This is a genomic window from Mesorhizobium quangtriensis (genome assembly GCF_040081925.1).
Classification (GTDB): domain Bacteria; phylum Pseudomonadota; class Alphaproteobacteria; order Rhizobiales; family Rhizobiaceae; genus Mesorhizobium_K; species Mesorhizobium_K quangtriensis.
In genome coordinates this window covers 56,342-114,012 of the sequence record NZ_JBEBMF010000005.1, presented here as the reverse complement: position 1 = coordinate 114,012, position 57,671 = coordinate 56,342, and the positions used below count along the sequence as shown (strand labels likewise).

Here is a 57,671-nt window from a genome sequence, read left to right as displayed (position 1 = left end):
GCTCCGTCCGGGTCGCCGGAACGGCGTAGCCGGCCTCCTCGATCGCGTTGACCAAGGCCCCATAGGCGATCCGGCCGGAGCCCGTCACCTCTGCCTTCTCGGTCGCGAGATTGACGCTGGCGCTTTCGACGCCGGGCACCGACTTCAGCGCCTTTTCCACACGCCCCACGCAGGATGCGCAGCTCATGCCTTCGACCGGCAAGATCATCGGGCTTCGGGCGGCGGAGCCGTTCCTGACGGGCGCATTCATGGCGATATCCTTCCGCAACTGATGCTTATCTGAAGCGGAAGGTGGGGCTTCCAGCCGTGGGAAGGTCAAGACCAAAAAAAGATTTGGCCGCCCCTTGACCTTCCCACGCTGGAAACCGCCATCTGAACGAGCATGAGAGCCAAAAGGAGATCCTCATGCAGTTCCACATCAAGAACATGACCTGCGGCGGCTGCGCCCGCAGCGTCACCAAGGCGATCCAGAGCGTGGACGCCCAGGCCAAGGTCACCATCGATCCCAACACCCGCAAGGTCGACGTGGCCTCCCCGCGACCGCGCGCCGACTTCGAGGCAGCGTTGCAGCGCGCCGGCTATCCGGCCGCGGCCGCCGCTTGACACCAAAAGGCGCGGCCCGGCCCGCCGCCGGGCCGCGCTCTCCCGACCTCTCGGTGATCCCGCCGGCGCGGGATCGTTGCTCATCGCCCGCGATCCGTCGCGCCGAGCCGCCGATTGCCGGAAACATTCATCCTTTCAGCGCGTTCTTTTGCTGCGCCACAACCACGACGGCTGACGTGACATAAAACAAAACAGAAGGGGCAACGGCCGATGGACCAAACCAGTCATCAGCAGGGACATCATCACTCTGGTGCGCGCGCATACTGGATGCTCGGCCTCAATCTGCTGTTGAGCCTGATCGTCATGTATCTCGTGATGTACACCATGATCGATGGCTGGCGCGATTATCGCAACAACATCAATATGCTCTACATGTCACTCACCATGTGGGCGCCGATGGGCATCCTGATGATCGTCACAATGGGCGGCATGTATGAAGATGCGCGAATGAACATTGTACTTTATGCCGTCTTTGCAGTGGTGACACTCGGCTCGTTTTGGGCCACGCGCAGCCAGGCATTGGTCGATGACCGCCAATTCATTCAATCCATGGTCCCCCACCATTCCGGTGCAATCCTGATGTGCCGCGAGGCCAAACTGCAGGACCCGGAACTGGTCAAGCTCTGCGAGGAGATCTCGCAGGGGCAGCGCCGTGAAATAGAACAGATGAACGCGATCGCCGCCCGCCTGCGCTGAAGGGTGCGTGCCTGCCGGCGACTGCTAACAGTCAATCAGCCCTCGTCGTCATCATTGCGCTCGCTCGATGCGGCGCGGGCCGCGCGCGTGCAGGTGACGACGAGGCGCCGGTCTCCCCGGCCTTTGCAGTCGACCTTGAAGACGGAAATCGCGTCCGACCTGTACGTCTCCTCGATGTTTGCCACCGGACATCGCGCCGCCAGCAGCGTTGCGCTCAACTGCGCATCGCTCGCAGCTGCCGCGTCGATCATCGCCGCCGATAGGAGGGTGGTTGCAACGTATGACATAATCTTCTTCATGGCATGTCTTCAAGAAGGGCCGGCTTGTCCTGCAGTGATCCACTGGGGGATGCAGGCATGGCGTCTCACCCGCCGCACGCGCACGACGGAAGCCGTGAGCACCGAAACGTAAGACAACCAGACCGGACGACGTGTGAAAGCAGTTGCGCACCACTTGGAGTGGCGCGCGATGGAAAGCTATGGGCGGACGTGCGCGGCGCCACGCGGTGGGCGTTCAAACTCCACCGGCCCGAGGCCGGCGCCATCTTCATCAGGCGCCCGCAGGCGTGCTTTCACATCCCGAAGCAATAGGACGGCCTGGTTTGGAAGGAGCGGAGCCCACAGACTGCAAGTCGCGCTGGCGCACTGATGAACGTGAACCGCCTGATCGAAGTGCCCGAGCCCCGCGTCGTCCGCCGCGACCAAATGGACCGCTGGGTGTGCCAACGATCGAGCCGTGACCTCGATCTGCACCGACGCGAGCGCAAACAACCCGATCCATACGACGAGAAACCAGCTCACCAGCCGGCGTTCTCCAATAGTCGGTCGCGCGATGCCAAGCGACAACAATCCAGCCTCGATAGATTCGCAAACATCATCGAGTATTGCGACGGCTATGTCGGGAGTGCGGCAAACCCGGGCGGTGGCAGCCGCAACGGTAAAACCAGCTACAGCGGCGGTGGCACGGCGCGAGTGGACGTCGCCCTCACGCGGTGTCGGATGGCGGCCGCACGCGACGCCCGGCCGGACAGGAGGGCGCGGAAAGCCCTATGCCCCGCCCTTCAGGGACGTAGCCAAGCTCATCGCAGAGATCCCGAAAGGCCACCCGCCGGCGCTCCTTTTCAAGCTCTGCGCTGTCGCAGCGCCGCTCGTGATCCTTGTCGGTAAGACCTTCTGGCCGACACATGGGGCATGAGGCCATATGCACGACCTTCTCCCACGCCGCCAGCGCCTCGACATAGGCGCGATGAGCCGCGACCGTCTGCGACTCCAGGGACGATTCGTGCCCTCCGTCCTGAACCACTCGATGCTCCCCAGTGGGATCGTGTCTGCGGTACGCCCCCGCAAACGAACCCTCTCTGACTCTTGGTGATCGGGGAGTTCGAAACCGTGCTAGACGGCCCTGTGGCCTTTAGTTCGGGAAGAACCTGTTGCATACGCCACAGGCTCCCCGACCATAAGGTCAAGGAGTTTGATGCCGTAACGGCCGGCACCAACCGCTAGCAGGGGTTTCGACGCCCCAGGGCAGCGCGTACTGCCCCATACGACTCATAACCGCTCGTTCGAGCGGCTTCTAGATGGTTTTCGTAAAGCTTCGCTTGCGACCACAGGATTGGGCGTCTCCCTTCGGGGCCGGGCTGGCGGCTGCGCGGAAGCCCCGCGGGCGGGTCTTCCCCCATTCGGGCAGCCATCCCTGACGCACATCGCGTGAATGAATTCGAAGGAGGCTCCCCCTTAAGCGCCACGCCCGTGACATCTGCCTCGTCGCTCAGAAGGTCCCGCCACAGGTCCGCCCAACTCATCGACGCCCTATCTCGCCGCCGGCGAAGCTCGAAAAGAGGATGTCAGGCTCGCCCAACAGCAAGATCCATGGTCCCGGCTCGCTGAGCCGGGGTGATGCCGCTGGCGCGATGCCCGATGCAAGGGAGGCTGCGCCGCGGCCGCGATCCCATTTTGAGAAGACTTGTCAACGCGCCCTTGCATCCGGCACGCTTCGCGGCGGGCGGATGGCAGTGCCGTCGCCAAAGGGCAACGGAGGGTCAGCTACAGAAAGGACCAGGCGGGAAGCGCGCCAGGTAAAGGATCATGGAGAAAAGCGAAATCGAAGAGTTGCGAGCCAAGGTGGGTTGCGCCGCGCTGCTCCAGCAGGGCGGTTGGAAGGTCGATTTGAAAGAAAGCACGCGGCGTGCCGTCAAGTACCGTCGCGATTCCCAGATCATTATCGTCATTCACAACGATCGCGGCTGGTTCGATCCCTTGTCGACCGCGAAGGGTGACGTGTTTGATTTGGCCGGGCATCTGGGCGCGCATAGCTTTCCGCAAGCCTGCGAACGCATCGCCGCGCTTGTCGGGTTTGTGCCGAGCCCGCCTGCATGGGAGCGTGAGGTCCGGTCCACGCCGCTCGCGGCGGTAGCCGATCGCTGGCACCGGCGGGCCATCCCACGGCTCGGCTCCCAGGCTTGGCGCTACCTCACCGAGGTGCGCGGCATACCCGACACGATTGTGATCGCCGCCCTCGGACAGGGCGCACTCCGCGAGGGCCCTCGCGGCAGCATATGGGCGGCTCACTGCAACGACGATGGCACTCTGCTTGGCTGGGAAGAGCGTGGCCCTGAGTGGCGCGGTTTCGCGACCGGCGGTGCGAAGGACCTGTTTCGGCTGGGTCCTTCGGCAGCGCCAAGGATCTGCATCACCGAGGCAGCGATCGACGCCATGAGCCTGGCGGCGATCCAGGTTCTGCGGCCAGACACGCTCTATGTCAGCACCGGCGGCGGCTGGTCGCCCGCCAGTGAGGAAGCCATTCGCCGCCTGGCCAGTAGGCCGAATGCTCGTCTTGTCGGCGCGACCGATAACAATCGGCAGGGCGAGGTTTATGCGGAACGCATCCGGCAGATCGCTGCCGAGACCGGCGCCTCCTACGCGCGAGCGCGCCCGCGCGCCGGCGATTGGAACGAAGACCTGCTCGTGCTTCTCGGCCGACTTGCACAAGAGCCCCTCGCGGCGGCCGGCTGATCATCCGAGGTTGCGAACCGGCGGCGGAAATCAGCCGGGTCCGATTTGCGCGGATATGAGATGAAGGCGAGAAGCCGAGGGCCGGACAGGAAATGGGTGAGCGCTGCCGCATGCCCGGCCGGCGCGTAAAGGGAGGCTCCGCCCGCTGCGCGGCCCTTGACCCGCCGGACCGGAGAAGCGGCTGCCCCGAAGGTGTCTTCAACACCCGAAGGGAAGGACGGCTCACCATGCCCATCTACACGATCGAGACCACCTACCACCTGCCGGTCTACCGCCACCGCTCCTATGAGGCGCCAAGCCTTGCCGAGGCCTGCCGCCTCGCGATCGAGGACGATGATTGGGAGGCGGAAACGCGCGACTATGAATCCGCCGGCGAAACCTATGTCACGGGCGCCTGGGACGGCCCCGACTGCGCCTATAGCGGCCCGGCGCTGCCCGTGCCGTCGCATTTCGACGAGACCGTGCAGCGCAAGGCGGATCATTTCGAGATCCTGCTCGGCCTGGTCAAGGTCCTGGCCGGTGCGGGCGATGCGAAGCAGAGCGCTTATTGGGTCGAACGTGCCGCCTCAGCCGTCGCCAAGGCGGAGGCGATCCTTTCCGGCGCCCGCGACCCCGATCCGGATGCGCCGATGCCGCGGCCGCATATCCTGCTCTCCTTCGACGAGAGCGAGGTGCGCGCAACGATTGGCGAAATTATCGCCGGCGACGAGACTTTCGCGACACTCTCGGCCGATGCGATCGGCGACGATGATATCCATGCTGCTTGCGTCGCTGTCGCCGCCGCCGCCGACCTGTCGGAAGGGCGCGGCTCAGTGGTGTTCAGGGCCGCGCTGGCCGCGATCCGGTCGGTCGCGCGGCGCGCGATGGAAGGAAGGAAAGAAGGGGAACGGGGAAAGGAGAAATGACGTGCCGCATGCCCGGCCGGCGCGTCAAGGGAGGCTTCGCCCGCTTCGCGGCCCTTGACCCGCCGGACCGGAGAGGCGGCCGCGAAGGAGGGGTCAGAAGGGCTGAAGAGAATGGCGAACCGGAAGGGGGAGCCGCGCTCCGGCCCGACGAGGCTGAAAGGAGCTCACCATGACCCCCTCTTCGATCCGCAAGGTCTATCAAGGCGCTGCCGACCGCCGGCAGATGTTTCGCATGTTCGATCGGCACAAGCAGCGACCGAACCACACAGACGATGACGCGGCCGCGCTTTACGCGGGCGAGTGGTTCGAGATCGGTGCAGCCGAGCACGACTACATGTTCGAGATCCTGCCGCCGCTGTGGATGCGCGGCGATATGTTCGCGATGCGCGAATTCCTCACCGGCAACATCACGAGCGTGTTCTTCGAACTGAGGATCGACGGCCGCGTCCGCTATTTTCACGCCTATTGCGATCTTGGCGACCGGAAGTCGCCCGAGCGTATGCGCGCCGCGATCGTCGAGCGGGAGTCGCGCCCGGTCCGAGCCATGACGCGCGAGGAACGCCTCGAGCACATCTGGTCGAGCACGCACGATCCCTATCGGGGCTATGCCGACTGGCGCTTCCCCGCCGCAGAGCGCGGCAAGCGCATTGTCATCGTCTACGGCCAGGATCGGAGCCATGACTTCCGGCTGCTCGACCGACTGACCGACGCGGATATCGCCGTGAAGCTTCCGGTGCATCTGCGCTACCTGCCCGACGCGATCGCCGCATAGGTGCCGCGATGTTCACCTTCTCCGTGACGGCAGTCCATGCCGCGATCACGCGCGGGCGCATCGACGCCCTCATGAATGGCGGCTTCCGCAATCCGCACTACGGCCTTGCGCCCGGCAAGGATGAAAAGCCCGGCGTCTGGCTGGTCGGCGACGAAGGCGTCTACATCATGTCCAACGGCAAGCTCGCCGAAGGGCAACGCTCCCTCGTCGTCTATGCCGAGGAGTGCGATCCGAAAACCAACCCCGACTACTGGCACTACAAGCGCCAGTATTTCGGCGGCGATGACGGCATCGATTTTCTCGACGCCGAAATGCTCGTGCGGCTGATCGGGGCAATGCCCTTGGCCACGCACCTCATGATCACGATGACCGACGACAGCATGTCGATCACGCCGATCCGTCGCTGACCTCACGGGCCGCGCGGCCCGTTCCCGTAACCTCTCGCGACCATCGCGCCAGCCGGAGTCCCCGGCGCGGTCGATGGCGCGCGCCTTCATCACAGGAGACCTATCATGGCGCACGACGATCCCTTCACTCTCGACCTCTTCGGCAACACCGCTCTCTCCTCGGGCCTCGGCCTCGGCGTGACCGCCTTTGGCGGCGCGTTCGCGAACGACGACGACGATCAGCCCGATCCCTCGACGCCCGCTCCGGCACTTCCAGTCGCAGCCACAGCACGCCCCCCCGCCCCGGTCCGTCCCGGGCGCGGGTCCAACTTCCGTCTCGTCGGCGATCGCCTGCTCGCCAGGACCTGGAAAGAGCGCGGGCGCGACAACATCGCCGTCATCCAGCTCGCGGCCGAGATCGAAGCTGATCAACGCCCGGCCACGCCGCAGGAGCAGGCGCAACTGATCCGGTTCACCGGCTTCGGCGCTTCCGATCTCGCAAACGGCATCTTTCGCCGGCCCGGCGAGCCGGATTTCCGCGAAGACTGGCAGGAACTCGGCTCTTCGCTCGAGGATGCGGTCGGCGAACTCGACTATGCCTCGCTCGCCCGCTGCACGCAGTATGCCCATTTCACGCCCGAGCTGATCGTTCGCGCGATCTGGACGGCGTTGCAGCGTCTCGGCTGGCGCGGCGGCCGCGTGCTCGAACCCGGTATCGGCACCGGGCTCTTCCCGGCGCTGATGCCGGAGGAACTGCGCGACATCTCGCATGTCACCGGCATCGAACTCGATCCGGTCACGGCGCGGATCGTCCGCCTGCTCCAGCCGCGGGCGCGCATCTTCACCGGCGATTTCGCGCGGACCGAGCTGCCGGCCGCCTTCGATCTCGCGATCGGCAATCCGCCCTTTTCCGACCGAACCGTCCGATCGGACCGGGCCTATCGCTCCAAGGGTTTTCGCCTGCACGATTACTTCATCGCGCGTGCGATTGATCTCCTGAAGCCCGGCGCGCTTGCCGCATTCGTGACCTCGCACGGGACGATGGACAAGGCGGATTTCGCCGCGCGCGAGCACATCGCCGGATCGGCCGATCTCGTCGCGGCCATCCGCCTGCCCGAAGGCAGCTTCCGCGAGGCCGCCGGCACCGACGTCGTGGTCGACCTCCTCTTCTTCCGCAAGCGCAAGATCGGCGAAGCCGCAGGCGATCCATCCTGGCTCGACACCGAGGAGATACGCCCGGCAGGCGAAGACGAGAGCGCGATCCGCGTGAACCGCTGGTTCGTGCAGCATCCCGCCTTCGTGCTCGGGACGCATGCGCTCACATCCGGTCCCTTTGGCGAAACCTATACCTGCCTGCCGCGTGCCGGCGAGGCGCTCGAGGGTCTTCTTCCCGCCGCGATCGTTCTTCTCCCGGAGGCGATCTACGATGGTGAGCCCGACGTCATCGACCCTGATCTCGACGAAGACGGCGAGCTGGCGGATCTTGCTTCTCCCTCCGATCGCCATGTGCGCGAAGGCAGCTATTTCGCGGACAAGGTCCACGGCGTCATGCAGGTCCTCGACGGCAGGCCCGTCACGGTCAAGGTCCGCAAGGGCCGCAGCGCCGAGGGCGTGCCCGAAAAGCATGTGCGGATCATCGGCAAGCTGATCCCGATCCGCGATGCGGTGCGCGAGGTGCTCAAATGCCAGGAAACCGACCGGCCGTGGAAGGATGCGCAGGTTCGTCTTCGCATTGCCTGGTCGAACTTCGTGCGCGATTTCGGCCCGATCAACTTCACGACCGTCTCGATGACCGAGGACGACGAGACCGGCGAGGTCCGCGAGACACATCGCCGGCCGAACCTGCAGCCGTTCCTTGATGATCCCGATTGCTGGCTGGTCGCCTCGATCGAGGACTACGACATCGAGACAAACACCGCCAAACCCGGGCCGATCTTCACCGAGCGCGTGATTGCGCCGCCGGCGCCGCCGGTGATCACCAGCGCGGCGGATGCGCTCGCCGTGGTGTTGAACGAGCGTGGCCGCGTCGATCTCGAACATATCGCCGAACTGCTGCATCGCGAATGCGAGGACGTCGTTGCCGAGCTCGGCAGCGCCATCTTCCGCGATCCGGCCGACGGTTCATGGCAGACAGCGGATGCTTATCTGTCGGGTCCTGTGCGCGACAAGCTCAAGACGGCCGAGGCGGCGGCCGCGCTCGACGCTGAGTACGAGCGCAATGTCACTGCGCTGCAAGGCGTCCAGCCCGCCGATCTCAGTCCGTCCGACATCACGGCGCGGCTCGGCGCGCCGTGGATTCCGGCCGCCGACGTCGTCGCTTTCGTCAAGGAGACGATGGGCGGCGACATCAAGATCCACCACATGCCCGAGCTCGCCTCGTGGACGGTGGAGGCGCGCCAGCTCGGCTGGATGGCGGCCGGCACATCCGAATGGGGCACCGATCGGCGCCACGCGGGCGAGCTCGTCGCCGACGCGCTGAACAGCCGCGTGCCGCAGATCTTCGACACCGTGAAGGACGGCGACAGCGAACGGCGGGTCCTCAACGTCGTCGACACCGAGGCGGCGAAGACGAAGCTGCAAAAGATCAAGGACGAATTCCAGCGCTGGATCTGGTCCGATCCCGACCGCACTGACCGTCTGGCGCGCGTCTACAACGACCGCTTCAACAACATCGCTCCACGCGCCTTCGACGGATCGCACCTGAAGCTACCGGGCGCCTCTGGCGCCTTTTCTCTTTATGGGCATCAGAAACGCGGCATCTGGCGGATCATATCGGCGGGCTCGACCTATCTCGCGCACGCCGTCGGCGCCGGCAAAACCATGACGATGGCCTCCGCCGTCATGGAGCAGCGCCGGCTCGGACTCATCGCCAAGGCGATGCTCGTCGTGCCGGGCCATTGCCTCGCGCAGGCGGCGCGCGAATTCCTCGCACTTTATCCGAACGCACGGATCCTGGTCGCGGACGAGACCAATTTCAGCAAGGACAAGCGCCACCGCTTCCTGTCGCGCGCGGCGACCGCGACCTGGGACGCGATCATCATCACCCATTCGGCTTTCCGCTTCATCTCGGTGCCATCGGCATTCGAGCAACAGATGATTCAGGACGAGCTGGAGCTCTACGAGACGCTGCTGACCAAGGTCGAAAACGACGATCGCGTCTCGCGCAAGCGGCTCGAAAGGCTCAAGGAGGGCCTGAAGGAGAGGCTCGAGGCGCTGTCGACGCGCAACGACGACCTGCTCACCATCTCCGAGATCGGCATCGACCAGATCATCGTCGACGAGGCGCAGGAGTTCCGCAAGCTTTCCTTCGCGACCAACATGTCGACGTTGAAGGGCGTCGATCCGAACGGCTCGCAGCGCGCTTGGGATCTGTTCGTCAAGTCGCGCTACGTCGAGATGAAGAATCCGGGCCGTGCGCTCGTGCTCGCGTCCGGCACCCCGATCACCAACACACTCGGCGAGATGTTCTCGGTGCAGCGCTACCTCGGCTACGCGGCGCTGAGCGAGCGCGGCCTCCACGAGTTCGATGCTTGGGCGACGACCTTCGGCGACGTGACGACCGAGCTCGAATTGCAGCCGTCGGGAAAATACAAGCCAGTCACGCGCTTCGCGACCTTCGTCAACGTGCCGGAGCTGATCGCGATGTTCCGCTCTTTTGCAGACGTCGTCATGCCGGAGGACCTGCGCCAATACGTCAAGGTGCCGGCGATCTCGACCGGCAAGCGGCAGATCCTCACCGCGAAGCCGTCGGCGGCGTTCAAACGCTACCAGACGTTGCTGGGCGAACGCATCAAGGCGATCGAGGAACGCGACCGCGCACCCGAGCCCGGCGACGACATTCTCCTGTCAGTCATCACCGATGGCCGGCATGCGGCGATCGATCTGCGCCTGGTCGACCCGGACAATGACAACGAAGCCGAAAACAAGCTGAACCAACTCGTCGGCAACGCCTTCCGCATCTGGCGCGACACTGCCGAGCGCACCTATGTCCGCTCCGACGGCAAGCCGTTCGAACTGCCCGGCGCGGCGCAGATGATCTTCTCCGACCTCGGCACCATCAGTGTCGAGAAGTCGCGTGGCTTCTCGGCCTACCGCTGGATCCGCGACGAGCTCGTCCGCATGGGCGTACCGGCGTCCGAAATCGCCTTCATGCAGGATTTCAAGAAGTCCGAGGCGAAGCAACGTCTCTTCGGCGACGTGCGCGCCGGCAAGGTCCGCTTCCTGATCGGCAGCTCGGACACGATGGGGACCGGTGTCAACGCGCAGCTGCGCCTGAAGGCCTTGCATCACCTCGATGTGCCGTGGCTGCCGTCGCAGATCGAGCAGCGCGAGGGCCGCATCGTGCGCCAGGGCAACCAGCACGACGAGGTCTATATCTTCGCCTATGCGACCGAGGGCTCGCTAGACGCGCAGATGTGGCAGAACAACGAGCGTAAGGCCCGCTTCATCGCGGCGGCCCTTTCCGGCGACACCTCGATCCGCCGGCTCGAGGATATGGGCGAGAGCCAGGCCAATCAGTTCGCAATGGCCAAGGCGATCGCGTCGGGTGATCCGCGCCTGATGCAAAAGGCCGGCCTCGAAGCCGATATCGCGCGGCTCGAACGGTTGCGCGCTGCCCATATCGACGATCAGCACGCGGTGCGCCGCCAGACTCGCGACGCCGAACGCGACATCGAATATTCGACGCGCCGCATCGGTGAGATCGGCGAGGACATCGCGCGTCGCATCCCGACCTCGGGCGACGCCTTCACCATGACGGTGACGGGCGACACGCACGCAGAGCGCAAGCTCGCAGGCCGGGCGCTCCTGAAGGAGATTCTGACGCTGGTCCAGCTTCAGCAGGAGGGCGAGAGCGTGATCGCATCGATCGGCGGCTTCGACCTTGAATATAGCGGCGAGCGCTTCGGCCGCGATGGCTACCGCTACACCACGATGCTGCAGCGAACCGGCGCCGACTACGAGATCGAGCTGCCGGTGACGGTGACGCCGCTCGGCGCGATCGCCCGCCTCGAGCACGCGATCGACGACTTCGAGGGTGAACGCGAGCGCATGTCCCAGCGCCTTGCCGATGCCCGGCGGCGGTTGGCGTCCTACGCATCGCGCGACGGCGGTGAATTCGCGTTCGCGAGCGAGCTCGCCGACAAGCGCCGGCAGCTCGCTGACGTGGAGAAGGCTCTGGCGGAGGATGACGGAAGCGGCGGCGAGATGGCGGTGGCCGCCTGAAATGGAAAAGGGAGAGGAAAAGAAGGGAGAAATGCCCGCTCGCAGATCGGGCGGGCCGTCGACGCTGAAGCTCAACCGCCGCCTGCGCGATCCCGGCCCGTCGTCCTGCGCAGGGCTTTGGCCCTGCTGGTCCTGCCGGGCAGGGATGCTCGGCCGCAGTTGCACCGGCCCGCCCGCTCCGCGGGCCGGGGGGTGTCTTCGGGAAGAAGACGAGAAAGGGCCGGCAGCGCCGGTCCGAAACCCCAAAAAGGAGCGTTCCCATGCAACTCATCAAGGTCGATCCGCGTGCGCTGAAGGAAAATCCTGATCCCCTGCGCCAGACGAAATCGACGCCGCAGGCCGACGCGCTGCTGCTCGCCACGATCAAGGCGGTCGGCATCGTCCAGCCACCTGTCATCACGCCCGAAGCCGGCGGCGGCAACGGCTACATCATCAATGCCGGACATCGCCGCGTGAAGCAGGCGATCGCGGCGGGTCTTGAGGAAATCGACGTGCTCGTCGACGAGGCGTCCAACGACAACGGCGCCATGCGATCGATGGTGACGAACATCGCCTTCGATCCCATGAACCCGGTCGATCAGTGGCGTGCGATCGAGCGCCTCGTCGCGCTCGGCTGGACCGAGGAGGCGATCGGCGTGGCGCTCGCGCTTCCCGTGCGCCAGATCAAGAAGCTGCGGCTGCTCGCCAACGTCCTGCCGGCGATGCTCGATCACATGGCCAAGGGCGACATGCCGAACGAGCAGCAACTGCGCACCATCGCGGCGGCTTCGCTCGACGAGCAGAAGGAGGTCTGGAAGAAGCACAAGCCGTCGAAGGGCGATCCGCAGGTCTCCTGGTGGAGCGTGGCGCAGGGGCTGCAGAAGACCCGCATGTATGCGCGTCATGCGAGCTTCGGCGACGATCTGGCCCAGGCCTACGGCATCCAGTGGGTCGAGGACCTGTTTGCTCCGGCCGACGAGGACAGCCGCTACACCACGAATGTCGAGGGCTTCCTCGGCGCGCAACAGGAGTGGATGACGGCGAACCTGCCCAAGAAGGGCGTCATCGCCGAAACCACGAACTGGGGCGAGGTGAAGCTGCCGCCGAAGGCCGAGCGCGTCTACGGTAAGCCGACCAAGTCCGATTGGACCGCGATGTACCTCGACCGCGAAGGTCGCGTCCAGAGCGTGCATTACCGCATGCCCGAAGCGAAGAAGCCGAAGGGCGGCAAGGGCGCGAGCAGCACCGACAACGCCCCGGAAGACGTCGGGGAAGTGGCGAAGCCGCGTCCCGACGTGACCCGCAAGGGCGTCGAGATGATTGGCGACTACCGCACCGATGCGCTGCGCGAAGCGCTCGGCCGCGCGCCGATCGAGGATGATGCGCTGATGGCGCTACTGATCCTCGCCTTCGCCGGCCAGAACGTCTCGGTGACGACGGGGAGCGGCGGTGTCTACTACGGCCACAGCCGGCTGGCGAAGAACGCGGCGGTGCTGTTCGACGCCGACGGCAAGCTCGCATTCGACATGGACACGCTGCGTGTTGCGGCCCGCACCATGCTGGTCGACGTCTTCTCGTGCCGGGAAAACGCCACCAACAGCGGCATCGTCGCGCGCATCGCGGGCGAGATGATCGGCGCCGACGCATTCCTGCCGAACATGGGCACGGAGGATTTCCTCTCGTGCCTGTCGCGGCCGGCGCTCGAAGGCTCGTGCAAGGACACGCCGGTCCTGCCGCGCCAGCGCGTGAAGGACACGCGCGCAGCTCTCGTCGAGCATTACAAGGAGGGGCATTTTGTCCATCCCAACGCACTCTTCGCCCCCGATCCGGCGAAGCTGTCCGACTGGCTGTCCTCCCGCGCGGTCGCGGCTGACGAGGACGAGGCAGACGAGGATATCGCCGACATCGGCGAGGGCGGTTTCGGCGAGGACGCCGAGGCCTTCCGCGAAGCGGCCGAGTAGCGCCGCCCCCCACCGTTTCGAATGGTTCGCCGCCGCCGGTCTCCGGCGGCGGTGTCGTTTCCACACCCGCGCAATCCAAGGAGGACACCATGTCCGCGCACACAATCGTCGACAACGCACCGATCGGGTCCATCGTCGCCTGGTCCGACGGAACGCCGCAGCCGCCGGCGCGCTTCAACAAGAAGCTGGCCACATGGCAGACCAGCAACAGTCGCGGCCGGCTGATCCGCAAGCAGGGGGGGCGCGGCGTCGGCAACCTATCGCTCTCGGCATGCTTCACCCTGCACGAGGCCGACCATGGCGCTGGCGGTGTCATTGCGATCCGCGTCCATCGGACGTTCTCTCTCGACTCGTCGCTGACGTTCACCATCGTCGAGCGCCCGGCGATCGGATCGGTCCGCGTCTTCGATCGCGCCGGCGACGACGCTGAACTGGTCTATCTCGCAACACACGAGACCGATGCCCGCGAGTGGCTGACGCGCCACGACTATCCGCGCGCCGTGCTCCATGAGGTGACGGCCGACGAGGTCGGCGCCGACATCGTCGAGGGGAGGACCGCGGCATGAACGCCCCCTCCCCTGCCCATCCTCAAACCGAGACCCCCGGATGTCCGGGGGTATTTTTCGGTCGCAGCGCCGACGGTATGCCTGTCGCGCTCGTCGGCGACACGGCGTTCGCCATGGCGATGGCGCGCGACGATCGGCACTATCTCGTCACCGCGTGGAGGCTCTCGCGACCGATGGGCGAGTGGACGCGCGCCGATTTCTACGGGCACTCAGGCGAGCTCGCCGACGAGGCGGCGTTTCGCGCGCGCGTGCTCGAAAACGCCGAACATCAGCGCGAGCGCAAGATGCTCGCCCGTGTGGAGGAATATTCGCGTGCCCATACGCCGTGGGGCACCTCACAGGGTGCAACGATCTACGCCGAGGGTGTCACGTCGCATTCGACTGCCGGGCATGGCGGCTTCAAGCTTTCGGCCGAGCGAAACCGCAAGGTCCATCGCATGCTGCGCTCGGCCGGCGGATGGTACGAGGAAGATGCCGAGTGGGCGATCGTCGCGATCACCTTTCCGCATCTCTTCACCGCCTTCGAGCGTCGCTGTGCGGAGCGGACCATCAAGGACAGCTGGCCCGATGCCTGGGAGGCGATCTTCGGCACCATCCTCATGCCGGGCGAATCGCACGAGAAGGATCGCCGGGCCTTCGAAGCCGCCCATGCCAACGACTGGATCGTGATCTCGGCGATCACGTCGAAGCAGGTCGCGGGCTTTGTCGAGGTCGTCGCGACGCCGGGCGGCAAGCGGGGCTTTGGGACCGAGGAGCGCCGCTTCCTCGTCCCCTCGGACGAATATCGCGTCGGCCGCTTCGGCTTCGTGGTCGATCTCGCTCGCCACCACGTCTATGGCGGCGAGTCGGACTTTATCGGCTGGCAGCCAGGGAGGGAGGCATGATCCCCTCCTCCAATCGTCGTCATCTTCTCCACCGCATGGAGGAAGCACGGCGACAGACGCAGCGCCAGCTCGACATGATCGATCGGCAGATCACGCGGAGGATGACCGCGCTGATCCCGTCGCTCGGCCGCAGGCAGTCCGGGTATCGTCGCGGCAAGCCGCCGGATCCGGGTGCTTTCCTCGAGCGGTATCGCGCGAGCCTGGCGGCGCTCACGGCGGAGCGCCAACCGGAAATCGACGCCTTGGCGCGAAAGCTCGCGCGGCAGGACCATGCAATCGAGGCGCTGCGGCGGCGCCTTGGTATCGAAGACGGCCGACCCGCTGGCCGCCACGCGTGCATCAGCACGACGGTGGATCATCATGCTGCCGGCCCGGCATAGGCGCTGTGGCCGGAAACCGGCGCGTCGATCTTGCGATGATCGGCATCCGAGGGCGTGCGGGTCGAGCAGAGAGCCCACGCCGCCAGCACGGCGCGCTCCGGCCATTGTCAACGGCGCACGAGGGAGCGCGGGCTGTCGCTCCCTGACGCTATCCGGTCGACGCCTGGGCAAGGTTGGAATCAACTGGCCTGCGCCGGCGTCTGGTCCGCGGCCGAGAACATCCAACGCCGGCGGCGACCTTGCCGATGATGGAATGCATCCGCCTCGTGGAAACCTCCAATCAGGCACCCGGCGAGACGACTGGCGCTGGAGTCGTGTGCGTGGGCGCAGCCGGGAGAGAGTGCCGGTCGTCTGCGATGATGTGCCAGGACGTCGCGAAAGCGGCCGGACGGTCCGGCGGGTGTCATGCGTCGCGGCCGGCGGCCTGGTGGTGGGGTGCGGCGGGTACATGAGGTCCTTACCTGTCGGTTTCGCTTGTTGATGGGCGTTCCGGCCCGCCGGCCTCCCCTCGGGTTTTGTTGCGCTCTTAAACCGGCGGCCGGTCGCTTCAAGGCCGCGTGCCGCGCCGCGTTGCGGCCGGAGCTGCCGATCTCGGCACAGCGGGCCCGCGCGCCGCGCGAGGGCTGGAAGCCCTGCTTGCGCGCAAACCCGCTCCGCTCGATCCGGCCGCCCCGGACCCTGAAACGCCCGTCATTCCGCCGGTTTCGGTCGATCGCACCCGAAGGGAGGACCGGCAGGAGCCGATCCGGGCCTTCAGGCGAACCGAAGGAAAGGAAGTTCTCATGACCAAAGCCGCTCGCACCCAACGTCAGCCCGCGAAGGTCGTCCAGCTCCGCAAGAGCACCACGCTCGAAATGGTCAGGCTTGCCTGCCCCGACGCCGCCCAGGCGACGCTCATCTCCGAGAGCTTCGGTCTTCCCGTTCTCGACAGCGACGGGATCCGCGATCTCCATCAGCGCATGATCGTCGAGACGGCCGACAGCCTGAGCGAAGGCCTCGGCGAGAGAGCGATGCAGATTCATCTGCAGCGGATCGTCGGCGCCTATGTCGGCTCCGCGCACGGCGCCGGCCAGTTCTACAGCCGCGCGGTGACCGAGGCCCGCGATGCGACGGCCAAGGCGTCCAACGACCTGCGCGACGAGGACCTCGACGGTCCCGTCGGTTTCGACAGCACCGCGCAGCGCAAGCGCGAGTTCGCCGCTGACATGGCCTTGCAGTCGCACGCCCTGCGCATGGCGGCCGAGGGTGCCGTCGCGGCCTACGAGCACGTCGTCGGCGAGCGCTGGAAGCCCTTCGAGCGCCCGGTCGAAAATCCCGGCCACACGCTCGATCGCAAGGCGGCCGAAATGCAGCTGGCGGCCTTCGGCTGATGGCACCGGGCGAGGCTTCGGCCTCGCCCGTCTTCGATACCACGACGCTGGGCTGGCCCCGATGGGGCCGGCCCCTTTTTCGTGTCGCTGCCGCTGCCGCGGCGCACGACGGCGGCGACGACCGCCATGCGGCCGCTCCTCAAGAAGATGGAATGGAGAAAATGAGGCGGTGCGCATCGCGACGCCCGTCCGGCTTTTGGTCCTGCCAGGGCCGGGGCCCGGCGCAGCGGCTTCGCCGCCCTCCACTTCGTTGCGGCCCAAGGGTGCGCCGCTCCCCTGAATTCCCTGGCGATGGACCGCCGTAACGGGGTCGCGATGGGCGCGACCTCCAAACGGAGGTTCAGGAAAATGACTGAGAAGAAAGAAGGCTCACGGGCCGACATCTACGCGCGCATCACCGATCGTATCGTCGCGGATCTCGAAAACGGTGTTCGGCCCTGGATCCAGCCATGGAGCGCCGGCCACGCGGGACGGCGCATCACGCGGCCGCTGCGCCACAACGGCGAACCTTACAGTGGCATGAACGTGCTGCTGCTCTGGTCGGAAGCGCTCGCGCGCGGTTTCACCTCGCCGACCTGGATGACGTTCAAGCAGGCAATCGAGCTCGACGCTCATGTCCGCAAGGGCGAGTCAGGTGCGACCGTCATCTATGCAAGCCGTTTCACCCGGACGGAGACCGACGGCAATGGCGGCGAGGTCGAGCGCGACATCCCGTTCCTGAAGACCTATTCGGTCTTCAACGTCGAGCAGATCGCCGGACTGCCCGACCACTTCTACCGGCAGCTGGCGCCGACGATCGATCCGATCCAGCGGATCGATCATGCCGATCGCTTCTTCGCCAATACCGGCTCGGTGATCCGGCATGGCGGCGCGCGGGCCTTCTACGCGCCGTCAACCGATCACATCCAGATGCCGCCGTTCGAAACGTTTCGCGACGCTGCATCGTACGTGGCGGTGCTGAGCCACGAGCATGTCCATTGGACGGCGGATTCGCGCCGCGTGGGGCGCGACCTCAGCCGTTATGCGAAGGATCGCAGCGAACGCGCGCGCGAGGAGCTCGTCGCCGAAATCGGATCTGCGCTGATCTGCGCCGACCTCGGCATCGTGCCCGAGCTCGAACCGCGGCCCGACCACGCAAGCTACGTGGAATCGTGGCTCACCGTCCTGCAGGGCGACAAGCGCGCGGTCTTCCAGGCCGCCGCACACGCGCAGCGCGCCGCCGCGTTCCTGCATGGTCTCCAGCCGGCGGAAGCCGCAGAGCGGGAGGCAGCGTAATGTTTCACGTTCCGCCTGGTTCTGGGGAAGACCTTTCGCCCTCCCCGATCCGCTTGCGCGTGCTCTCGCTCGGCGCCGGCGTCCAATCGACGACAATGGCGCTGCTCGCAGCCCATGGCGAAATCGGCCCCATGCCGGATTGCGCGATTTTCGCCGATACCGGCTGGGAGCCTGCCGCCGTCTACGAGCACCTCGATTGGCTCATGTCAGGAAATGTCCTGCCCTTTCCCGTGCACGTCGTGTCGGCTGGCAATATCCGCGACCATCTTCTTGCCGCCGGCGAGGGCCGTCGATGGGCATCGATTCCGGCGTTCACCCGCACGGTCAGGCCTGCCGGTACGCCCATTCCCGTCCTCGGCGAGGATGATGAGGGTGAGCTGATCGAGATCGGCGAACGCCGCAGCGCGGCCGACATCATCTCGATCGGCATGATCCGCCGGCAATGCACGACGGAGTTCAAGATCGTTCCGATCCGGCGCAAGGTCCGCGAGCTCGCGGGGCTTGCCCGTAAGCGCTCGCCCTCCTTCCCTGTCGTCGAGCAATGGATCGGCATCAGCACGGACGAGGTCATCCGGGCGAAGCCGAGCTTCGAAGCCTGGCAGATCAAGCGCTTTCCCCTGATCGAGCGACGCATGTGCCGGCAGGATTGCATGGCGTGGCTGCGCCGCCATGGCTATCCGATCCCGCCGAAGAGCGCGTGCATCGGCTGCCCGTTCCACGACAATGCCCGCTGGCGCGATTTGCGCGATCACGACGCCGAAGCGTGGGCCGATGCCGTTGAGGTAGATCACGCCCTGCGTTCCGGTCTTCGAGGCATCCGTGGCGATGCGTTCCTGCATCGCTCGTGTGTGCCGCTCGACCTTGCCGATCTGTCGACCGCCGCCGATCACGGTCAGCTCGACCTTTTCGGCAATGAGTGCGAGGGGATGTGCGGCCTCTGATCGTCCACCACCGTTCTGGGCAACCGTGTCATCGATCACACAGATTTGCTCATGCGGGTCGAGGTTTCACGCACAATCGTGTTGCAGTTCGTTTCGAGGGGCCACGTTCATGTCAGGCCCATCCATCCTCGCTTCGCTTTAGCTAGCGAGGTCAAATTCTATCTGAGAATCGATCATATGCATCGATCCGCCGAACTGGAGGGTCGGCCTCGTACCGATAGATTTCCGTTCTCAAGAACCGAAGCTCAGCCTCGCGCTGAGCTTCGGGAACATCGATATACCATGCGCGCGGCTGCGCGCCGGAATCGCCGTTCCAACGGTATCCCCGCGCTTTGAGGACATCCTTGAGGTCGAAAGGCGAGTTCTCCGCCCAGATGCGCCAGGAAATGGCACGAGCGCCGTCCAGGAGGCGGCTCAGCCCCGTAACGCCAGATTGGGGCAGCCGCATTGCCAGCAACTCGACGGTAGCAAGACAGTCGTGCATCGCGCGGTGACGGTCGTAGAAGAAACCCGCAGCCTGAACGAGATAGGCGAGTTTTGTGCCCTCGAACCCCTCCGCCGCCCAATCGATCTGGCTGAGCGAGCAGGCCCACGGCTTCGTCGAGAACATGTCGCTGAATCGTTCAAGGAAGCGGCGGTCAAACGCCGCGTTGTGCGCGATCACGAGCGAAGCCGACGCCGCGAATGTGGCCACTGCGGCGGAATCGATGATCTGGCCGGCCACCATCTCGTTGGTGATGCCCGTGATCGCGGTGATTTCCGGGGCGATAGGCTCGCTCGGCTGGCGCAGCCCTTGGAAGCTGCCGCCCACGTTGAAAACGGTGCCATCCAAGCCGTAGTTGAATGGCGTCATGGCGAGTTCGATGATCTCGTCGCGCTGAGGATCGAGCCCTGTCGTCTCCACATCGACCACCAGGCCAAGGCGCAACGGCGTGCCAGCAGGCGGAATGATGCGAGGGCGCGGCTTGAGACGCCGGATGACCTGGTAATCCCCCGTGGCCTCCAGTGTCTGCGCCAGGGTCTCCAGATGGTCAGAAGATGTCATCGCCCGGCGCTTCGTTTACCGCCATCGGCTCCCCTCCAGCCGCCGCAGCAGCGGCGTCGGCCGGTCGGGGCGCGAGGCGAATGTCAGCGGCTCGACCTTCTTCGTGGAACCACAGATCAACGACGGCGGTATCGTCGCTCCGCGGCCGCGGGAATGCCTCCCTGACCTTGAAGGTCGTCGGCAGATTGACCGACGTTCCAAACACCAGCGCGTGCTGCCGTGGCAATGACGGCAACCGCTTCAGGACCGACTCTGAGATGAACGGCGTCATCTGGCGAATCTGGGAGAGATCGTCGGGATTCTGGATTCGGTGAACCAGGAAGTTGGAGCACTGGCTGAGAACCGTCTTGGACAGCTCGCTCGGGCGCTGAGACGCCAGAAGCACGAACATGCCGTATTTGCGTCCTTCCTTGGCGATGCGCTCGAAAATCTTGGTGGCGTCGATGGAAAAGCGGGACGGCGTAGAGGCGACATATCTATGAGCCTCTTCGAGCAGCAGGTGTATCGGGAAGCGGTTTCTCGGTTCCGCACGGCGAAGAAACCGAAAAAGCATGCGTGCGATGACCGCACTGACCAGCTCAACGATTTCATCTTCGACGGAATTGAGATCAATAATAATGACTTGATTGCGTTTGGTGAACGATTCTCCGGCCGCCCTCTGCAGACCGACGATGTTGGTCAAAAACTCCAGATCGCTTACGGCCGCGTCAACGTCAGCTCCTTCGTGACGCAGAAAGGCATATTCTGTTCTCTCCTGGAGGGATCTGAGCCGCGTGACCATGGACGAGCAGTAGTCTCGGATTTGGCGATTTCCGTGAGCCTCCTCGTAGAGGATCGCGAAGTCGAGACACTCGTGCAGCTCATCAAAAGAGAATGGTGTCCGATTATAGGCTGGTAAGGGCGCGTCCTCCCGGAGCTTTTTTCTCACTTCGTCCAGAAACGCCGATTGGTTGTTCCCCGAAAAATTTCCATACTGAAAATTGGGATTAAAGCGGTTCAGAAGCGCCATATTCAGGTGGTTTGTCGGATACTTCTGGAGAAGGGAGACGACACGCTGAAATTTTGATACGGGCGAGTCGCCATCCGCCCCTCGAAAGCACTCAATGATGCAGGTGGCGACAAAGTGCTCGCGCAGCGCCAGAGCTTCTGGCGTGTTGGCGTGAAAGAGACTTGTCAGACCCAACGCCGTGCGAAGGACCGGCAGTTGTGTTCGCTCGCTGGCCTGCAAGAGCAGTTCCCATTCTGCCATCTCAAGGAACCAATGCGGCATACGGAAGCCTGCCGCCGTGCCGTCGAGGACGACGCGCTCGACCCCAATTGCGCCCTCTTTCGCGGAAGCAGCCAGAGCGGCGTGATACTCGCCATTGACGTCGAAGACGACGAAGGTCGCGCCGCGGGCGTGATGCTCTTTTGGCTTGCTGAAAAGGGACTGTAAGACCGATGCGACCGTGCAGGATTTACCGCTGCCGGTATTGCCGAGGACCGCGACATGGCCGCCGAAAAACTCATTCAACCGGACCTTGATGTCGTAGTCCTCGAACACCACCGATTTGCCGATCGGCAGCACCCGGTAGCGCGTGGCCCCTTCGGGTTCGCAGGCGCCACCATCCGGGCCGACTGACGGCTCGACGGCCGCTTCGGTCTCAAAGATGCGATCGAGTTCGCCATCCAGTGCATAGAGTGCGTCCGCATACAGAGACGGGAAAACGGACACACCGAAACGGAACGCGCCGCCGCGCATCGGCAACATGCCGACCGGCACCACGTCCAAATATTTCGAGGAGCCGGCCCGATCGAAGTCTCCTCGCTCGGACGGGGTGCTCGCGTCGCGCTCACGCAGGCCGACGACCTCGACCACGACATATTCCGACTGCGACGGAATCATCAGGAACGATCCCAGCCGCGCCACATAATGCACGCCGTCGAAACCAACGACCGTAAAGTTGTCGGTGCCGACGTGCATCTCCACGACAAAGCGGTCGGCCGCGACCGAGACCACCTTGCCGATCGCGCGTTTGCGATCGTCGTGGCTCATGCCTCGCCATCCTTCGTCTCGTCGTCCCTTTTCGGCGCCAGTTCGGACAACACCTTGCGAACGGCGTCATCGATCCTGTCGCTGGGACGCTGCGGCATGAAATGCTCGACGATCATGTCGAAGTAGTGCGCCCTCGTTCCCTCGGCAGGACCATCGCCTCCAATGATCCAAATGCGCGGGTCGCGCAGCGCTCGCAGCTTGGCGATCTCACCGGCCGTATCCGGCGCCGCGAAGATCACCAGACGGAACGTCGGGATCGTCAACGCCTGGTAGATGATGTTGTTCAGGTGCTCATCACTGAAGGCGTAGCCTGCCGTGATGAGAACGCTCTGCTCGCGCACGATCCGGGATTGAAATTCCCGGAACAGGTCCGCGTAGGGCGAGCCGAGCGAAGAATTCTGCTTCGCCGGCGTCGGATAGATCAGCATCTGGTTCGTGGACTCGAGCGGCCAAACCTCCTTAATCGGGAACAGGCCATGATCATCCTCGGTCCAAGTGACCGAACCATGCAATTTGCAAAGATAGACGAAGGCGTCGACGGCGGTCCACTTGCGGCTGGTGAGGTCGAGTTGCTCGGCCAGGGCATAGCGGAAGATCGCCGGGTTGAAGCGACGTTCCACCACGCCGGAAAAGCCGTTGGCATAGGGAATGCCGAGGCGATCCATCGCCAATTCGCTGAAATGATCGTAGTTGGTCGTGAACACCCACGGCCGGGGCAAGGACCGATCTCGCAGGACCATCTTCTTGTAGAACCGCTCGTAGAGGTCGCGCACGGTAGTATCGCCCTCCGTGGCGAAAGCCCCTTGGGTGACACGGGTCCATAGGAAATCCTGGACCTTCTTGATGATGCCGCCGAGAATAGCGCGGAAGGGGTGAAGATCGGGATTCTCGCTCTGGCGCAGCACGAACCGCTGCGCGAACAGCACCTCCATCAGGCGTTCCAGATTGCGGCTGCAGTCCTTCGCCAGGTCGATCCCAAGCGCATCGAGATAGTCGAGTTCAGCCTTGGTCAGCCGCCACGGCGCAGGGGCAGCGCCGACGACCGGCGGATCGCCATAGAATCCCGCCGCGCGCGCATCGAGGGTTTCTCCGCAAAACTCCTTGGCCAAGGGCGCCATGGTCGCAATGCCGAGTTCTTTCTTGTCCTTCATCAGGGAGGAACAGCCGGCGCCGAGCAAGAACGCGATATTCTTGGCGTTCATGGCCTCGGAAATCGCCTGGCGGACGCTCTCAATCCCCTTGTTCCAGTCGAGTTCCGATGGTTCGGCATCGCCGTTCCGCAGAAACTGGAATTTTCGCTCCTCTCCGACTTCGCTCATATCCCCCCGATCCTCCCAGTTTCTTATTTGGCTGCGTAGGAGGCCGACGCATCGATGCCCGCACATTGCGTGACAAGAGAGGCGAAGGAGTCATTGTCTTCCAACAACAAATCATTCCCGACCCCACGGCCGTATCCATCAAACAATTTCAACATAACCGATCAACTCCGCTGAATAGCTTCCGTCACCGGCAGCGCCGCCCTTATGCTTCAGATCCCGTTGAAGGGTTGGTTCTACAGATGTAGCGAATAGCGAAATCCGTTCCTCTTGAGATAGCTTGGGGTGATTGGACTCCGCCCGCAAGAAATGTGCGGCTTGGCGCTCAACGACGGGAACGCGCGTGCCGTCCTTGTTGACGGCTATAGGCTGAACGGCAATGCGCCTTTCGCCATTTCCGACTGACATTTCGATCAGCCAGAAGGACAACAGCGTAATTCCGCTTCCACCCCCTTGCGCCGCGGCACCGAGGTTTTCCGGTGCAACACTGCGCCACCGGCCGAGCTCCTCTTGGACGAGGGGATGGTCCAGCCCCATAAGATCGAGGTTGTCGCTCGAGGTAGCGATGTCGCGGTTGAGCGTGAACCGCTTCTTCTGTCGGCCGTCTGCGCCGACAAGCTCGTAGGTCTCATCGTTCACCTTGGTGAGCCGTTGGTTCCGGCTACTTACGGCCGCGGACAGAAAACCGACCAACCTGTCCATGCTCGACGAGATGTCGGAGAACGGCTTGTAGTCGTCGAGGCTGAAGCCGTCCAAATCCTGGAAGAGGTCGAAGACCACCTCCCGCGCCTCACGGGCATTGGATAGAGCAGCCTCCAGCTCAACGGCGGTTCGCTTCAACTCAGGGTCGGAGAGAGCTTCCTGATAGAGGCGATCGTAGTTCAGCCGCTCCGAGAGCTGTCCCAGAATCTGCGAGCGAAGGTCCTCGGCCACATTTCCCTGATCATCGACCTTTCCTAGCGTTCGAGCGATCTCAGTGAGCTTGTCATCGAGGAGCAGATAGATGCGCCCCTCGATCGTGTCCGACAGGACCAAGTTATAGACTTGTGCCGTGTGTGCCTGGCCATAGCGGTGAATGCGTCCAATCCGCTGTTCCATGTCCATCGGGTTCCACGGCAGATCGAAATTGAACAGTATCCTAGCGAACTGGAGATTGATGCCTTCGCGGCCGGCCGCAGTGCAGACAAGCACGCGTGGGCCGTCCTTCAGCTTGAAGCGACGTTCCGCGGCGACCTTGGCCCCATGATCGCCGCCGCGCAAAACCACAACGCCCTGGCCCGGATAGACCTGTTCGATTTCCCGCGCGAGTAAATCGACGGTGCCGAGATAGGTCGCGAAGATGACGATTTTTTCGTTGGGGTTCTGGCGCCACAGCGTCCCCAGACCATCAAGCAGCTTCTGGACTTTGGTTTCTCGCCGTTCCGGAAACATCGACAGCAAATCCGCTATCCGCAGCCGTTCTTCCGGCAAGTGGAGATCCACCGCGGCCGAGGCTACGTCTTCTATGTGCGATGACGCAAACTCGCTGCCGTAAGGGTCGGCGGCCAATTCGAGAGCCTCTTCGTCGAGCTTCTTGGCCAGCCGGTACTTGAGATCCGCCATGACGCGATCGACCTCTGTCCTACCGATGGGGTCGCGGCCGAGGTCCCATTCGGTCTGGATCAACTCGCGGGCTTCATCGTACAGGCGCTCCCGCCCCTCGATGTCGAGGTCGCGGTCGCGCAGCAGGGCTTCATGCAGAGTGAGCATGAGCATTCGCCGTTTCAGCGTCCGGCGGACCGCGGCGAAGCTTGACGCGGCAATCTTCTGGAAAATAGCCATCAGGAAGCCGAGTGCGCGGCCTTGATTGCCCTGTCGCTTGGCCAGGTCAAAGCCGTCCTCAAGGTACTCCCGGAGCTTCTCGTAGAAGCGCCGTTCCTCATCGCACATGAGGAAGGACTCCGTATGCACCCAGCGGCGCGCGAAGAGGGGCTCGCCGTCGGGACGGCAAGCGTCTGCCTTGGTGCGGCGGAACATGACAGTGTTCAGGCGATGCCGGTTCTCGACCATCTCTTCCGGACTGCCGAAGAGGGTCGGATTGAGCAGCTGGACGAGCATCCAGAACTGGAAGTGATTGCCCTGGTGCGGCGTCGCCGACAGCAGGATGAGGTCGCGCGTGTGCCCCTTGAGCGCTTCGGCAAGCTTGTAGTTCTCCGTCTTGCGCACCTTTCCGCCGGTCCGGTAGGCGGTCAGGTGGTGAGCTTCGTCGAACACCACCAAGTCCCAGCGCGGTGCTTCGAGCAGCCGCTTGATACGCGCCGGGCGCTTCAACGTGTCGATGCTGGCGATTAGCCGGTCGTGCTTGGCGAAAGCATTGGTCTTGCGGTCCGTGATGTCGCCTTCCGAACCGAACACCTCGAAATCGAGATTGAAGACCTCGTTGAGTTCCCGGTGCCAGTTGTTTACTAAACCCGCCGGGACGACCATCAACGCGCGGGCGAGCTCGCCTCGGCTCGCAAGCTCCCGAAGAATGAGCGCCGTCTCGATCGTCTTGCCCAGGCCGACTTCATCCGCGATCAGGAAACGTCGTGGCGATGCGGTGGCGATGCGGTGCGTCAGCACGACCTGGTGCGGCAACAGGTCAATCCGCGCCGACGTGAGCGCTGAGGCGCTCTCCATCACCGGCAGGGCATGGGCTTCGTAGGAGAGCCAGACGGTGCGCAAGCGTTCCGGTGTACCTTCGACCGAGCGCAGGATGCGCTCCGTGCGGGAAAGCTCCCGCTGGACGTTGGCCAGCGGGACGCGCCTTTCGCCGATGCTGAAGAAGGCGCGCAGATAACCATCGTGCAGCACATCGAGCACCACGCCCGCACCGAATTCAGGATGCGTTATTCGCTCGCCTGGGGAGAAGGTCACACCGGCCATCGAGCTGTCTCACGTAATCCGTAAATGGAACAAGCCGACCGGCTTGCCCCCTTCGGACATGACGATCTCCTGTGGGTACTCACGAGCCTCGCCCCAGAGAATGCGGCCGAACTCAATCTGCTGATCTGCATAGGGAGCGGAACATCGCCACCGGACGGCATCGGTCGCCATGTCCGTGTGGAAGCGGCGTTCGCCTTTGGGCAACCAGAAGATCAGTGCGGCTTCTCCCGAATACTCATCCTGGAACGAGAGGATCGCCGACTTCAGCTCGTTGCCCAGCCAGCTATCCGCATCCGTAGGAGCCAAGAGATCGAGGCAGGCATCGAGCCCGGCCACAACCAGCGTATTCCCGCTATTGCTCGGCAGGTCGTCCGGCCAGTCCCTGGCAGCGCGCATGAGCTGGCGCAGGCTGAAGACCTCCGAAGGCTTGGCGACGGCGGACAGGGCTTCGTCGTCCCAAACCCAGCTAACGCCACGCCGCTGCCAGACGCTGTCGAGCATTCGCTTCATGCTCATTCCTCCTGAAACAGTGACAGCTGCGCCACTTCGGCCTTATGGCTCTCGGCCCAGTTGTTGTAGATCGTCTGCGCCCTCGAGGCGGCATTCCGTACCTGCTGTGTCGCACCACGCCGGCCCAGCCATTCGAGCAGACCCTTCAAGGCCGGGTGCGGTTTGAAGTTTTCGTTCTTGAGGGTATCCGAGGCGTTGATGCCGCTGCCGTCAAAGCAGGCGCCGACCAGCACCAGCGCCTGATCCAAATCGGCCGTCAGCCGTCGCTTGTGGCGACCCTGCCAGTCGCGGGCGAAAGTGAGCGGATCGGCCAGATGGAAGACCTTCTTCTCTTCGCTCGCCCAGCCGCGGTTGGTGAATTCATCGGGCGCGATGCCCGAGCCGCGCAGGAGCTTCTGCATCTGATCACGGGCAAGCTCATACTTGCCATCGAAGATTCGCAGGAATTGACGGGTGATCGGCTCCGCCGTCACTGGCGGCGGTTCGGCCGCCTTGTTCGCGTCTTCATCGATCAGTTGGTTGATGCCGACGAGGGCATCTTTCACCGAGATAGCGCGACCCTCATCCACATAGACTTTGCCGTAGTGGCGCGAGAAATACTCCAGCGCCTTGCCCCGCCGAATGACCTGAAGGTCGGCCGCCGGCAGGCCGGCGCGGGCATGGTTCTCCAACATGGCTTGAAGCTGACGGACATCCGCCAAGACCTCGCGCCGCATCCGGCCCCAACTCACGGGCTTCGGCTCTTCGGTGCGCTTTCGGCAGACATGGATAATGTCGTACTCAATTGTCTTCGAGCCAAACTCCCCTTCGCCTTTCGTTTCATCGGAACGAATCGGATAGGTTGCTTCGAGAAAGAAGCCAGCATCGAACAAGGATTCGAGCACTGATACCCACGGCGCATCTTCGCTGTGATGGAAAGTGAAGGCCAGAAGGCCACTGGGCTTGAGCGCGCGATGGGCTTCACGCCAACACTGTGTAAGCAGCCGCTGGTAAAAGCCGTCCGGATCTTCTGGTTCGCGTGCACGGTTGGCAACCGCTTCTAACGATTTGGGTGTATAGTCGGTTCGGAAATAGTCGGGATACTTGTCCTTCAGTACGAGCCGCAGCCAGACGTAGAAGAAATCGGAGAGCTCCGAATAGTGCAGCAGGCCGCCGAATGGCGGATCGGTGATAACCAGATCGAGGCTAGCCGTCGGAGCGTAGGTGATATCGGTGGATGACCCTTGGAACACATCGACTTCGCCAACTGGATCGCCTGGAAAGACCTTCTCGCTCTTGCCTGTAAGCTGCTCGGCCAACGCCGTGTCGTGCCGCCTCAGCGTTTCAACGCTGACAGCTTCCCACGGAGCGAGCGTCCACTCGCGCCCCTCAACAATCCCTTCCACGCAGGCAGCCCAATTGCCGCGCCCCAGCATAGGAAACACGCAGTTCTCGACAACAGTGGACTTGGGGTGGAAATTGTTGTTTGCGAACTGTGGCTCAAGCTTGTCACCTTGCACGTTCCACAGCGTGAACTGACTTTGATTGCGGAGGTATTGCTGGAACGCACCGAGCACAAATTCGCGGGTCTTCCAGTCGTAGCTGCCGACAGTCACGATCGCCTTCAATAGTTGCGCGTGGACTAGCAACTGGCGAGGATTGAACATGTCCGACCAGTTGAGGTAGCCGTGTCGAGGAAGCGGCTGTCTCTGATGAGTCATGTGTCCAAACGGAATGCAGCTTCGAGGCCAGTAGTCCTTGAGGTCAATATTTTTGCGGTTGTCCCACTCTGCGAGCGCGGCGTCGTACTGTTTGGCAGTAGGCACTCCTGCCTCAGCAAAGAACCGTCCGCTGTAAGGCTTGCCCGCTGCATTACGCTTCGGCGCGTAGCCCTGGATCGCATACATGCTTGAAGGTGCAGTTTTCTGTGTTGCCTCAATCGCGTCTACTAGCGGCTGCACCGTACCACATGCTGCGCAAGCAAAATTGGCTGGCTTTGGCACTGTGCCCTGCTCGGGCGCAAACGTGGCGCCCGTTTCCGGATCGGTCACTGCGCCCGGAAGTGCGCCGCGTACCTCCAATAACCGAATCTTTTTGGCGCGTGCTGCATTCCATCGCGTGGTCGCCGCCACATCGTCCTGCACCGTGCCGCCGTAGGGACGACCACTCGCGTCTTGCTTTGCTTCGCCAGCCAGCCATTGCGGGTGCAAGAGCAAGGTTAGCTCTACCTTCTTGCTCTTCCCTTTGCCAAGCTTGACCATCGACGTGTAGCCGCAGCTGGGGCAGTTCACGCGGCCCTTCGGATCGAGGATGGTGTAGGGCTTCTCATCGGGCGCGACATAGAGCGGGACGTCGGGCGCCATCCGGGCCTCGGCTTCCTCAACATCGAACGCTGTGCCGCAGGACGCGCACGCATGCTCCCAGCTCTTCACTGTCAAAGTCTTCACCGCCATGACGGGGCTGGTCATGATTGGCGTGCGGTGGCCGCAGCCCGTCACCTGACACGGGCCGTGCTTGGCCCAGAACGTGTAGATGATCTCCGGTCCTTCGTAGCTGTAGTCCTTCCGCTCCCCTGGCTTGAGGGATAGCGGGTCGAAATCCGGCCCCATGACCTTGCCGGTGGGCTTGTGGGTCCAGGCGCCTTTCTCGCCGTTCGGGCCGTCGCAGTAGTAGAACGGCATGATCTGAGGCTTCACCTCAGCCTCGATGTCGGCCAGAAGCCGCGTCACCTCTTCTAGGTTAACCTCGGCCAATTCCTGCTTGACCACGAACCACGCAACGGGGTTGAGGTCGTTACCCGACATCTGCATCCCGAGGCGCGATCCCTCGACCAACGTCGTACCGCCACCCATGAAAATGTCGGCGACCTTTAGATGCTTGTACGCGCCCTTCTTCTGGTGGTTGGCGTAATAGTTGTCCCACACGAGCTTGGCAGCCAGTGCCGGATCCTCCGGGGCCTTCGTCGCTGCCGCGATGAGCATGGAGCGAAAGACGCTCGACCGGCGCCGAGCCCACCACTTGGACATCTGATAGATCGGCTTGCCCGCGTTGCCCTCGATGACCGCCACCTGATTGACGGGCAGAATGGGGAAATCGACTTCAAGACAGGTCTTCGGCCGATTGGGATCGTTGAAGTCCACCGTCTCCAGCGCGACGGCTTTGCCGGCGTTGACCGCGCGTGCCACTTCCTGGGCAATAAGCTCTTTCTTTGTCGCCACGTTCGGTCTTCCTTTATTTCGTTATTTCTACAAAGGGCGACAGCATCTCCAGTAGCGAGAGCCCACCATGAGCCAGGGTCGGATAGCCACCCTGGCTCTTCCATTTCCAACGGCCGACCGCGAGCAGGTGCTTGCCGTGCGGGCTGGTCGCCTGCAAAGCGACGGGCGGCACGAATGGGCCAGGGTCATGTTCGCCCGGCGCGAGCCGACCGCCCTTCAGGACCTCTTTAAGAAAGGTCGCCTGTTCGTCCGCGGCATCGAAGAACAGGCCGGTGGCGGCGTAGCCGTGGTCTGAGGTGATGACGAGCCGCCGGCCTGTGGCCAGACGCTCGACAAAGCCCCAGAAATCATCGCTCGTCAGCTGAACGGCGACATCGCGGGTAAGAGCATCGAGGCCCTGACCGGCTCCCGATCCATCATGGAGCTTGGCATCCGGCCATTGATGCCAGAAGACCCAGTTAGGGGTAGCGTCGATGAGGCCGGCGCAATCCACCCAAGGCAAATCAACGCACTCTGTCTTGCAGGGCGTAAGCCTGTGCGAGGATCCGCCGCCATTGTTCTGAAGCTGGCTCCTGCTGTTGAAGCCGAGTGCGTGCGCGAAGGCATTCGTCTCACTCGGTATCTCTGCGCCATAGGCTGTCACGCTATGAAGGGCGAAACCTCGATCCCTCGCACCTTCGAGAAGCCAAGGAAGTTCACGGAGGCTCAAGCCGTCAAGAATCAGGATGGCCTTGGCGCTATAGGGCTCCATCCACCAACTGGCGAGCCGGTCGGCATTCCGCACAACGGCGCTTCCGAACTCTTCCCAAAGGTCCCATGCGCTCGACGACAGAAAATGATCCAGCGTCCCCACGGCGCGGTCACGTTTCGTGACCTCACCCGAGGCGCTGCTCGCCAACAGCGGTGACGAACAAATGGCGACGGTGCTTTCAACGATTGTGCGCCAAGCATCGGTCGGCGTAGCGGTCGTCAGCTGAAGCAGTTGGTCACTTCCAAGCGCCATCAGCTGTCCTCCTTATCGAGCGACAGCTCGAACGTCATGCCGTCGGGCAGCTTCTTGAGCAACTCCCTGAGCTGGGCGCCCGTGGCAGCCGAGACCTTGAGCGTCACCTCTTTGACCGGCGTCGCCGGGCCGATGCCCCAGCCTTCGAGCTTGCCAATGAGGTTCAGGGGCGAGGTCGCGGGGTTCGATAGCGTCGTCCGAGGCCCGCTTCCGGTGCCGCCACCAAAGATGCCGCCACCGGGCTGTGCAGCTGGCGCTGTCGGGTTTGCCGGTGATTCGCCGCCTGTACCTGGCACCGGTGGCGTTGGAGAAACGCCACCTCCAAACAATCCACCAGTACCAGGGGGGCCGGGAGTCGGGACGGGTGGCGCTGCACCACCTGTCGAGGGGACAGCCGAAGGTGGAAGCAGGAATACTTCGTCCAACTGCCTTCCCGTGAAGGCCAGCTTTGGCCGTAACCGCTTCCAGGCTGTCTCCTCATCCTCTCCGGCTTGCGCCTGGAGGTACTCCAGGCCACGAAGATTGATGGCCACCTTGCCGCGCGCGCACAGACGCACGATCCGCTCTTTCATCGCGGGTTCGCCAAGCCAGGGGATGCAATCCTGTCCCGAGGGGCGGGGCTCCTGAAGCTCGCGAAGCAGTTTGCCGACGGAGGCATTTTCGGCGGCGGCTTCCAACACGAGGTCCTGGAAATCCTCGGGAACGAATAGGTCGTTGATCAACGCCTGCTCGATCGCCTCCGGAATTTTTGCACCCTGTTCTTTCAGAGCTTCGACATGGAACTCGCATTTCGACGGCTCAGAAAAGTTCCAGCGGTGCAATACGGCGAACCTGTCGAATCGTTTTTTCAGGAGGTCCCGCAGTTCGTTCTGGTACTTGGTCTGGAGCTTTCTATACTCGGCACTCTGCGCTCCCCATTCCTGCGCCTTCATTTCAGCACGCGCCAGAATCAACAGGTCGCGATCATAGAAGGCGTTTGACGTTCCCGCCCGTGGCAGCAGGAAGCGAACCGTGTTTCGGCGCTTCTGAAGGTGATCCTTCAGCCATCTGCCGAGCTGCTCGTTCAAGCGATCCGGTTCTTCCGGCAGGACGAGAATGGGCAGGCGCTCGTCCCACCTTTCCAGTTGCTCGCTCTCATCGAGCCCGGCCCACGGCTCACTCATCCACGAACGCGGCAGCGCAATGACGCGAAATGTCTTGGCGACCTCTTCGGAGCCGCCGATCACATAGCGGACCTCCTTGGCGAGCTGCGCAAGGTCAGAGCCGTCGGTGAAGAGTTTGTCATTCCGCGCTGAGGCCATCACTTTGGCCTGGGGGTTCTCTTCCTCTCTGAAGACGAGCCGCGCACCGTCCTGGTGAATGTTGAAACTGTTTTCGATGATGGTCGCCAGCTCGACCTGAAAGGCATTGTCGTCAACGACCTTGCCCTGCGTGACATCAACCTGAAGCACTGCGGGCTCCGCTCCCGCCAGATTGCCGACGGCAATCGAACGAAGCCACAGCGCTCCCATGATTTCCTGCAGGTGTGGAACCTTAGTGACGTGATCGGGAACAGCCTCGACGACCGAGGTCACGTTCCGAAGCGCCTTTTCCCGGAGAGTGCGGTGCTGTTGGTTCGCCACCGAGTCCAGTAAGGCGCCAATGCCCGACGCATCGTCGTTGAGTCGAAAATCAGCCGAGGTCAAAATGCACGCATTCTCGCCACGGCTCTTGAAGAGGTTTGCGAGAATCCGGATCAGGTCGCGCGTCTCTTGCGCATCGGTGGCGATGAGCACCTGGTCTTCGAGCAACTGGAGCAAGTGCGGCGCAAAAGGCCACGCCTCAGTAAACTCTCGCCGCTTTCGATCCTGTTCCGCTGCGGGCGTGCCCACCAGACGGAAGTATTCCGACACATGCTGCGCAACCACGCTGTCAACCGACGATGAGGCTATCTGAAGCCTATTCTCGAACAGGCGATGGAGCAGCATGCGCCGTCTGTCATTCTGGATACGCTCCGGGCTGCCGCCCGCCTTGAAGTCGATCTGAACGGGATTGACGCGGTGGATTTGCTGGTATGCATCGGTATCGCCGTTGCGGACCGAGACCACCAGCACCAGCAGGTCAGGGTGCTCCTTGGCGATTTCAGACAGGATCTGAATGAAATTGAAGGCCCAGTTTTTCCAAGGATACTGCTTAGTGTTTGTCAGGCCATCGTACCAAGTCTGGAACTCGTCCAGCAGCAGCATAGTCGGCGTGTGGCGTAGCAGCTCAAGGACGAGCTGATCCGATGGAATGTCGGTCTTAGCCGCACCCATGCCCTCCCATTTGCCCTTGATGTACGTGCCGTGAGGATGCTGCTCGAAAAGCAGGTCCCATAGAAACTTGTACCGCTGGCGATGAAGGCTTTCGCCGATGACCAGCATGCCGCTCCGAAGCTGGATGCCTCCGATAGCTGGGTCACCAAGCGTGCTCGACCAATTCTTCAGCCATGCGCCAGTCGAAGCGGGATCGTGGACAGCATGAAACAGCGTCGCCATCAAATGCGACTTACCGAGGCCACGCTCGCCAATCACGACGACTGGCCGGCCTTGGTTCGGCCCTACCGCCTCTATGCCTTTCAAAAGGTCGTGCGTCGGGTACGTAATCTCCAGGAAGTCTTGTGCAGAAACCTGCGTCGCACCTGTGTTCGCCTCGTTGGAAAGCTCTATCGCCGTTCCTCTGAGGCGCCGCCCCTTGAATTCCTGCCTTAGATTCAGGCCGAGCATCAGATCTCCCCCTTCGCATTCTGCAATTTGTCCCGCGCGGTTGCAGATTCCGCGAGTAGGACTATCTGTTGATCTTGCGGTTTGCGCGCATCAGGGTCGATGTCTAGCCCCAACCGCCTTAGAGCGTAGTAGCGAAGCGCTTTTCGGACATGGATGCGCGCGCGCCCTCCTCGCATGCCGTAATCAAGCGCAATGATCCGTTTCTGGCTTTCTGAAAGCTCCGGATGCGGCCCTATTTCCAGCGTGACTAGTTCGTTCCAGTCGTCATCATCCTTTGGCGACACTACGCTCGTACGAATTGACCTGACCTCGATGGTCCGTGACAGCAAGAAGTCCTTGAACGACTTGCTGACCTCACAGAAGGCTCGGGTATGCCATCGAAATCCGTCAAAGCCGAGTGCATGCGGCGCGATCCATCGCCAGTGTGGGTCATCACTGGAGAGCGACTGATATTTGATCTCGATCGCCTGGTTTTGACGGATCGCCGCAAGTACCGTTCGCAATGTATCGTTGTTGACGCCGCGGGCTGGCACGGGCGGTCCTGCATAGGGAGGGGAATGAGCAATCCAGGATTCGGATGAGGCCAAAATGCCTTCGGCGACGGAGCGAATCTGGTTGAGATATTGTCCGGCGTCTGGTTTTAGGAAACAGGGCTGAAACTCAGTGCTCGCGATGTAGCGCTTGGCGCTCTTATCGTAGATGGCGTTACGCGGCGCGCGCTCCTGGTACAGCGTCAAATCCTTCGACGCCTGTGGCACGGACACGTCGAACGCTTCGACAATATCCGAACGATTCACGCCGCCTTCCCAGTAAAGGCGGAATTCGATGAACTCGAGTCGGCGCTCCACACCCCATTTCAGTACCGCCTCGCCGTCCGGCATTGTTCTGCACCTCCATGCACGGATAGGCATCAAAACTATATGGACATATCCACACGATGCGTGTAATTATTATTCCCATCTACTGCTCTGGTCAACAGTGATCAGCGCGATTTCGGGGGTGAGATGGGGAGGTGGGCGACTCGCGGACCGCGTCGGCGGCAGGTGCTGTCGCCAGGACAGCTACGTAATCCCAAGAGAAGCAAGGTTGCGATAATTGCGGTCGCGCTGAGACCGCGACCGCAAAACAGGTACTACCTATTAGGAGAGGGGTTATGTCCGTAGCGAGCCGATCCACCTTGGTTGTTCACGGTCGCCTCGCCATGCGGGAGAGCCGCCTCGCGGCGGGTCGTGGCGGTCGTCACGGCCTCCAGATCATGTCGTTCGAGCAGGCGGCCGTCCGACTTGCCGGCGGATTTGCTCGTCCGATCGACGATGAGAGCCTGCGCGCGGCCATCCAGGCGGCCTTGCCTGCCACGCCGATGGGGGAGCTGGAGAGCATCAAGGCTCTTCCCGGCATGATCGACGCGGCAGCCGACACGCTCCACAAAGCCTGGCGCGCGGGCATCGATCTTGCCGCACGCGCGGCCGATCATCCGCGTCTCGCCGCTATCGCGCGCCTGGAAGCGGCCGTCCTCGACCAGCTTCCGCCCGGCATGATGCGGCCTCTCGACATCGTCACCGCCGCAACCGCCCGTATCGGTCATGCCCCGGGGGTCCTCGGCCCGTTGGAGATTGTCGGCCTTACCGAACTCTCGCCCTGTTGGCGGCCGCTGCTCCAGGCGCTCACCGCCCATATACCCGTGCGATGGACGGCCGGCCCCAGGAGCGTTCCCGCATGGCTGGACGGCACCGGCGTCACGGTCGCGGGCGCACCGGCGCATGCGCCGGTAATCAGCGCCGCCAGCGCGGCGACGGCCTATCACGAGGCCATTGAGGCGATGCGCTGGGCGCGCAGCCTGCTCGCCTCGGGCGTCCCGGCTTCGGAGATCGCCATCGCGACCGCCTCGCCCGCCGACTATGACGATCATTTCCTGGCCCTGCGCGCCGACGCCAACATCGACCTTCACTTCGTCCATGGCATCCGCACCGTCGCCACCCGCGAGGGCCAGGCGGCTGCGGCGCTGGCCGACATTGTGGTTCGCGGTCTGTCGCAGTCGCGGCTGCGCCGCCTCGCGGCACTCTGCCGGGACAGCGGGCCTTTCGAGACCCTGCCCGAAGGCTGGCTGCGGGTGCTGCCGACCGATGCGCCGCTCTCGACTCCGGGCGCCTGGAACCGCCTGCTGGCCCGGCTGACGCCGGAAGACTGGCCCGACGGCGCCGATCACATTGCGACGCTGCGCACGGCGGTCGAGACCCTTGTGAAAGGATCGGAGGCAGCCAGCGAGATCGGAGAAGCCTTCCTCAAGGGCCGCGCGCTCGCGATCTGGCGCAAGGCGCTGCTCGCCGGCCCTGCCGCCTCGATCGACGCGACGCTGGAAACCCTGAAGCAGGACGACGGACTGGAAGCGTGCGTCTGCGTCGCCTGGATGCCGGCCAGCGCACTCGCGGCATCGCCCCGCCGCTTCGTGCGGCTCCTCGGGCTTAATTCCTCGCGCTGGCCGCGCGGGATCGCCGAGGACCGGCTGATCCCGGACCATATCATCCCGACCCCGGTGCTCGACCCGCTGCCGGTCAACCTCGCCGACCGCCGCGACTTCGAGACGATCCTCGCCACGACGGCCGACACCGTCGTTCTGTCGCGCGCCCGGCGCGACAGCGACGGGCGTCTCCTGGGTCGCAGCCCTCTGCTCGCCGGGCGTGGCGACGAAACCTATCTGCGCCGCAACGGGACGCCGGCGCACGCCTTCAGCGAAACAGACCGCCTCATGGCCCGGCCCCAAGAGTTCGCCGCCGATCCGCAAGCGGTCGGCGCGCACGGCTGCTGGCGCGCCTGGCGGCAGGCCGAGATCACTCCCCATGACGGGGTCGTGCGGGCGGATCATCCGCTCGTTCTCGCCATCCTCGGCCGCACCCAGTCGGCCAGCTCGCTGCGCCGCCTGTTGCGCAATCCGCTGAGTTTCGTGTGGGTCTATGCGTTCGGATGGCGTGAACCGCAGAGCAGCGCCGAACCGCTCGTGCTCGACGCGCTCGGTATCGGCGATCTCGTTCACTTGGTTCTCGACCGCGCCTTGCGCGACCTCGAAACCGGAGACGGTCTTGCCTCCGCCGACGCCGAGACCATCGAAGCAGCGGTGGCGCGGGCCGCGCAAGCCGTCGCCGCCGATTGGGAAAGCGAGCGTCCGGTTCCGCCGGCCGTCATCTGGAGCCGCACGCTCGATGACGCCCGCGTAATGGCGGGCCGCGCCTTGTCCTATGGTGATGATGTCCTGCCGGGCGCACGCTCCTATGGAGAGGTGCCCTTCGGCGGCTTGGAGCCGAAATCCGACGCGGAAACGCCCTGGGATGCGAGCGCGCCGGTCGCGATTCCCGACACGGGCTTCAACATCGCCGGCTATATCGACCGGCTCGACATCTCGGGCGACGGCAAGCGCGCCCTCGTGCGGGACTATAAGACCGGACGGCCGCCGCGCGGCGACATCCGCCTCAATGGCGGGCGAGAGCTTCAGCGCTGTCTCTATGCCTTCGCGGTGAAGGCGCTCCTCGGCGACGATGTCGCCATCAGCGCCTCGCTGCTCTATCCGCGCGAGCCCGTCGATCTCCAGCTCGACGATCCCGAGGCCGTGCTGGCGGAGATCACGGGCTATCTGCGCGCGGCACGGTCGAGTCTTGCCGGAGGCGCGGCCCTGCCTGGCCCGGATACCGGCGGCGACTATGACGACCTCGCCTTCGCCTTGCCGGCCAACGCCAGCGCCACCTATTGCAAACGCAAAATGCCGGCCGCCACTGAACGGCTTGGCGAAGTCGCTCAGGTCTGGGAGGCGGAATGATGAGCAGCGTGTCCAAGGTGCTGAAGGACGACGGCGCGCGCCGCGATGCGATCAGCCTCCATGATCGCTCGATCCTGGTCGAGGCTGGCGCGGGTTCAGGTAAGACCGCCGTCATGGCTGGCCGCATCGCCGCCATGCTGGCCGAAGGCGTCGCGCCGCGCTCCATCGCCGCCGTCACCTTCACTGAACTCGCCGCGAGCGAGCTGCTGTCGCGCGTCCGCGAGTTCGTTGCCGATCTCTCGGCCGGCACGATCGCGACCGAGCTGCGCGTGGCGCTGCCCGATGGGCTGTCACAGACCCATCGCGACAATCTCGCCGCCGCCAGCGCCGCGATCGACGAAATCACCTGCTCGACCATCCACGGCTTCTGCCAGCGCCTGATCAAGCCCTATCCGGCGGAGGCCGACATAGATCCCGGCGCCGGCGTCATGGACAGCAACCAGGCCGATCTCACCTTCCTCGAAATCGTCGACGGCTGGCTGCGCGAGCGCCTCTCCGGCGGCCAGGGCGGTATCCTGGCCGAGCTCGTGCTGCACAGCCCCGGCGAGACCGTGGCGCTCATCCACAAGATCGCCGAGAATATGCGCCGTCGCCCCACGCTCACGGCCCCGCTCGTCTCTCCACTTGGCGGCCACCTCACGGCGTTCCGGCAGGCCACGGCGGATTTCGCGAACTTCATGGATGGCACGGCGGCGGCCGAGCCGGAAACGGTGATGATCGTCGAGCGGCTGGCCGAAATGGCGACCGCCGTGGCGAACGGTCCCGATCCCGCGACGTCCGCGGGCCTCGTTCGGCTCCTGACCGCGCGGCCCCACCCGGATCTTTGCACCAAGGCCGGCGCGTTCGCCTCCTACCGCAAGAAGGGCAAATGGGCCGCCACGGCCAAACAGGACGGTCTCTCCAAGGCCGATGGCGACCGGCTGAACGACGCCGCCGAGACCCACTACACCGCCTGTTGCGACGCTTGGGTCGCGTTGGCGCAGGCCGTCGCCGGCCATGCCCTGGCCGCGCTGATCGACGAAGCGCGTCCGATCCTGCAACGCTATCGCGACCACAAGCGCGCCAGCGCCCAGCTCGATTTCGACGATCTGATTTTCGCCGCGCGCGACCTGCTGCGCGACCATGACGACGTTCGACGGGCGCTCGGGCAGCGTTTCGCCCACGTCCTCGTCGACGAGTTTCAGGACACCGATCCCCTGCAAACCGAGATCTTCTGGCGCCTTTGCGGCGAGCCGGTCGATGGCGCGGACGGCTGGACCGGGTTCCGCATCCGGCCGGGCGCGCTCTTCCTGGTCGGCGACCCCAAACAGGCGATCTATCGCTTCCGGGGCGCCGATGTCGGCGCCTATGTGCAGGCGCGCGACGCCTTCCGCGACCAGGACCCCGGTAGCCTCCTGTCGATCTCCACTAATTTCCGCTCCTGCGCCTCGATCCTCACCTTCGTCAACGAGCGCTTCGAGGTCGCGCTCTCGGCCGGCGGGCAGCCCGGCTTCACCGCGCTCGACCCGTTCCATGACGATCGCGGCGGCCTGTGCGTGGCGGCCCTCGACATCGCCGTGGCCGACGAAAACGGCAAGGCCAGCGCCGAGCAGCAGCGTGACGCCGAGGCCGACGCCATCGCCGATCTGTGCGCCCGGCTGATCGAAAGCCACCCCATCATCGACCGTCGCAGCGGCGCGGAGCGCCCTTGTCAGCCGGGCGACATCGCCTTGCTGGCGCCAACCGGCGCGGAGCTGTGGCGCTATGAGGAAGCCCTGGAGCGCCGCGGCATCCCCGTAGCGACCCAAGCCGGAAAGGGGCTGTTCCGCCGCCAGGAGGTCCAGGACCTGATCGCGCTGACCCGCGTCCTCGCCGATCGCCGCGACACGCTGGCGCTCGGCGCGCTGCTTCGCGGGCCTCTGGTCGGCCTCACCGAGGAAGAGCTGCTGGACATCGTGTGGGGGCTTCCGCGCTCGGAGGAGAAGCCCGACGGGATTCCACGTCTGGACCTCAGCGTCGACCCCACCGTCATCGGGCACCCGCTCGCGCGCGAGGTCATCGAGCGGCTGCAATCGCTTTCCCGGCGCGGCAACAGCACGACCCCGCACGAGCTGCTGTCGCAGGCCGTGGACGTGATGCGCGTGCGTCCGCTCCTCCTTGAGCGCCATCGCGGCCAAGCCGAGCGCGCGCTCGCCAATGTCGATCTCTATCTCAGCCTGTCGACCGGCTACGCCGTGCGCGGCCTGCGCGCCTTCGCCGAGGCGATGACAGCGGCGTGGTCCGACGAGGCCCGCGCCGTCGAGGGACGGCCCGACGCCCAGGAGGAAGCGGTCGCGCTCTTCACCATGCACGCGGCCAAGGGGCTGGAATGGCCGATCGTCATTCCGGTCAACACCATGACCGGCGTCATGGCGCCTGACAGCGCCGTGATCGACCGCCAGACCGAGACCTTCTATTGCCCGGTCCTGGGCGTCGTGCCCGAGGGCTACGAAACCGCGCGCCAGGCGGAAAAGGACGAGCTGGACCGCGAACGCATCCGGCTCTGGTATGTCGCGGCCACCCGCGCCCGCGAACTCCTCGTCTTGCCCCGGCTCGACGCCACGCCATCGAAATCGGCCTGGATCGGTCTCGTCGATCTGTCGCTCGCCGACCTGCCCGGCCTGGACATCTCTCACCTGCCTGCCGGTCTCGCGGCCGCAGACGCGGGCGCGGGCAACACCCAGACGCGCGCGAGCTTCGCAGCCGAAGCCGAAGCCATCGCGGCCGCGCAGACGCGGTTGACCTGGTTCGCGCCCAGCCGTGACGAAAACGCCGCCGGGACCGTGCTGCGGGAAGAGGAAGCCGCGCTCTGGACGGGATCGGCCGACGATCAGCCCCCCGAGCTGGAAGCAGCCGTCCTCGTGCAGGGCGGCCGCGAGCGCGGGCTGATCCTCCACAAGCTCATGGAAGAAGTGCTGACCGGCGAAACCCAAGAGGAGGAAGCTGCCCTGACCGAACGGGCTGGCCACCTCATCCGCGCCCTCGGCCAGTCTCCGGTCGCCGACCCGGCGACGGGGCTGTCGGCGCAGGAATTGGCGGCCTGTGTGGCCCGGACCCTGGCTCTGCCTGACATCGCGGCCCTGCGGCCGGGGCTTCTCGCCGAATTTCCCGTCTATTCCGCACAGGCGGCCGACGGCGCGGAAACCGCAACGGCCGGGATCGCCGATGCACTGACCCTGACGGCCGAGGGCCGCCCCGCCGTCGTCGTGGACTGGAAAAGCGATGTGACGCCGGCGCCGGGAACGCTCGATCATTATCGCGCGCAGGTGCGGGCCTATCTCGACATGACTGGCGCCGAGCGCGGCCTGATCGTGCTGATGACCTCCGGCGCCGTCATTCCCGTCCTGCCGACGAAACCGACCGAGAGCGAGGCGGCCTGAGCCCATGTCGTCTCTTGCCTGGATCGATTTCGATGAAGCCGAGCGGCAGCGCGCGCAGCGCATCATGGCGCTCTTTCAGGAGCGCGAGACCCGCGACGAGCTGGGGCTGGGGGCGATCCGGGATTCTATCGCCGATCACCTCTTTCCGGGCACGAGCACGATCCAGACGCGCCTGCGATACATGCTGTTCATTCCCTGGCTCTATCGGGCGCTGGAAAAGCGTGAAGTCCCTGAAGCACAGCTCCGCACCGAGGCGCGCGACACCGAAATCCGGCTTGCCGACGCCCTGAAAGCCGGCGGTGAGTCCAACGGCATCATCGGCCGGGATGCAGGACCACGGCTCCAGCGGTTGCCGAGTTCCGTCTATTGGGCTGGCCTGGGCGCGTGGGGCATCCGGGTCTTTCCGGGCTCGCTCGACAGTCTGTTCATCGCCTTGCGGGGCCGTGGCCGGTCACGCGGCGCATCCAGCGGCGAAGACGCTCTGGCCGGCGCCCAAACGCCCACCGTCTGGAATCCGGCCTTGCCCCGGATGCCCGGCGACCTACTTGAGCACGCCGTCTTCCGCCTGACCACCGACGAGGCGCAATTCCTCATCGACCGCCTGATCGCCAGCCAGCCCACTGCACTGCTCACGATGCTGGCGCGCGAAGGCATCGACGCGGACTGCGACTATATCTGGACGCACCCCCATCTGTCGGCGTTTCCATCCGCAGCGCGCCGCCTCGTCCAGCATGGGGAAATCTTCTCACATGTGGTGCACGGCGCCGCGCTGCTTTACAATCTCGCGCTCAGCGAGCTGCGCCAGCGCGACGACTGGATCGACGACTATCGCGAGCGGCTTGCGGCCTGGAGCGACGAACTCGATCCCAGCGCCGTCCGCACATGGTCGCTCGATGATTTCTGGAACGTCGTCGAGCACCCCGCGCACGCTGTCCGGCCAGCCGCCAAGCGCTTTGTAACCGAGTGGCGCGAGCTGGTTCTGGCCGGGACGGAGCAGGTGATCGCGTCGTCTGCGGCGCGGCAGCTTGTCGAAGAGCGTGAACGCCGGCTGAAAACCAGCCAGTCCCGCTACGCCAATCACGCCGTGCGCGACCGCTGGACCGGCGCATCCGGCGCCGACCGCCTCACCTTCCGCTGGGCGCAAGCCAAATCGCACCTGCGGGATCTCGCACATGCTGAATAGGCGCAGTCTTGATCCCGAACAGCGAACCCTCTACGGCGCCAATCTCCAGCCGCCGGCGGGCTACGTCTTCGACGCGGCAGTCGCCACGACCTTCTCGCTCGACTTCGAGACCGCGCTCGCCGTGCCGGTCAGTCTGGCGCTGTTCGCCGCCGAGAATCGCGACGACATCCTTTCTCACCCCCTGGCACTCTTGGAAGGCGCCGAGCGCATCGCCGGCCGCCTCGTCGTCTTCACCGACGCCGGCCATATCCAGGCGAGCGTCCGTCCCCATTCCCGCCTTTGCTCGCTGCTCGAACGCATCGTGGTCGAGGTCGCCGCCCCTCACGGCGGCGCCTTCCACCCCAAGATGTGGGCGCTGCGCTTCACGCCGTTGCGGCCCGAAGATCCGGCGCGCCTGCGCCTGCTCGTCCTCTCCCGAAACCTGACACGCGACCGCTCCTGGGATATTGCCGCCACCCTCGACGGGGTGATCTCCAAGCAGCCCAAAGCCATCAACCGCCCGGTCACCGACTTCCTTCGTCAGCTCCCCGCCCTGGCAACCGTCGGTGCTCCCGATGGAACGAAGGCCCTTGTCGGTGAGCTGGCCGAAGACATACGGCGCGCGGAATGGAGCCTGCCCGAACCGTTCCAGAGCGTCTCCTTCGCCGTCAACGGCCTCGGCGGAAAGCCATGGCGCCCGGAACCCTGCGTTCGGCTGGGCGTCGTGTCGCCCTTCTGCGACGATCAAACCTTGTCGATGCTCGCCGGCCTGGCCAGCGCCGAAAAGCCCATCTTCATCGGGCGATCCGACGAACTCGCCCAGGTGCCCGGCGCCACGCTCGATGGCTTTGGCCGCGTGGCCGTGCTCGACGAAATGGCGGCCACGGAAGATGGCGAGGAAGCCGACGCAACGGCCCTGCAAGGGCTCCACGCCAAGGCGTTCATCGCCGAGCGCGGCTGGGACACCGCGATCACGGTCGGCTCAGGAAATGCCACGCGCCCGGCGCTGCTGACCGGCGGCAATGTTGAGATCTTCGCGACCCTGACCGGCAAGCGGTCGCGGGTCGGTAGCGTCGAGGAAATCCTCGGCGAGAAGGGGTTCGGCCGGCTGACGCGACCTTTCGTCCGCAACGAGATGAACACCGCCGACGCCGCGCAACGCGCGGCCGAGGCGCGATTGGACCTGGCCCGGCGAGAGATTTGCCGCAGCGGCCTCACGCTTCGTTGTGAGCGCGGCGAGCACGCTGCCAATGGCGCGCCGGTCTGGCAGGTCTGGCTGATCCCGTCCGAACCGCTGCCCCTTACCGGGCTCGGTGCGCTGCGAGTTTGGCCGATCACGCGAGGCGAAGGACATGCGCGCGATGTGCTGGAGCCGCTCCGGCAGGGACAGCCCGCCGACCTTGGCGCAATGCCCTTGGTCGACCTTACCCGGTTCCTCGCCTGTCACCTGACGGACGAGACGGACGACGTCTCGATCCTGTTCAGCACGGGGCTCAAGATGGAGGGGCTGCCCGCAGAGCGCCACGCTGCCATCCTGCGCTGGGTGATCGACAGCAAGGACGCCTTCTTCCGCTATCTCCGGCTGCTCCTCTCCGAATTGGGCGATCCCTTCGCTGCCGCCCTCGCGGCGCAGGACGGGTCAGGTCAGGGCGCCTGGCGCGCGGCAAGCGACGACGCGCCCATCCTCGAGGAGATGGTTCGGGCCTTCTGCCGGGGCGGGGACCAGCTTCGCGCCATCGGACGGCTGATCGCCCGCCTGGAAACCGGCGACAGTGACGATACCGATCCGATTCCCGCCGAGTTCCGCGCACTCTGGAATACATTCCGAATTGCGCTCGCCACGCAGGATGCCGTGCATGCCGAATGAACGGTTTCGCGCCGACGCGGCGCTCGCTCCCCTCAAGGTCTTTCAGCGGCGCACCGTCGACTACGTCTTCGATCGGCTCTACGGCCAGGACGATCCTGTCCGCCAGTTCCTGGTCGCCGACGAAGTCGGCCTCGGGAAGACGATGGTGGCGCGCGGGGTCATCGCCCGCATGATCGAACACCTGTGGGACAACACCAAGCGGATCGACATCCTCTACATCTGCTCGAACCAGGCGATCGCCGCCCAGAACCTCAACCGGCTAAACGTCCTCGGGCGACGCGAGCTGGCCCTGCCGACCCGCATGACGCTCGTTCCCCTGCAACTGCGCGATCAGGCGGGCCTCGACGCCAACAGGGTGAACTTCATCAGCCTGACGCCGGGCACAACCTTCGATCTGCGCTCCGCGACGGGTGTGACGCAGGAACGCGCCTTGCTGTTCCATCTCCTGCGCGATCTCGTTACCCGCCCGCGCGGCCTGCACAACCTGTTGCAGGTCACGGCCGGCGTCGAGGGTTGGAACCGCGCTGTGGACAACCTCACCCTCGAAGGCGTCGACAAGCGCATCATCGAGCGTTTCCGCCGCGACGTGAAAGCGGATCGCGACCTCTTCGAGGAACTCGAACGGATTTGCGAACTCTTCCCGCGCCGCCGGGACACCTATCCCGCAGAAATGACACAGCCCCGCAACAACCTGGTCGCCCGGCTCCGCGCCAAGCTCTCCCACGCCTGCGTGGATGCGCTGCAACCCGACCTCATCATCATGGACGAGTTCCAGCGGTTTCGGGATCTGCTGCATGGCGACAGCGACGCGGCGATCCTAGCGCGCGAACTGTTCGACTACTCGGGAGGCGACGGGCACGCCGCCCGTACCCTGCTGCTCTCCGCCACGCCCTACCGGATGCTGACGCTCGCCGGCGATGAGCCCGACGAAGGCGACCACTATCAGGATTTCCTCGAAACCCTGAGCTTCCTCTTTGGCCGCGAAAGAGGGCCGGAGGTGGCGGCCACGCTCTCGCGCGAGATGCGCGCTTTCCGCGGCCTTCTGCATACCCTGCCGCAATCGCACGCTTCAGCGGTCGAGGCGCGCCAGGCCATCGAACAGCGCCTGCGCAAAGTGATCGCCCGAACCGAGCGGGTCGCGTCCACGATCGAACGCGACTCCATGATGAGCGAGCCCGCCATCACGGTCTCGGTCGCGCCCGCCGATCTCGCGCAGGCGTCGGCCTTGTCGCAAGTGGCGCGCACACTCGATGCGCCGGAAATCATCGAATACTGGAAATCGGCGCCTTACCTGCTCAACTTCATGCGACACTACAGCCTGAAGCAGCTTCTGACGGACGAGGCGGAGGCGCCCTCGGCGACCCTCCGCAGCGCCATCCAGGCCGCTCGGCCGACCATGCTCGATCACGACGCCATCGACGCCTATGCGCCGCTCGAGCCGGCCAATGGCCGCATGCGCGCGATCATGGACGACATCTTCGGCCAGCGTCTCGAACAGAATCTCTGGATACCCGCCGCCATGCCCTATTACGGCGACGCGCGATCCGGCGCGCCGCTGACCAAGGCGCTGATATTTTCGGCCTGGTCCATGGTGCCCGACGCGATTGCAGCCCTGCTGTCTTATGAAGCCGAACGGCGCATGGGCGTCGGCGAATCCGGCCGACGCTATTTCGAGCAACATCGTCTGCGCCCCTTGCAGTTCCGACAGGATCAGGGGCGGCTTGTGGGTTTGCGCGCGCTGCTCCTAATCTATCCGTCGCCGGCTCTGGCCGAGCTGGCCGATCCGCTCGCGGTTTTCAGTGAAACCGAGACCGCCCTGTCGCAGGAGGGCATGCGCGCCGCCATCGTCGACCGCCTCAAGCCCGCCCTCGAGGCTCTGCGAAAAGGGGCGGCGTCGCGGCAGGACGCCAACAGCGCCGAGTGGGCCGCTCCCGCCGTGGTAGATGACCTGCTGGGCACGCGGTCCCGCGCCTGGCTGGAGACGCCCCATGGCATGCGCGCCCTGGCGAGCGAAGACGCCTTTCAGGATCATGTCGCCGAGCTTGCGGCGGCGGTCAAGACGCACGACATCGGCGCTTCGTCCGCCGATCTTTCCGACCTGCTGGTAGACGTGGCGCTCGGCAGCCCGGCCGTCTGCGCGCTTCGCGCCCTCAAGCGGATCGCGCCCGAGCTGGCGTGGGACGACCCGCGCCTGCTCAGCGCCGCCGCTGAAGTCGCTTGGTCGTTCCGGGCGCTGTTCAACCAGCATGACGCGGTCGCCCTGTTGCGGCGGGATACCGACGATCACTATTGGCGCCGTGTGTTGGTCTACTGCGCCGAGCACAACCTACAGGCCGTCTTGGACGAATACGCCCACTACCTTGTCGATGCCGAAGGTCTCGGAGCCCGCCCGGCCGAGGAACGCGCCCTCGGCGTCGCGCGCGCCATGGCCCAGGCCCTGGCCATCCGCCCGTCGCAGATCGAGGTCGACGACGTGCATGTCGATGGCGAGGCCCTCGACATCAGCAAATTCCAGATGCGCGGACGCTTCGCGATGCGGCTCGCCGACTACAAGGACGAGGACGGCGCCGTCGCCCGGCTCGGAGGCGTGCGCGATGCGTTCAACTCGCCGTTCCGGCCATTCGTTCTCGCCACCACGTCGGTCGGCCAGGAGGGGTTGGATTTCCATCCCTATTGCTATCGCGTCTATCACTGGAACCTACCGGGCAACCCGGTGGACCTTGAACAGCGCGAAGGCCGCGTCAACCGCTTCAAGGGCCATGCCGTGCGTCTCAACTTGGCCGAGCGCCAAGGCGGTGCCGTCAGGGGCTGTGGGCAGGCGCCTGACGATCCGTGGAAGCTGATGTTCGAGCGCGCGCGCAGCCAGGCGGCGGTCGACACCGACCTCATCCCCTATTGGATCTACGAAGGTTCCGTGAGGGTCGAACGGCGCGTGCCGATGTTGCCGTTCAGTCGGGAAGTCACGCGACTCGCTTGGCTCAAGCGCAGCCTCACGGTCTATCGCCTAGCCTTTGGCCAACCGCGGCAAGACGATCTGCTTGACTACCTGCAAACTCTCGCGGGCCATGGAATGGATGCCAGCCAGCTTCTCGATTTGCAGATTCGGCTTGAACCGGAACTTCGGAACGTATGAGAACGATATCTACTTCGAGACCGCCCTTGGAAGGAATACGCGGTAGCCACTGCGGATTGGCTCTCGCCGCATACGATCAACATTTGGAGTGACGCGAGCGAACCAGCTTCGCCGTTCAGTTCTTGGTTCAAGCTTCCGCTCCCCGATCTACGTGTGCTGGGCGAGGTGGAAGCGAAGGAGACCCTTGGGTGATCTGGTCCCGCCGTACTGGGATCGATCCGTGCGGCAAAGGACCCGCCGCAAGACAGTGCAATTTTGCATCTCGCAGCTGCTTCGATTCGATGCTCGCCGCTGCTCTTGACTCACGCCCTTTATTTGGAGAACAAATAGAGAACATGATGCAAGAGCCATCCCAGGAGGTCAAGGACCAGCTTGCGGCCGGAGCCCGCCATAGAGTCGTTGCGCGCGCAAATCGAGAAGATCGAGGGTCGAACCCTGCGCGCGAAATCGGTGCTTCCTTTCGGAATTGCCGAGGTCGACGCGCGACTCCCGGGCGGAGGCCTGGCGCGTGGCGCTCTTCATGAAATTGCGGGCGGCGGATTTGGTGCCGTCGACGGTGCGGCCGCCGCCCTGTTCGCCGGCGGCATCGCCGCGCGGACGACGGGCAAGATCCTGTGGTGTATCACACGCGCGGATCTCTTCGCGCCGGCGCTCGCGCAGGCAGGATTGCCGCCGGATCGCGTGATCTACGTCGAGGCAGGCGACGACAAGGCGATCCTCGCCTGCATGGAGGAAGGCCTCCGACATGGCGGGCTGGGCGCCGTCGTCGGCGAGGTCGCCCGTCTTTCCATGACCGCCTCCCGGCGCTTGCAGCTCTCGGCTGAAGGCACCGGGACGATCGGCATCGCCCTTCGGCGCTGGCGGCGCCAGACCGAGGCCGCCGATTTTGGACAGCCAACCGCCGCGATGACGCGCTGGAGGATCTCGGTCCTGCCCTCGGCGGCGCTGCCCGTTCCTGGTGTCAGCCGCCATCGGTGGCTTGTCGAGTTGATCCGCGCCCGCGCGGGCGAGAGTGCAGATTTCGAGTTGGAGGCTTGCGATGACACGGGTTGTCTCGCTCTTCCTGCCGAGCTGGTCGACCGATCGGCTGCGGCGGAAGGCCGGCGACGCGGCGCCTCCGGTTGAGGCCCCGCTCGTCCTGATCGGCCGGGAAGGAAGCCGGCGCGTGGTGGTCTCGGCGGATGCCGCTGCGCGGGCGGCTGGCTTGCGGCCCGGCATGCCGGTCGCCAAGGCGCAGGTCCTCGTCCGGGACCTGCTCATCCAGGATGCCGACCCGATCGCGGATTCCGAGGCGCTGGAGCGCCTCGCTTTGTGGGTGCTGCAGCGCTTTGCCCCGATCGTCGCGGTGGATGGCGACGACGGGATCGTGATCGACACCACGGGCGCCGATCATCTCCATGGTGGTGAAGAAGCGATGCTCGATGCCCTGATCGGTCGCCTTGCCATGTCCGGCATCGCCGCGCGCGCCGCCGTGGCCGACAGCTGGGGCGCCGCGCATGCCTTTGCCCGTTACCTTGCCAGCCCGGGCTTCGTGGCGGCAGCCGGGCATGGGCCGAACATCGTCTCCTCATTGCCGTTGGAGGCTCTGCGTCTGCCTGCGGTGATGAACCAGGATCTGCGCGTGCTCGGCTTCCAGCAGGTCGGCGATCTTCTGGCGCAGCCGCGCGCGCCGCTGACGCTTCGCTTCGGTCACGAGCTCGGCCGGCGGCTTGACCAGGCGGTCGGGGCGGCGGCGGAACCGATCGATCCAGTCCGGGCGGCCGACCTGATCGAGGTCCGGCGCAGCTTCGCCGAACCGATCTCCGCGGCCGAGACAATCGCGCGCTACATCGGCAAGCTCGTCGTTGCGCTCTGCGAACGCCTCGAGGAAGCCGATCTCGGTGCGCGGCGGCTCGATCTTCACCTGCGGCGCGTCGACAATCAGCGCCAGGCGATCCGTGTCGGCATGGCAATGCCCGTGCGCGACGTAAAGCGTCTCACCCGGCTTTTGTGCGACAGGATCGAAACCATCGATCCGGGCTTCGGCATCGAGCTCCTTTCCCTCGTCGCAAGCAGCACCGTACCCCTGGTCCGCAAGCAGACCGTCAGCTCGCTGATCGAAGAGGCCATCCCCGACGTGTCCGATCTGATCGACACGCTCGCCAACCGCGTCGGCGAACGGGCCGTCTATCGCGCGGCGCCGCTATCCAGTGACGTGCCCGAGCGCGTCGTCGCCCGCATTCCGGCAATGGCGCCCGACACCGGCGCCACCTGGCCGGGCCATTGGCCGCGGCCCGCGCGCCTGCTGCAGCGCCCCGAGTTGATCGAGACCGTCGCGCTCCTGCCCGATCATCCCCCGGTCGCCTTCACCTGGCGCGGCATTCGCCGCCGTGTGCGCCGGGCCGACGGGCCCGAGCGCGTGTTCGGGGAATGGTGGAAACGCGATGCCGAACTCGCGACCGTGCGCGACTATTTCAGGGTCGAAGACGAAGCTGGCGAACGATACTGGATCTATCGCGCCGGCGACGGCGAGGATGCGGTGATCGGGTCGCATCGCTGGTTCTTGCATGGGGTGTTCGGATGAGCACTCATCGCTATGTCGAGCTTCAGGTCACATCGCATTTCAGCTTCCTGCGCGGGGCGTCGTCGGCCGACGAGCTCTTCGCACAGGCAGCGATCCAGGGCATCGAGGCGCTTGCGGTCGTCGACCGCAACAGCCTTGCCGGTATCGTTCGCGCACACGAAGCTTCGAAGGCAACCGGCGTGCGCCTGATCGTCGGCTGCCGCCTTGATCTGTCCGACGGCATGTCTCTCCTGGTCTATCCGACCGACCGAGCCGCTTACGCGCGGCTCTGCCGGCTGCTCTCGCTCGGCAAGCGGCGCGCGGGCAAGGGCAAATGCAGCCTCGCATGGGTCGACGTGGTCGCCTATGGCGAGGGTCTGATCGCGGTGCTCGTGCCTGACATGGCCGACGACGATTGTCGCCTTCACCTGCGCCAGCTGCGCGATGCCTTCGCCGACCGCGCCTACTTGGCGCTGACGCTCAGACGCCGGCCGAACGACCAGCTCCGGCTTCACGAGCTCTCGAACGCCGCTGCCGCGGCGAAGGTCCGTACCGTCGTGACCAACGACGTGCTCTTTCACGAACCCGATCGCCGGATCCTTCAGGACGTCGTCACCTGCATTCGCCACAACGTCACGATCGACGGGCTCGGCGACCGCCGCGAACGACATGCCGATCGCTATCTCAAGCCGCCAGAGGAGATGCACCGCCTGTTCACCCGCTACCCGGAGGCCCTGGCGCGCACGCTGGAGATCGCCGAGCGGTGTCGCTTCAGTCTCGATGAGCTGGCCTATCAATATCCTGAGGAGCGTGACGATCCTTCGCTTACGCCGCAGGAGACGCTCGAAAAGCTGACCTGGGAAGGTGCGGCGTTCCGCTATCCCGAAGGTTTGCCCGATGAGGTGCGCGCCGCCCTTCAGCACGAGTTGCGCCTGATCAAGAAGCTCGACTATGCGCCGTATTTTTTGACGGTGAACAGCATCGTCAGGTTCGCGCGCTCACGCGACATCCTGTGCCAGGGACGCGGCTCCGCCGCGAATTCTGCCGTCTGCTATGTGCTCGGGATCACCTCGATCGATCCCGGTCGCAATGACCTGCTGTTCGAACGCTTTGTCAGCGAAGAGAGACGCGAACCGCCCGACATTGACGTGGACTTTGAACATGAACGGCGGGAGATCGTGATGCAGTGGGTTTTTGAAACCTACGGTCGCGACCACGCGGCGCTGTGCTCCACCGTCATCCGCTATCGGACCAAAGGGGCGCTGCGCGACGTCGGCAAGGCCCTCGGCCTGCCCGAGGATCTGATTTCCTCGCTCTCCGGGCAGGTCTGGGGCTGGTCCGAGGACGGCGTGGAAAACAGCCATGTCGAGGCGCTCAATCTCAATCTTGCTGATCGACGGCTGCGATTGACCCTGGACCTGGCGCGTCAGCTCATGGGCGCGCCACGACATTTGTCGCAACACCCCGGCGGTTTCGTCCTCACCCACGACAGGCTCGACGATCTCGTCCCGATCGAGCCTGCGAGCATGAAGGACCGCCAGGTCATCGAGTGGGACAAGGACGACATCGACGCGCTGCGATTTATGAAGGTCGACGTCTTGGCCCTGGGCATGCTCACTTGCATGAAAAAGGGTCTCGACCTCCTCGCGCATCACAAGGGCATCGAGCTCGACCTCGCGACGATTCCTGCCGAGGATCCTCGCACCTATGCGATGATCAGGAAGGCCGACACCCTCGGGACATTTCAAATCGAGAGCCGGGCGCAAATGTCGATGCTGCCGCGCCTCAAGCCTCGCACTTATTACGACCTGGTCGTTCAGGTGGCGATCGTTCGGCCCGGTCCGATCCAGGGTGATATGGTCCACCCTTATCTTCGCCGCCGCGAAGGGCGCGAGCCTGTCCATTACCCCAAGCCCGAGCTCGAACAGGTGCTCGGAAAGACCTTAGGTGTGCCCTTGTTCCAAGAACAAGCGATGAGGGTCGCAATCACCTGCGCGGGGTTCACGCCGGGCGAAGCCGACATGCTGCGCAAGTCGATGGCGACCTTCAAACACACCGGCGGCGTCTCGTCGTTCAAGGCCAAGCTGATCGACGGCATGGTGGCCAACGGATACGAGCGCACGTTCGCCGAGCAGACGTTTCGACAGCTGGAGGGGTTCGGCTCATATGGCTTCCCTGAAAGCCATGCAGCGTCGTTCGCCTTGATCGCCTACGCGAGCGCGTGGCTCAAATGCTGGCACCCTGACGTATTTTGCGCGGCTTTGCTCAACAGTCAGCCGATGGGCTTTTACGCGCCGGCACAAATCGTCAGGGACGCGATCGGGCACGGCATCGAGGTGCGCCCCGTCTGTGTCGCGGCCTCGCGATGGGATTGCACACTCGAGCCGACCGGCGATGAAGCGCGCTTCGCGGTCAGGCTCGGCCTTCGCATGGTGCGGGGCCTTGCCAATGCGCATGCCGCCCGCATCGTCGCTGCACGCGGCGGTCAGCCCTTCGCGACGGTCGACGATCTCTGGCGCCGGTCCGATGTGCCGCAGGCGGCGCTTGTCCAACTCGCCGAGGCTGACGCCTTCCGGCCAGCGCTCCGGCTTGCGCGACGCGAGGCACTGTGGGCGATCAAGGCTCTGCGCGACGAACCCTTGCCGCTCTTCGTGGCCGCGGCGGCGCGCGATCACGGACCGAGCGCCGAACTCAATGAACCTGCAATCGCGTTGCGATCCATGAAGACAGGCGGCGAAGTCGTCGAAGATTATCATCATGTCGGTTTGTCGCTGCGCAGTCATCCGGTCTCCTTTCTTCGCAGCGACCTGCACCGCCGGCGGATCGTCGCCTGCGCAGAAGCGATGGAATCGCGCGACGGCCGCTGGCTCGAAGCGGCCGGCATCGTCCTTGTCCGTCAACGGCCGGGATCGGCAAAAGGCGTGATGTTCATCACGTTGGAGGATGAGACTGGCATCGCCAACCTCGTCGTCTGGCCGAAGGTCTTCGAGGCCAACCGGCGTGCGGTCCTGTCGGCGAGCATGATCTCCGTGCGGGGCCGCATCCAGCGCGAAGGCGAGGTGGTCCACCTCGTCGCGCAGCGGATCGTCGATCTCTCAGCCGAGCTTGCCAGCGTCGGGGAACGCGAGGCAGGCTTTCCCCTGCCCCATGGCCGCGGCGATCAGGTCCGTAACGGCGGTTCAGGTCCCGATCCGCGCGAACAGCCGCCGAAGCCGGCGCGCACGCGCGACATCTACGTTCCCGACCTTCACATCGACACCATCAAGGTGAAGTCACGGAATTTCCAGTAGTCTAACGTGGTGCCGCGTCGCCCGTAGGTCATCACGAGACCGCTACCTCGGCATAGACGCTGCCGGCCACCGCAGCCTGAACCGCCGTCGCCATACAACGCGGTCCAGCCGTCACCTCGACAAGTTCGATCTCGCACGCCGGATCGCCTGTGGTCGCACCCGGCGCCGCTAGCGCCACCGGCCAGACAGTGTGGGGGCCCCTCTGGATCGTACGATCCACGCCGTCCTCGTGGCGCTTCACAAGCAGCCGCACCTCGCGCTCTACGCGGTAGCCGAGCGGCAGATAGAAGGCGCAAATGCGAGAGATCGTCCAGGGCGTGTAGACGAGACCCTCGCTGGCCAGGGCGTCGTTGATCTGCTTGAGCGCCGTCGGATGGCCGGTCTGATAGCTCATGGTCCGCAAGTCGCCCGCTGGCGTTGGGGTGACCCGCAGGCGCAGCCGGACGCCCCGCCCTTCATTGGCGAATGCATCCCAGAGCGTCGTCTCGTCCGGGTTGCCCGGCTTCGTCAGCGATATGAAGAACAAATTATCCGACAGGTCCTCGAGGACCTGTTTGCCGCGGCCATTGTCGTCGAAATATCCCTGGAGCCCATGTTCTTGCGCGAACGTGGCAAACTCGCCTTCATGAAGATAGGTCGCGACTGCGCGGAGATGAATCTTCCGTGAAGCCACGATGGCCTTGAGGCCCGTAAGCGTTGTGTAGTGATCCAGCTCGATCGGACCTGCCGCGCGCGGAAAATCCACTCCGAGCACCGCTTCGGCGAGAACGCGATTGTTTCCCGTAAATTCGTAGAGCCGCTGACCATCGTCCGAGATGGTAACCGCTCTTTCGGTGAAAACCTGATCCGGGATGGCAGCGCCGAGCACGGAGCGAAAGACCTTGTGTGCCGCATCCACCTTCTCGAGGAAGCGCATGATCGGAGGAGGCGGAGTTGACATCACGACGTTGTCCTAACCCACCTGTTCGACCAAAAGCGACCCTGCCGAGAGTGGCTTGATCAAGTCTCGCGCCGGCACGGTCGGATCGAGCCAATCGGCCCAGGTTTCGCGCTCGAGGATGACGATCTGCCGGTCATGATAGGGCGCGATGTCGGGCCCGGGCTCCATCGTCAACATGGTGAAGGCCTCTCCCACATCCTTTGTCTCACGCCAAATTCCGGCGATACAGAAGATCGGTTCGTTGCGCTTCGTGAAGAGCCACTTATCCTTTCGCTTCTTTCCCTTTTCGGCCGGGTCGGTGAACTCGTAGAAGCCATCGGCGACGATCAGGCACCGATTGTTGGTGAACTCGCGACCATCCGAGCGGAAATTGTAGACCGGCCGTTTGTTCTGGCCCGGCCAGCTCCAGCGGCGCTGCAGTAGATCGCCCTCCCCGGGTGCCCCTGCGAACGAGCGGATGATCGGACCCATGTCGGTGATCTTGATATCCTCACGCGCCTGAATGTTCGGCGAGCCCTCGCTGAACCGGATCTTGATCTTGAGGTCGGCGAAATCCTCGACGATCGAGGCGACGTCCACCATCAGGCGATAGTCATTACACATCACTCCTCCTTTCTTGGCGTTGCGCCGACGCGCTGTTCCTATTATGTTCTAAATCGTTATGAACGTGAAGCCTTTCAATTCCGATGCACCGCTCGACGAACGCCGAGTCGTCGTCAGACGCTCAGGCGGCGACGTCGAAATGGTCGAGCTGGCGTGGGGTCTTCAGCCGCGCGATCCGCACGCGCGGCCCTTTACGGTTGTTCGCGCGGAAGGCCGGACGTTTCCAAGCTACCGCTGTCTCGTCCCTGCATCCGAATTTCGACATCGCAGCAACGGTAAGGATTACAGCTTCCAACTCGCAAACGGCGATTGGTTTTATTTTGCCGGGATTTGGCGGCCCGCTACGCGCGACTGGCCCGAAGCCTATGCGATCATCACGATCGAATCGAATAGCGACATCGCGCCGTACCACGATCGGCAAATGGTGGTGCTCCGCCGCGAGGAGCGCATGAGCTGGCTCGACCGGGGGCGACCTGAGGCTGACCTGCTGCGGGCGTTGCCCGCTGGAAGCTTTCAGATGTCCCGCCTTCACCGGCGGCGAGCTCAACCGATGCTCGCACTTTGACGATGGGCCGTGGCGGTGACGGAATCGGCTATCATCCCGCGAAAGATCATCCACGTCGACATGGACGCGTTCTACGCCTCGGTTGAACAGCGCGACGATCCCGGGCTGCGCGGTCGGCCCGTCGCTGTCGGGGGTTCGGAGGTGCGTGGCGTGGTTGCCGCGGCGAGTTACGAGGCCCGCGTCTATGGCATCCGATCGGCGATGCCGTCGGTCACCGCGAAAAGGCGTTGTCCCGACCTCGTTTTCGTGCCGCCCCGTTTCGATGTGTATCGTGCCGTCTCGGCGCAGATCCGCGAAATCTTCGCCGAGCACACTGATCTGATCGAGCCGCTCTCGCTTGACGAGGCTTATCTCGACGTCTCGGAGAACAAGCACGGCATTCCGATCGCGAGCGAGATCGCGACGCTAATTCGTGCGCGCATCAAGGAAGTCACGGGTCTCAACGCCTCCGCCGGTATTTCGTACTGCAAATTCCTCGCGAAGATGGCGAGTGACCTCAACAAGCCGAACGGCCAGGCTGTCATCACGCCGAACAAGGGTCCTTCGTTCGTTGAGGCGCTTGCCGTGAAGAAATTTCACGGCGTCGGGCCAGCGACGGCAGAGAAAATGGAACGGCTTGGAATCTACACCGGCGCTGATCTCAAGACGAAGCCGCTTGCCTACCTGCAGCAGCACTTCGGCAAGGCGGGGAGCTGGTACTATCGCATTGCCCGCGGCATCGACAACCGCCCTGTCGAGCCGGACCGGCCACGCAAGTCGATTGGGGCGGAGGACACCTTCCGCATCGATCTGTTCGCCCGCGAGAGCGTCTATCCCGAGATCAACGCTCTGGTCGCGAAGGTATGGCGTCTGTGCGCGTCGAAGCAGCTCCGGGCTCGCACGGTGACGTTGAAGGTGAAGTATGCAGACTTCCAGCAGGTAACGCGAAGCCGGACCGTTTCCCTGCCGTTCCGAACCGCTGCGGAGGTTGAGGAGCTGTCTCGCGCGCTGCTCGATTCGCTCTTCCCGGTCGAGAAGGGGATTCGGCTGGTCGGCGTCACGGTGTCATCGCTCGAGAACGCGATGGCGGCTTCAGAAGGGCAGCTCGCGCTGCTGTAGCGCCCCGGGGAGCGCGACCCACTTTTTCGAGATGGCTTCCGGAAGGGAACGCTGCCACGGCGTCGCGCCTCCGCGGTTGTCGTGTGGAATATTCGCGATCGGTTGGGCATCTTGGCGATCGTGGCTGCGCTTGTTGGCGCGGTGAAATTTACAGGTCGGCATCAAGACCATGTCGACGTGGGCTATATTTCTCGCCCTAGTGTCCACTGTCTTGCCGAATACACGTACGTGACGCGCGGCTCGCCTCGATCCGGGCGCACCAATTCCGTCCCCAGCGATGGCGTATTCAAGGTCCCGCCCTATACAAAAATATTAGACAAACATCCCACAGTTGAAATCAGTAAAACGCCCGTAGAATTGAGTCATTGAGTCCCATAATCGATCCTGCGCCCGGAGATGAGTTCGCAATTATCTGGCCGGGGGTAAAGACAATGGAAGTGAATCTTGCGGAGTGGTCCGGTCAGCTTAAGCTCGATCACATTCCATTCGGGCCCCTCCAGCAGGATGGAAATGCGCTTCGGTCTCATCCGACGGACAGCGCATCGCGTGACCGCGCGGTGCATGACCTAGGCAATCTTCTTCAGATCGTATCGAGTGGAATCAAGGTCGCTGAGCGCTGCATTCGGGAAGGGCGAAGCGACGACGCGATCTCGCTCCTGGCACAGGTCGACGCGTCAGTACATCGGGCCGGCGGATTCGCACGCGAGACACTGCAACGCGGCACGGCGATCGCCTCGCGGTTCACACGCGTTGAGATGGATACTTTCTTGCGTCGACTGGAAACTCCGATGCGTTTGGCTCTCGGCTCGCAGTCGACGTTGCGGGTGCGGGCCTCGGATGATCTCCCTCCATTGCATTGCGTGGAGACCGAGCTCGAGAATGCACTACTGAACCTCGTCATCAACGCGCGCCAGGCGATGCCGTTCGGGGGGCACGTCGAGGTCGAGGCCTGTCGTGTTGTCGGGGTCGCTTCGAATGCTGACGAGGCAATTGTTCTGCGATTCTCAGACACGGGTCACGGCATGTCCGAGGCCGTTGCGGCTAGGGCTTTCGAGCCCCGCTTCAGTGCGCGCGCCGGCGGGAACGGACTGGGGCTTGCCATCGTGTCGGACTTCGCGCGGGCACTGGGGGGACAGGCGTCAATCGAAAGCACGTCGACTGAAGGCACCAGCATCGCTCTATATCTACCCTGTGGGGCCGCACAACACGGCCAGCCACCGGTCGCGTGATAGTGACGGAGGTAGAGATGTTTCTCGTGCGGTATCATCACTAGCGTGCGCGCGCGTTGAAGAGCGACTTGGGAATCTGCGCGGCGGCAGTCGAGCATGAACAACGTGGGCATGATCCATCAGATCTCCTGTAGCGCGATGTCTATCTGTTTCTGCCGCTCGTAGCCGGCGAGTCGTCGCGAGAGAGATCGTTGACGGTGCGACGTTGCCCCCCCGTTCGATGAGTCGGGGCGTAAAGCTCGAGATGATTGCAGATGCGATAACTGATGGCTCCCGCTGGACAAGGGATGGAGCGTTGGCCGCGGCTCGTCTCGGCTGCGCGTACCAACC

The 57,671-nt window shown here is 64.3% G+C and carries 39 protein-coding genes (1 of these 39 cut by a window edge); 25 read left to right on the top strand and 14 right to left on the bottom strand.

Features of this window, described 5'->3' with window-relative positions; translation table 11 throughout:
• On the bottom strand, nt 1-250 hold the 5' end (the start) of the coding sequence (locus ABMA32_RS22960) for a heavy metal translocating P-type ATPase (RefSeq protein ID WP_349016077.1). 2,303 nt of this gene lie to the left of the window's left edge; 250 of the gene's 2,553 nt are visible here — the first part of the coding sequence; the start codon lies at nt 248-250; the stop codon falls past the left edge of the window.
• A 155-nt stretch (nt 251-405) separates the two neighbouring features.
• Here ABMA32_RS22960 and ABMA32_RS22955 point away from each other — a divergent pair, with 155 nt between their 5' ends.
• Nucleotides 406-603, top strand: a complete 198-nt coding sequence (locus ABMA32_RS22955) for a heavy-metal-associated domain-containing protein (protein ID WP_349016076.1) — start codon at nt 406-408, stop codon at nt 601-603.
• 210 nt (nt 604-813) lie between these two features.
• On the top strand, nt 814-1,299 hold the full coding sequence (locus ABMA32_RS22950) for a DUF305 domain-containing protein (RefSeq protein WP_349016075.1): 486 nt from the start codon (nt 814-816) through the stop codon (nt 1,297-1,299).
• A 35-nt stretch (nt 1,300-1,334) separates the two neighbouring features.
• On the opposite strand, the gene ABMA32_RS22945 is transcribed toward ABMA32_RS22950, so the two are convergent.
• Both ABMA32_RS22945 and ABMA32_RS22940 read right to left on the bottom strand, forming a co-directional pair.
• Complete coding sequence (locus tag ABMA32_RS22945) at nt 1,335-1,598, bottom strand: hypothetical protein (RefSeq protein WP_349016074.1); 264 nt, start codon at nt 1,596-1,598, stop codon at nt 1,335-1,337.
• Nucleotides 1,599-2,283: 685 nt separating this feature from the next.
• Nucleotides 2,284-2,601 (bottom strand): hypothetical protein, encoded by a 318-nt coding sequence (locus ABMA32_RS22940; protein ID WP_349016073.1) that lies wholly within the window; start codon nt 2,599-2,601, stop codon nt 2,284-2,286.
• Nucleotides 2,602-3,383: 782 nt separating this feature from the next.
• Here ABMA32_RS22940 and ABMA32_RS22935 point away from each other — a divergent pair.
• From ABMA32_RS22935 to ABMA32_RS22880, 12 genes are all read left to right on the top strand, one after another.
• Nucleotides 3,384-4,310, top strand: a complete 927-nt coding sequence (locus ABMA32_RS22935; RefSeq protein WP_349016072.1) for a DUF3991 and toprim domain-containing protein — start codon at nt 3,384-3,386, stop codon at nt 4,308-4,310.
• Nucleotides 4,311-4,537: 227 nt separating this feature from the next.
• The gene (locus ABMA32_RS22930; protein ID WP_349016071.1) at nt 4,538-5,215 is read left to right on the top strand and encodes a hypothetical protein; all 678 of its coding nucleotides are present in this window, start codon (nt 4,538-4,540) and stop codon (nt 5,213-5,215) included.
• A gap of 169 nt (nt 5,216-5,384) precedes the next feature.
• Entirely contained in the window at nt 5,385-5,987 is a 603-nt protein-coding gene (locus ABMA32_RS22925; RefSeq protein ID WP_349016070.1) for a DUF1419 domain-containing protein, read from the top strand.
• Between the two features lie 8 nt (nt 5,988-5,995).
• Nucleotides 5,996-6,394 (top strand): DUF3085 domain-containing protein, encoded by a 399-nt coding sequence (locus tag ABMA32_RS22920; RefSeq protein WP_349016069.1) that lies wholly within the window; start codon nt 5,996-5,998, stop codon nt 6,392-6,394.
• 105 nt (nt 6,395-6,499) lie between these two features.
• A complete protein-coding gene (locus ABMA32_RS22915; RefSeq protein WP_349016068.1) occupies nt 6,500-11,596 on the top strand; it encodes an Eco57I restriction-modification methylase domain-containing protein in 5,097 nt (1,698 codons plus the stop codon).
• Between the two features lie 260 nt (nt 11,597-11,856).
• Nucleotides 11,857-13,536 carry a ParB N-terminal domain-containing protein gene (locus ABMA32_RS22910; protein WP_349016067.1) on the top strand — a complete coding sequence of 560 codons (1,680 nt, stop codon included), beginning with the start codon at nt 11,857-11,859 and terminating at the stop codon, nt 13,534-13,536.
• An 89-nt stretch (nt 13,537-13,625) separates the two neighbouring features.
• Nucleotides 13,626-14,102 carry a hypothetical protein gene (locus tag ABMA32_RS22905; protein ID WP_349016066.1) on the top strand — a complete coding sequence of 159 codons (477 nt, stop codon included), beginning with the start codon at nt 13,626-13,628 and terminating at the stop codon, nt 14,100-14,102.
• On the top strand, nt 14,099-14,986 hold the full coding sequence (locus ABMA32_RS22900) for a DUF7007 domain-containing protein (RefSeq protein WP_349016065.1): 888 nt from the start codon (nt 14,099-14,101) through the stop codon (nt 14,984-14,986). The genes ABMA32_RS22905 and ABMA32_RS22900 overlap by 4 nt, the downstream gene beginning before the upstream one ends.
• The gene (locus ABMA32_RS22895; protein ID WP_349016064.1) at nt 14,983-15,366 is read left to right on the top strand and encodes a hypothetical protein; all 384 of its coding nucleotides are present in this window, start codon (nt 14,983-14,985) and stop codon (nt 15,364-15,366) included. The genes ABMA32_RS22900 and ABMA32_RS22895 overlap by 4 nt, the downstream gene beginning before the upstream one ends.
• A gap of 782 nt (nt 15,367-16,148) precedes the next feature.
• Nucleotides 16,149-16,736: a hypothetical protein gene (locus ABMA32_RS22890; RefSeq protein WP_349016063.1), complete on the top strand. Its 588-nt coding sequence runs from the start codon at nt 16,149-16,151 to the stop codon at nt 16,734-16,736.
• Between the two features lie 348 nt (nt 16,737-17,084).
• Nucleotides 17,085-18,011 (top strand): ArdC family protein, encoded by a 927-nt coding sequence (locus ABMA32_RS22885; protein WP_349016062.1) that lies wholly within the window; start codon nt 17,085-17,087, stop codon nt 18,009-18,011.
• A complete protein-coding gene (locus ABMA32_RS22880) occupies nt 18,011-18,952 on the top strand; it encodes a hypothetical protein (RefSeq protein ID WP_349016061.1) in 942 nt (313 codons plus the stop codon). Before ABMA32_RS22885 ends, ABMA32_RS22880 begins: the two co-directional genes overlap by 1 nt.
• Before the next feature lie 151 nt (nt 18,953-19,103).
• Here ABMA32_RS22880 and ABMA32_RS22875 read toward each other — a convergent pair whose 3' ends face one another.
• The 9 genes from ABMA32_RS22875 to ABMA32_RS22835 form a co-directional block, all read right to left on the bottom strand.
• On the bottom strand, nt 19,104-19,997 hold the full coding sequence (locus tag ABMA32_RS22875; RefSeq protein ID WP_349016060.1) for a 3'-5' exonuclease: 894 nt from the start codon (nt 19,995-19,997) through the stop codon (nt 19,104-19,106).
• Nucleotides 19,984-22,032, bottom strand: a complete 2,049-nt coding sequence (locus tag ABMA32_RS22870; RefSeq protein ID WP_349016059.1) for an ATP-binding protein — start codon at nt 22,030-22,032, stop codon at nt 19,984-19,986. Before ABMA32_RS22870 ends, ABMA32_RS22875 begins: the two co-directional genes overlap by 14 nt.
• Complete coding sequence (locus ABMA32_RS22865; protein WP_349016058.1) at nt 22,029-23,351, bottom strand: SIR2 family protein; 1,323 nt, start codon at nt 23,349-23,351, stop codon at nt 22,029-22,031. Before ABMA32_RS22865 ends, ABMA32_RS22870 begins: the two co-directional genes overlap by 4 nt.
• A gap of 138 nt (nt 23,352-23,489) precedes the next feature.
• On the bottom strand, nt 23,490-26,252 hold the full coding sequence (locus tag ABMA32_RS22860; RefSeq protein ID WP_349016057.1) for a DEAD/DEAH box helicase: 2,763 nt from the start codon (nt 26,250-26,252) through the stop codon (nt 23,490-23,492).
• A gap of 9 nt (nt 26,253-26,261) precedes the next feature.
• Nucleotides 26,262-26,762, bottom strand: a complete 501-nt coding sequence (locus ABMA32_RS22855; protein ID WP_349016056.1) for a hypothetical protein — start codon at nt 26,760-26,762, stop codon at nt 26,262-26,264.
• Nucleotides 26,763-26,764: 2 nt separating this feature from the next.
• The gene (locus ABMA32_RS22850) at nt 26,765-29,959 is read right to left on the bottom strand and encodes a DUF1156 domain-containing protein (RefSeq protein WP_349016055.1); all 3,195 of its coding nucleotides are present in this window, start codon (nt 29,957-29,959) and stop codon (nt 26,765-26,767) included.
• A gap of 13 nt (nt 29,960-29,972) precedes the next feature.
• Entirely contained in the window at nt 29,973-30,962 is a 990-nt protein-coding gene (locus tag ABMA32_RS22845; RefSeq protein ID WP_349016054.1) for a hypothetical protein, read from the bottom strand.
• A complete protein-coding gene (locus ABMA32_RS22840) occupies nt 30,962-33,706 on the bottom strand; it encodes a DUF499 domain-containing protein (RefSeq protein ID WP_349016053.1) in 2,745 nt (914 codons plus the stop codon). Before ABMA32_RS22840 ends, ABMA32_RS22845 begins: the two co-directional genes overlap by 1 nt.
• A complete protein-coding gene (locus ABMA32_RS22835) occupies nt 33,706-34,587 on the bottom strand; it encodes a WYL domain-containing protein (RefSeq protein ID WP_349016052.1) in 882 nt (293 codons plus the stop codon). The genes ABMA32_RS22840 and ABMA32_RS22835 overlap by 1 nt, the downstream gene beginning before the upstream one ends.
• A 272-nt stretch (nt 34,588-34,859) precedes the next feature.
• Here ABMA32_RS22835 and ABMA32_RS22830 point away from each other — a divergent pair, with 272 nt between their 5' ends.
• The 8 genes from ABMA32_RS22830 (at nt 34,860) to ABMA32_RS22795 (ending at nt 52,906) form a co-directional block, all read left to right on the top strand.
• Complete coding sequence (locus tag ABMA32_RS22830) at nt 34,860-37,514, top strand: PD-(D/E)XK nuclease family protein (RefSeq protein ID WP_349016051.1); 2,655 nt, start codon at nt 34,860-34,862, stop codon at nt 37,512-37,514.
• The gene (locus ABMA32_RS22825) at nt 37,514-40,912 is read left to right on the top strand and encodes a UvrD-helicase domain-containing protein (RefSeq protein WP_349016281.1); all 3,399 of its coding nucleotides are present in this window, start codon (nt 37,514-37,516) and stop codon (nt 40,910-40,912) included. The genes ABMA32_RS22830 and ABMA32_RS22825 overlap by 1 nt, the downstream gene beginning before the upstream one ends.
• 4 nt (nt 40,913-40,916) lie before the next feature.
• Nucleotides 40,917-42,095 (top strand): DUF6361 family protein, encoded by a 1,179-nt coding sequence (locus ABMA32_RS22820; protein ID WP_349016050.1) that lies wholly within the window; start codon nt 40,917-40,919, stop codon nt 42,093-42,095.
• Complete coding sequence (locus tag ABMA32_RS22815; RefSeq protein ID WP_349016049.1) at nt 42,085-43,941, top strand: phospholipase D family protein; 1,857 nt, start codon at nt 42,085-42,087, stop codon at nt 43,939-43,941. The genes ABMA32_RS22820 and ABMA32_RS22815 overlap by 11 nt, the downstream gene beginning before the upstream one ends.
• Nucleotides 43,931-47,074 carry a helicase C-terminal domain-containing protein gene (locus ABMA32_RS22810; RefSeq protein ID WP_349016048.1) on the top strand — a complete coding sequence of 1,048 codons (3,144 nt, stop codon included), beginning with the start codon at nt 43,931-43,933 and terminating at the stop codon, nt 47,072-47,074. Before ABMA32_RS22815 ends, ABMA32_RS22810 begins: the two co-directional genes overlap by 11 nt.
• 372 nt (nt 47,075-47,446) lie before the next feature.
• Complete coding sequence (locus ABMA32_RS22805; protein ID WP_349016047.1) at nt 47,447-48,199, top strand: ImuA family protein; 753 nt, start codon at nt 47,447-47,449, stop codon at nt 48,197-48,199.
• Nucleotides 48,114-49,637: a Y-family DNA polymerase gene (locus ABMA32_RS22800; RefSeq protein ID WP_349016046.1), complete on the top strand. Its 1,524-nt coding sequence runs from the start codon at nt 48,114-48,116 to the stop codon at nt 49,635-49,637. The genes ABMA32_RS22805 and ABMA32_RS22800 overlap by 86 nt, the downstream gene beginning before the upstream one ends.
• A complete protein-coding gene (locus ABMA32_RS22795) occupies nt 49,634-52,906 on the top strand; it encodes an error-prone DNA polymerase (RefSeq protein WP_349016045.1) in 3,273 nt (1,090 codons plus the stop codon). The genes ABMA32_RS22800 and ABMA32_RS22795 overlap by 4 nt, the downstream gene beginning before the upstream one ends.
• Nucleotides 52,907-52,937: 31 nt before the next feature.
• Here the strand turns inward: ABMA32_RS22795 and ABMA32_RS22790 are convergent, their stop codons facing one another.
• Nucleotides 52,938-53,846: a hypothetical protein gene (locus ABMA32_RS22790; protein WP_349016044.1), complete on the bottom strand. Its 909-nt coding sequence runs from the start codon at nt 53,844-53,846 to the stop codon at nt 52,938-52,940.
• A gap of 12 nt (nt 53,847-53,858) precedes the next feature.
• Nucleotides 53,859-54,449: an SOS response-associated peptidase gene (locus tag ABMA32_RS22785; protein WP_349016043.1), complete on the bottom strand. Its 591-nt coding sequence runs from the start codon at nt 54,447-54,449 to the stop codon at nt 53,859-53,861.
• Between the two features lie 58 nt (nt 54,450-54,507).
• Between ABMA32_RS22785 and ABMA32_RS22780 the strand changes: the two genes are divergently transcribed.
• From ABMA32_RS22780 to ABMA32_RS22770, 3 genes are all read left to right on the top strand, one after another.
• Nucleotides 54,508-55,014, top strand: a complete 507-nt coding sequence (locus ABMA32_RS22780) for an SOS response-associated peptidase family protein (RefSeq protein WP_349016042.1) — start codon at nt 54,508-54,510, stop codon at nt 55,012-55,014.
• Nucleotides 55,015-55,029: 15 nt separating this feature from the next.
• Complete coding sequence (gene dinB, locus ABMA32_RS22775; RefSeq protein ID WP_349016280.1) at nt 55,030-56,112, top strand: DNA polymerase IV; 1,083 nt, start codon at nt 55,030-55,032, stop codon at nt 56,110-56,112.
• Between the two features lie 431 nt (nt 56,113-56,543).
• Nucleotides 56,544-57,341, top strand: coding sequence for a sensor histidine kinase (locus ABMA32_RS22770; protein ID WP_349016041.1), 798 nt, complete (start codon nt 56,544-56,546; stop codon nt 57,339-57,341).
• The last annotated feature ends 330 nt before the right edge of the window (nt 57,342-57,671 follow it).

Bases quoted from the DNA above. Each gene is read 5' to 3' on its own strand.
- ABMA32_RS22955 (WP_349016076.1), top strand. From the start codon at position 406: ATGCAGTTCCACATCAAGAACATGACCTGCGGCGGCTGCGCCCGCAGC.
- ABMA32_RS22950 (WP_349016075.1), top strand. From the start codon at position 814: ATGGACCAAACCAGTCATCAGCAGGGACATCATCACTCTGGTGCGCGC.
- ABMA32_RS22945 (WP_349016074.1), bottom strand. From the start codon at position 1,598: ATGAAGAAGATTATGTCATACGTTGCAACCACCCTCCTATCGGCGGCG.
- ABMA32_RS22935 (WP_349016072.1), top strand. From the start codon at position 3,384: ATGGAGAAAAGCGAAATCGAAGAGTTGCGAGCCAAGGTGGGTTGCGCC.
- ABMA32_RS22930 (WP_349016071.1), top strand. From the start codon at position 4,538: ATGCCCATCTACACGATCGAGACCACCTACCACCTGCCGGTCTACCGC.
- ABMA32_RS22925 (WP_349016070.1), top strand. From the start codon at position 5,385: ATGACCCCCTCTTCGATCCGCAAGGTCTATCAAGGCGCTGCCGACCGC.
- ABMA32_RS22920 (WP_349016069.1), top strand. From the start codon at position 5,996: ATGTTCACCTTCTCCGTGACGGCAGTCCATGCCGCGATCACGCGCGGG.
- ABMA32_RS22915 (WP_349016068.1), top strand. From the start codon at position 6,500: ATGGCGCACGACGATCCCTTCACTCTCGACCTCTTCGGCAACACCGCT.
- ABMA32_RS22910 (WP_349016067.1), top strand. From the start codon at position 11,857: ATGCAACTCATCAAGGTCGATCCGCGTGCGCTGAAGGAAAATCCTGAT.
- ABMA32_RS22905 (WP_349016066.1), top strand. From the start codon at position 13,626: ATGTCCGCGCACACAATCGTCGACAACGCACCGATCGGGTCCATCGTC.
- ABMA32_RS22900 (WP_349016065.1), top strand. From the start codon at position 14,099: ATGAACGCCCCCTCCCCTGCCCATCCTCAAACCGAGACCCCCGGATGT.
- ABMA32_RS22895 (WP_349016064.1), top strand. From the start codon at position 14,983: ATGATCCCCTCCTCCAATCGTCGTCATCTTCTCCACCGCATGGAGGAA.
- ABMA32_RS22890 (WP_349016063.1), top strand. From the start codon at position 16,149: ATGACCAAAGCCGCTCGCACCCAACGTCAGCCCGCGAAGGTCGTCCAG.
- ABMA32_RS22885 (WP_349016062.1), top strand. From the start codon at position 17,085: ATGACTGAGAAGAAAGAAGGCTCACGGGCCGACATCTACGCGCGCATC.
- ABMA32_RS22880 (WP_349016061.1), top strand. From the start codon at position 18,011: ATGTTTCACGTTCCGCCTGGTTCTGGGGAAGACCTTTCGCCCTCCCCG.
- ABMA32_RS22875 (WP_349016060.1), bottom strand. From the start codon at position 19,997: ATGACATCTTCTGACCATCTGGAGACCCTGGCGCAGACACTGGAGGCC.
- ABMA32_RS22870 (WP_349016059.1), bottom strand. From the start codon at position 22,032: ATGAGCCACGACGATCGCAAACGCGCGATCGGCAAGGTGGTCTCGGTC.
- ABMA32_RS22865 (WP_349016058.1), bottom strand. From the start codon at position 23,351: ATGAGCGAAGTCGGAGAGGAGCGAAAATTCCAGTTTCTGCGGAACGGC.
- ABMA32_RS22860 (WP_349016057.1), bottom strand. From the start codon at position 26,252: ATGGCCGGTGTGACCTTCTCCCCAGGCGAGCGAATAACGCATCCTGAA.
- ABMA32_RS22855 (WP_349016056.1), bottom strand. From the start codon at position 26,762: ATGAAGCGAATGCTCGACAGCGTCTGGCAGCGGCGTGGCGTTAGCTGG.
- ABMA32_RS22845 (WP_349016054.1), bottom strand. From the start codon at position 30,962: ATGGCGCTTGGAAGTGACCAACTGCTTCAGCTGACGACCGCTACGCCG.
- ABMA32_RS22840 (WP_349016053.1), bottom strand. From the start codon at position 33,706: ATGCTCGGCCTGAATCTAAGGCAGGAATTCAAGGGGCGGCGCCTCAGA.
- ABMA32_RS22835 (WP_349016052.1), bottom strand. From the start codon at position 34,587: ATGCCGGACGGCGAGGCGGTACTGAAATGGGGTGTGGAGCGCCGACTC.
- ABMA32_RS22830 (WP_349016051.1), top strand. From the start codon at position 34,860: ATGTCCGTAGCGAGCCGATCCACCTTGGTTGTTCACGGTCGCCTCGCC.
- ABMA32_RS22825 (WP_349016281.1), top strand. From the start codon at position 37,514: ATGAGCAGCGTGTCCAAGGTGCTGAAGGACGACGGCGCGCGCCGCGAT.
- ABMA32_RS22820 (WP_349016050.1), top strand. From the start codon at position 40,917: ATGTCGTCTCTTGCCTGGATCGATTTCGATGAAGCCGAGCGGCAGCGC.
- ABMA32_RS22815 (WP_349016049.1), top strand. From the start codon at position 42,085: ATGCTGAATAGGCGCAGTCTTGATCCCGAACAGCGAACCCTCTACGGC.
- ABMA32_RS22810 (WP_349016048.1), top strand. From the start codon at position 43,931: ATGCCGAATGAACGGTTTCGCGCCGACGCGGCGCTCGCTCCCCTCAAG.
- ABMA32_RS22800 (WP_349016046.1), top strand. From the start codon at position 48,114: ATGACACGGGTTGTCTCGCTCTTCCTGCCGAGCTGGTCGACCGATCGG.
- ABMA32_RS22795 (WP_349016045.1), top strand. From the start codon at position 49,634: ATGAGCACTCATCGCTATGTCGAGCTTCAGGTCACATCGCATTTCAGC.
- ABMA32_RS22790 (WP_349016044.1), bottom strand. From the start codon at position 53,846: ATGTCAACTCCGCCTCCTCCGATCATGCGCTTCCTCGAGAAGGTGGAT.
- ABMA32_RS22785 (WP_349016043.1), bottom strand. From the start codon at position 54,449: ATGTGTAATGACTATCGCCTGATGGTGGACGTCGCCTCGATCGTCGAG.
- ABMA32_RS22780 (WP_349016042.1), top strand. From the start codon at position 54,508: ATGAACGTGAAGCCTTTCAATTCCGATGCACCGCTCGACGAACGCCGA.
- ABMA32_RS22770 (WP_349016041.1), top strand. From the start codon at position 56,544: ATGGAAGTGAATCTTGCGGAGTGGTCCGGTCAGCTTAAGCTCGATCAC.